This window comes from Phaeovulum sp. W22_SRMD_FR3 (assembly GCF_052113705.1).
Taxonomy (GTDB): Bacteria; Pseudomonadota; Alphaproteobacteria; order Rhodobacterales; family Rhodobacteraceae; genus JBGQOG01.
This window is the reverse complement of sequence record NZ_JBGQOG010000012.1, coordinates 57468-114800: the sequence shown is the minus strand read 5'-3', so window position 1 is coordinate 114800 and position 57333 is coordinate 57468. Positions and strand designations below refer to the sequence as shown.

Sequence of the window (57333 nt, the reverse complement as noted above, 5' to 3'; positions counted from 1 at the left end):
CACCTTGCGGGTGCTGCCCGCGGGCGAATATCCGGATTTCACCGATACCGCGCGGCGGGATTTTGAAACCGCGATCTTCCGCGTCTCGCGGCAGATCAACCGCACCGGCTACCGTCTGGAAGGGCCGCCGCTGCTGCTGGAGACGCCGCGCGAACTGCGGTCGCATGGCGTGGTGCCGGGGGTCATTCAGGTGCCGCCCGGCGGGCAGGCGATCATCCAGCTGGCCGATGCGGCGACGATGGGCGGCTATCCCAAGATCGCCACGGTGATCGAGGCGGATCTGTGGCGGCTGGGGCAGGCGGCGGCGGGGGCCGCGCTGCGGTTCCAGCCGGTGAGCCTGCGCGCGGCAGAAGCGGCGGCGGCAGAGGTCACGGCCTATCTGGCGCGGCTTGAGAGGGGCCTGAACACCCGTGCGGCCCGCGCAGCAGCATGGAGGCAGGCATGAGCCCGGATCAATTGACAGAAGTGTTGGGATGGATGCGGGCCGCGGGCCTGTCCGAGCTGAGCTATGCCGATGGCAATGCGCGGCTGCAGATGACCTTGCCCGCCGAAGGGGCCGAGGCGGGACCAGCGGCAGCCGCCCGGACGCCGGAGGCCGCGGTGGCCGCGCCGGAAATCGCGCTGAAAAGCCACACGTTGGGGCGGTTTCAGGCGGCTGATCCTGAGGCGGTTCTGGCCGTCGGCGATGGGGTCACGGCGGGGCAACTCCTTGGCTTCGTTGAATGCGACGGCATCTGCGAGGCGGTGACGGCCCCTCAGGCCGGGCATCTGACACAGGCCTTGCCCGCGGCCGGAGCGATTGTGGGATGGGGCGATGTGATCGCCCGGTTGAGCGGGGCCGACGATGAAAATTGATCTGAATGCCGATATGGGCGAGGGCTTTGGCCCCTATACGATTGCCGATGACGCGGCGCTGATCGGCCTGGTCAGCTCGGCCAATGTCGCCTGTGGCTATCACGCGGGCGATCCGGTGATCATGGACCGTACCATCCGTCTGGCCCGCGAGCATGGCGTCGATCTGGGCGCCCATGTCAGCTTTCCCGACCGGATGGGCTTTGGCCGCCGCAAGATGGAGATGGCCCTGCCCGAGCTGGAATGCCATGTGCTCTACCAACTCGGCGCATTGGCGGCGCTGGCGGGGCGCGCCGGGCATCGGATCACCCATATGAACCCGCATGGGGCCTTGGGCAATCTGGCCTCGGCCGATCCCGATATCGCCGGGGCCCTGGTGCGTGCGACCATGGATTTTGACCCCGAGATCGCGCTTTTGGTGCTGAACGGCTCGGCCCTGGAAGCCGCGGCCCATGCGGCGGGATGCCCGACCTATGCGCTGTTTCTGGCCGACCGCGCCTACACGCAGGACGGGCAATTGGCGCCGCGCAACCTGCCCGGGGCGGTGATCCACGATCCCGAAGAGGTGGTGGCGCGGGTCCTGCACCTGTTGCGCACGGGCACAACGACCACCATCGACGGCACGGAACTGCCGGTCGCAGCGCGCTCGATCCTGCTGCATTCCGACACCGCGGGGGCGGTGGCGCTTGCGCGCTGCCTGCGCGCCCGGATCGAAGACGAAGGGGGCAGGATTGCCCCGCTCTCGCAATTGGGCTGAGGGCCGCGGCAGACCGCCCGACACCACAGCCCGACACCAAAGACGGAAAGGACTACCAATGGCTTTTGCAGATTATAAAACCGCTGTCGTCACCGGCGCATCGGCGGGCATGGGGGCCGCGATCACCCGCCGGCTCTGTGCCGAGGGCATCACGGTGCATGCCTTGGCGCGCAGTGCCGAGAAACTGGCCGGGCTTGCCGCCGAGACCGGCTGTGTCCCGCATGCGATGGATGTCTGCGACACCGGGGCGCTGACCCGTTTGCTGGCGGGGATCGAGGTCGACATTCTGGTGAACAATGCCGGTGTCTCGCGGCCGGGCAACATCCTGACCTCGAACGCCTTTGATATTGACGAGCAGATCGACGTGAACCTGCGCGCGGCGATGCATCTGGCGCGGCTGACGCTGCCGGGGATGATGGCGCGCGACCGCGGCCATATCGTCAACATCACCTCGATTGCCGGGCACTACGAATTTGGCGGCCACACCGCCTATCACGCCACCAAAGCCGCAATGCACACCGTCTCGCGTCAGCTGCGCGTGGATGCCTTTGGCCGCCGGGTCCGGGTGACCGAGATCTGCCCGGGTCGCGTTGAGACCGACATTTTCGCCAATGTCGAAAAGATCGATCCGGCCGAGGCCAAGCGCAAGTATTTCGAGGGCTTTGAGATGCCGCAGGTTTCTGACATCGCCGATGCCGTCGCCTATGCGATCGGCGCGCCGCACTATGTCAACATCGGGCTGATCGAGCTGATGCCGACCTTGCAGGTTCCGGGCGGCCTGCGCACCGGCAAACGGGTTGGCGAGGAACTGGTCAGCTGAAACGGCAATGCCCTTGTCCGGCGACAGGTGCCGGGCAGGGGCGAAAAATCTGCCGCTGACCCCGATTGGCGAGCATCTGCCAGGGTTGCCCGCAGCGCCCGGTGCGGCCTGGGGGGCTGCACAGGCGAGGCGGGCCCGGTTGCAGATGGCCTTTGCCCCCCGGCGCCCGGCTCAGGCCGACAAAACTCTGTACGCGGCAGCCACCTCGGCCACCTGCCGTGCGTTCAGCAGCTGGATCTGCGCGGTGGTGATCGATTGCAGTTGCGTTGCGGAAAGGGCCGCCAGATTCGCGCTTGTCAGGCCACCGAGGCCATTGCCGGAAAGGGCCGCAATATCGGTGGTGGAAAACGTGGCCAGCGCGCGGTTGCTGAAGGCCGCCACCTGCGCGCCGGTCAGGTTTGCCACTTGGGTGGGGGTCAGCGCCTCGGCCTGTTCCGGCGTCATCGCGGCAATCTGCGCCTCGGACAGACCGCTGATCGCCTTGCCATCTATCGCCGCGATTTGGCCGGGGGACAGGGCGGGCAAACGCTCAACGCCGAATGCCGCAATCTGCAGCGCATTGAGTGCGCCAATCTGCGTGGTGGTCAGCGCGGCCACCTGACCCTGATCAAAGGCACCCATCTGGAAGAACGTGAATTTCGCAAGTTGTGCGGCGGTCAGGGCGGCGGTCTGCTCGTGGTCGAGGGCCGCAATAGCGGCGGGCGTCAGGCCGGGTATCGCCGCCGGGCTGAGGGCCGCGATATCGCTGGTGGCAAATGTCGTCAGCGCGGAGGGGTCGAGGCCGCCGAGCTGCGTCGCGGTCAGCGCGCCGATCTGTGCCGGGGAAAATGCATCCAGCTGTCCCGCCGACAGCGCGGTAATCTGCGCGGTGGTCAGACCCGCCACCGCCTTGGTGTCGAGCGCTGCGATATGCTCCGCCGTCAGGCTGCCGATGGCCGTGGGCGACAGAACGGCCAGTTGCGCGGCGGTCAGGCCCTTCACCTGCGCGGCGGTCAGCGCGGGGATCTGCGCGTTGGACAGGGCCGCAACCTGTGCGGTGGACAGCGCCGTCATCTGGGCGGCGGTCAGCCCCGAGATCTGGTCGCTGCGCAGCGCGCCCACTTGCGCCGGGCTGATGCCGCTGATCGCCTTGGCGCTGATCGCCGCGATATCCGCGGCGTCAAACGAGGCCAGCGCCCCCGCCGAAAAGGCGCCAACCTGCACCGCGCTCAGCGCGCCGAGGTGGCGCGGCAAAAGCGCATCTGTTTGCGCCGTGCTCAGGGCGGCAATCTGGCCCGTGGTCAGCGCGGCGGCGGCCGTCGTGCTCAGGGCTGCGATCTGATCGGTCGAGAAGGTGGTGATGGTTTCGGTTGCAAGCGTGCCGATCTGGCTGCCGGTCAGCGCGCTGATCCGGTCCGGCGGCAAAGCCGCAATCTGATCCGGTCTGAGGGCCGCGAGCTGCGGGCCGGTCAGGCTGGCGATCTGTCCCGGTGTCAGCGCCGCCATCTGCGCCTGATCGAGGGAGGCCACGGTTTGCGCCGAAAGGCCCGCCACCGCCGCACCGCTCAGGCCTGCGATATCGGTGGCGGTGAAGGTTTTCAGCGCGTCCGGGGTCAGCCCGGCGGTCTGCGTGGCGGTCAGCGCGGTCAATTGGCTGGCGGACAGCGCGTCGATCTGGCTGGCGCTGAGCGCGGTCATCTGGGCGGCGGTCATCCCGGCCAGTGCCTTGGCCGAAAGGGCGGCAATCTGCTCATTGGACAGCGCGGGCAAGCTCTCGGCGGTGAGGGCTCCGGCCTGTGTGGCGCCGAGCGCACCGATTTGTGCGGGCGACAGCTGGGTGATCTGCGGGCCGGTCAGCGCCGCGATCTGCGCGGCCTTGAGGGCGCCCAGCTGCCCGGCAGTGAGGGCGCTGATTTGCGCCGCGCTCAGCGTGCCCATCACTTCGGGTGTCAGTCCTGCGGTGGCGGTGGCGCTCAGCGCGGCGATGTCACCTTGCGCGAAGGTCTCGATCATCGGGGCGGTCAGCGCGGCGCTTTGGGTGGCGGTGACCGCCCCGATCTGGCCCGTCGACAGCGCCGCCACCTGATCGCGCGACAGATTGGCAACCTGTGACGCGGTCAACCCGGCGATGGCCTTGGGGGTGAGGGCGGTGACCTGCCCCACGGCCAATGCGCCGAGGGCGGGCAGCGACAGCGCCGCCACCTGCGTCGCGCCAAGCGCCCCGATCTGGCTGCCCGACAGCGCCTCGACCTGTGCGGTGGTCAGGCTGCTCATCTGGGTGGGTTTCAGCGCCGTGATCTGGGCGGTGATGAGGCCGCTGATCTGTGCCAGCGACAGTGCGGCGATCTGATCGCCCGAGAGCCCGGCAACCGCCGCCGGGCTCAGCGAGGAGAGGCTGGCCGAGGGCAAGGCGATCAGGGAATTATCGCTCAGCGCGGCAACATGTGCGGCGGTAAGGCCTGCCAGTTGCGCGGATGTCAGCGCCTGCACCTGGGTCTCGCTCAGCGTGCCGATCTGCGCTGCTGTCATGCCGGTGATGGCGGTGGATTTGATGGCGGCAATCTGCTCTGCCGTCAGGCCGGACAGTGACGCGGGCGCAATCGCCGAGATCTGCCCTGCGCTCAGCGCAGCGATCTGCCCCGGCGCGAGGGCGCCGATCTGTGCCGGGGTCAGCGCGGAAATCTGCGCTGTTTTCAACCCGGCAAGCTGTTTGCCGCTCAACCCGGCTAGCTGATCCTCGCCGAGGGCCGCCACGGCGGCCGGGATGAGCCCGGAGATCCCCGCCGGGCTGAGGGCGGCGATACTGGCAGGGGTCAGCAGGCTGATGGTGTCCGCGCCGAGCGCCCCGGTCTGGCCGAGGGTCAGGGCCGCCAGTTGGGCCGTGGTCATGCCGGAGATCTGTGCCGGGTCCAGTGCGGTCAGCTGGGCACCGGTCAATCCCGGCAGTGCTTTGGGCGAGAGGGTGGCCAATTGCGCCTCGGACAGGCTGGCGAGCCGGTCCGGGGCGATGGCGCCAAGCTGCACCGCGGTGAGGGCCGCGAGCTGGCTGCTGCCGAAGGCCCCCAGTTGCTCCGGCGAAAGCGCGGCGATCTGCGTGGTTTTCAATGCTGCAATCTGGCCCGCGGTCAGGGCGCTCAGCTGCCCCGCGTCCAGCGCTGCCATCTGATCACTGCTCAGCCCGGTGATCGCGGTTTTGCTAAGCGCCGCCATCGCGGCGGGGGCGAGGGCGGCCAGTGCTTCACCGCTCAGCGCGGCGGTTTGCTTTGACGTCAGCGCGGCGATCTGGGCCGCGTTCAGGCTGCTGGCCTGCGCTGGCGTCAGTGCCGCAACCTGCGCCGTGGTCAGGCCCGCAACCGCGCCCGCGCTCAGCGCGCCGGTCTGCGCCTCTGACAGGCCGCCGATATGCGCCGCGCCCAGCGCCGCCACCTGCGGGCCGTTCAGCATTCTGATCTGGCCCTCGGAGAGGGTATTGATCTGGGTGCTGTCGAACGCCGCGATCTGCGCGGGCTTCAGGGCGCTGATCTGTTTCGTTGTGAGGGCGGCAACCTGATCGGCGGTCAGCGCGGCCATTTGGTCGACCGAAAGGCCGCCGAGGGCCGCAGGGTTGAGCGCGGTAGTGACGGCGGGGGACAGGGTGGCCAGCATGTCCGGGCTGATCCCGGACATCTGTCTGAAACCCATCTTGGCGGCTTGGGCGGGGGTCAATGCCGCAAGCTGCGTCTGGGAAAGCGACGACATCTGGGCGCTGGTCAGTCCGCCGATGGCTGCGGGGGAAATCACCGCGATCTGCTCGGCCGAGAGCGCCGCGAGCGTCGGCCCCGCAACCGCCTCGATGTGTTTGGCGCCCAGCGCCCGGATCTGCGTCAGGGACCAGCTGGCCGTCTGGCTCGGGCTGAAGGCGGCCATTTGGCCGGGTGTCAAACCCGCCATCTGGCTGGGCAACAGCCCGGCAATCTGATCGCCGCTCAACGCGGCAATCGTGTCTTGCGACATGCCGTTGATGGCGGTTGGTTTGATTGCGGCGAGGACCTCTGCGCTGCATCCGGCAAGCCTGCCGCCCAAAGCGGTGATCTGCGGGCCCGTCAGCGCGTTCATCTGACCCGGCGTCAGGCTGGCAACCTGCGCGGGAGAGAGGGCTTCGGCCTGACCTGACTTGATCCCGGCCATTGATTTCGCCGGGATGGCGGCAATCTGGTCGTCCGACAGCACGCCGATCTGCGCCGCGCTCAAGGCCCCGATCTGGCTCGCGGTGAGTGCCTTGAGCTGCGCCGCCGCGAGGGTCCGGGTCTGATCCGGCGTCAGCGCCCCGACCTGCGCGGGTTTGAGCGCGGCAATCTGTGTCGGGGTTAATGCGGGCATCTGGTCGGTGGTCAGCGCGGCGAGGGTGCTGTTCGTCAGGCCCGAAATGGCGTTTTTGCTGATGGCCGCAATGTCTTCGCCCGAAAAGGTCGCGATGGCGGCGGGTGTCAGGGCGGCCAGTTGCCGGGCGTTCAGGCCGGCGATTTGCGCCGGTGTCAGCGCCTCGGCGGTGTCGGTGCCAAGGCCCGCGATCTGTTCGCTGGTCAGCGCGGCCACCTGCGCGCGCGTGAAACCGCTGACCTGATCGCCCGAAAGCGCCCCGAGTTGTGCGCCGGTCAGACCGGGCATCGCCTGCGCCGAAAGAGCGGACAATTGCCCGGCGGAGAGGCTGGCGACAGCATCCGTGCTGAGGGCGGAGACCTGGGCCTGTGACAGGGCGCCGATCTGCGTTTTGTCCAACATCGCAATGAATGCGGTATCCCAGGCTCCCACGCTGGTGGTGGGCAGGGCTTTGATCTGGGCCGTGGTCAGCGTGCTGACCGTTCCGATGCTGGTCATAAATTCTTTACTCCATGTCCCGCCACCCTGTCAGAGAGGCGCTAAGCCATGGTTAATGCGCGGGCTTGGTGCGCCCCGATGCCTCGATATTTTTGGCCCCGGAAGGGGTGTTTCGGGTGCCGATACTGCGGCTTGCGTTCCGGGCGGATTTTGGTGCCAGGAAGGCCCGCGGGTCTCCCGGTCGCCGGACGAAAGGGGGACGCAGCGCCACGCATGGGTGCTGGTGCGGGGTGCGGCATCGGTCTGGCCGTCGCGCGATGGTGCGGCTGGTCGACCGGACCAGCACCCGGCGGACCGCATTCCTGCGGCAGGCGGCCGGCCCGGGCTTCGGCGGCGGTTGCGCCACCGGGTCAAGATGCCGGGTCAAGATGCCGGGCCTGCGTGCCGGAGGCTGCCGGAACACGCATTGTGGTCGGAAGACGCCGGGCATCTCTGCAGTGCGGTGCCGCTTCCCTCAGCCGCTCAAACGCCGTCAACCAGCGTGATGCTCACCTCTGCGGCGCCTGCCCGGAGCGCGCGCGCGGCGCGATATTCGGGGGATCCGTAGCAGGCCTCGGCCGCGGCCCGGGTCGGAAACAGGATGACGACATGGCGTTGAAAGGCGGGCCCCTCCAGCGTTGCCGCCGCCCCGCCGCGCACCACAAAGCGGCCGCCAAAAGATTCGAAGACGCCTTTTGCCCGCGCCTGATACGCGGCATAGGCCGCCGCATCCGTAACGGTGACATGGGCAATCCAATAGGTGCTCATGATTTTATCCTTCCTTTTCCGTTTCTTGCGTTCCGGCGCCGCAGATTTCCGGCCTGCTCAAACTCGCCGGTTGACAGATTGTATGATGGTATACAATCATACCGTCAGTCAAACACAGGAGTCGACAATGACCATCGCCATCCGCAAAACATTGCTGCATGTCGAAACCACGTTGATTGAGGGCGGACGCACGGCTCCGGTGCCGCTCAAGATGATCGCGGCGGCGGCGGTGCTGAAAAATCCCTGGGCGGGGCGGGGCTTTGTCGAGGACCTGAAACCCGAGATCGCCGAGGTTGCGCCGGAACTGGGCGCCTTGCTCACCGGCATGATCCTGGAGGCGGCTGGCGGCGGCGACAAGGTTGAGGGCTATGGCAAGGCCGCCATCGTCGGGCTGGATGGCGAGGTCGAGCATGCCTCGGCGCTGATCCACACGCTGCGCTTTGGCAACCACTACCGCAGCGCCGTGGGTGCCAAGAGCTATCTGGCCTTTTGCAACACGCGGGGCGGGGCCAATGCGCCGGTGATGATTCCGCTGATGGACAAGAATGACGAGGGGCGCCGCTCGCACTACCTGACGATCCATTTCGCCATCCCGGATGCCCCGGCGGCGGATGAGATCGTCGTGGCCCTCGGGGCCTCCATCGGTGGACGTCCGCACCACCGCATTGGCGACCGCTATCAAGACCTTAAGGATCTCGGCAATGATCTCAACAACCCTGCCAGCGTCTGACGGCACCCCGATCGGTCTGGTGCGGGCGGGCACCGGGGCGCCGCTGGTGCTTTTGCACGGCGTCGGCATGTGTGCGATGGCCTGGGCGCCGCAGATCGCGGCCCTGTCGGCACATCATGAGGTGATCGCGCTGGATCTGCCGGGTCACGGCGCCACCCCCAGCCTGCCGGGCGCGCCGCGTCTGCCCGATTATGTCGCCTGGACCTCGGCGGCGGTTGCGGCCCTTGGGCTGGGGCCGGTGGCGGTCGCGGGGCATTCGATGGGCGCGCTGATCGCCATGGGCCTGACGGTCGAGCATCCCGATCAGGTCTCGGGGCTTTGCCTGCTCAACCCGGTCTACCGGCGCGATGAGGCGGCCCGCGCGGCGGTGCTGGCCCGCGCCGCGGCGATGGCCGCAGGCGAGATCGACCCCGAAGCGCCGCTCCCCCGGTGGTTCGGGGTCGGCGAGGCCCCCGAGGTGCGCGCCAAAGTCGCGGATTGGCTGCGCAGGGTGGATCCTGTCGGTTACGCGCGGACCTATGCCGCCTTTGCCCATGGCGATGCGGTCTATGCCGGGCGCCTGAACAAGATCCGCTGCCCGACGCTGGTGCTGACGGGCGAGGGGGATCTGAACTCCAGCCCCGCGATGACCCGCCAGATCGCCGGGGAAATCCCCGGCGCGGCGGCGGTGGTCATCCCGGGTGCGCGGCATATGGTTTCGCTGACCGCGCCTGCGCGGGTCAATCACGAGATGGCGCTCTGGCTGGGGCTGGACGCTGCACAGGGAGTGCGCGCATGACCATCGACACAACCCGCCAGCTGCGCGACGCCTTTGGCTGTTTCATGACCGGGGTGACCGTGGTCACCGCCGTGGATGAGGCGGGCGCACCGCTGGGCTTTACGGCCAATTCCTTTGCCTCCGTCTCGCTCGATCCGCCGCTGCTGCTGGTGTCGATCTCCAACCGCTCGGCCAATCTGGAGGCCTATACCAAGGGCAGCGGTTTTGCGATCAACGTGCTGTCAGAGGCGCAAAAGGACATCTCGAACACCTTTGCCCGCCGCTCGGATGACCGTTTCAAGGGCATCGACTGGACGGAAGGGCCCCATGGAGCCCCGATCCTCGGGGGCGTTTCTGCGTGGTTTGGCTGCCGTCTGGTGCAGGCGATTGACGCGGGGGATCACACGATCCTGATGGGCGCGGTTGAGGCGTTCGAGGCGGGCACTGAACCCGCGCTTGGCTATTATCGCGGCACCTATGTGACGCCGGTCAGCACCGCGCTGAAGGCGGAGCACGGGCCGCGCGTGGTGCTGGGGGCGATTGTGGCGCATGAGGGCAAGGTGTTGCTGATCGATGACGGCGCGGGCGGCACCATGCTGCCCGAGGTGCGGGTCGGACCTGCGGGCGGGCGTGCGGCGCTGAATACCCTGTTGGCCGAGGTGGGGGTTGAGGCGGCGCCGGGGCTGGTTTTCGCGATCTATGATGACATGGAGCGAGGATTGCAGTTCATCGTGCATCTGTGCCCGGCAAGCGCCGGGACCTGCCGCAAGGGGGCCTTTGTGCCGATGACCGAGAGCAGCATGGGCGATGTCACCGACCCCGCGCAACGGGCGATGCTGGCGCGCTTTGCCGCCGAAAGCCGCCTTGGAAACTTTGGACAATATGTCGGAAACCATATCGCTGGCGAAATCCGGCCGTTCTCGAAAGGCTAAGCCATGAAATTCTCTCTCTTCATCCATATGGAGCGCATTGATCCGGAGGAGGATCAGCGCCAGCTCTATGAGGAGATGATTGCGCTGTGCGAGATCGCCGACCGGGGCGGCATGCATGCGATCTGGTCGGGCGAGCATCATGCGATGAATTTCACCATGGCGCCGAACCCGTTTCTGACACTGGTCGATCTGGCGCGGCGCACCAAGAATGTGCGGCTGGGGACCGGGACGGTGATGGCGCCGCTCTGGCATCCGATCCGGCTGGCGGGCGAGGCGGCGATGGCCGATATCATGATGGACGGGCGGCTGGAGCTGGGCGTGGCGCGGGGCGCCTATATGTTTGAATATGAACGCCTTTCGCCCGGTCTCGATGCCTGGACCGCAGGCCAGAAAATGCGCGAGCTGATCCCCGCCGTGGAGGCCTTGTGGGAGGGGGATTACACGCATGAGGGTGAACATTGGCAGTTCCCCAAATCCACCTCGGCGCCAAAACCCCTGCAACAGCCGGGGCCGCCGATCTGGGTGGCGGCGCGTGATCCGAACAGCCATGAATTCGCCGTCTCGCATGGCTATAACGTGCAGGTGACGCCACTGCATATGGGCGATGAGGAGGTCGAAAAGCTCATGGGCCATTTCAACGCGGCCTGTGCGGCTTTTCCGCAGGTGCCGCGCCCGAAAATCATGCTGCTGCGCCATACCTATGTCGCTTCGGATGAGGCGGATGCGGAATTGGGTGCGGTCGAGGTGAACCGCTTTTACAACTATTTCGGCGCCTGGTTCAAAAACGAACGCCCGATTTCGCAGGGTCTGATGGCGCCGATCAGCGATGAAGAAATGGCCGCGCATCCCTTCTATTCACCTGCCGCGATGCGGTCCAACAATGTCATCGGCCCGGCGGATGAGGTGATCTCGCGGCTGAAGGCCTATGAGGCCCTGGGCTATGACGAATATTCCTTCTGGATCGACACCGGCATGAGTTTCGCGCGCAAGAAAGCCTCGCTGGAACGCTTCATCGCCGAGGTCATGCCGGCTTTTGCCTGAGGAGGGACCATGGAACGCTTTGATCTTTATATCGACGGTGCCTTTCATCCCGGTGTGGCGCGGTTTGACAGCCGCGATCCTGCGACGGGGGAGGTCTGGGCCGCCATCGCCGAGGCGCGGGAGGCCGAGGTGGACGCCGTCGTCGCGGCGGCGGGCCGGGCGTTCCGGCAGGGGGCCTGGCCCGCGCTGACCGCCTCGGCGCGTGGCAAGCTTTTGCTGAAACTCGCCGATCTGATCGAGACGGCGGCCCCCGAACTGGCGCGGCTTGAGACCCGCGACACCGGCAAGATCATCCGCGAAACCTCGGCCCAGATCGCCTATGTGGCGGAATATTATCGCTATTACGCTGGGCTGGCGGACAAGATCGAGGGCGCGCATCTGCCGATCGACAAACCCGACATGGAGGTCTGGCTGCGGCGCGAGCCGGTGGGCGTGGTGGCGGCCATCGTGCCCTGGAACAGCCAGTTGTTCCTCTCGGCGGTGAAGCTGGGCCCGGCGCTGGCCGCAGGCTGCACCGTGGTGTTGAAGGCCTCCGAGGATGGCCCGGCACCGCTGCTGGCCTTTGCAAGGCTGGTGCATGCGGCAGGGTTTCCGCCGGGGGTGGTGAATGTGATCACCGGCTTTGGCCCCTCTTGCGGCGCGGTGCTGACCGCGCATCCCGGGGTTGACCATATCGCTTTTACCGGTGGGCCGGACACGGCGCGGGCGGTGGTGCGGGCCTCGGCGGAGAACCTCGCGCGGACCTCGCTGGAGCTCGGGGGGAAGTCGCCCTTCATCGTCTTTGCCGATGCCGATCTGGAGAGCGCGGTGAATGCGCAGATCGCCGGGATCTTTGCGGCCACCGGGCAAAGCTGCGTCGCGGGCTCGCGGCTTTTGGTGCAAAACGAGATCAAGGATCAGATGCTGGCTACGCTGACAGCGCGGGCGGCAAAGATCGTGATCGGCGCGCCGGATGACCGCGCGACCGAGATGGGACCGCTGTGCACCCCGCGTCAGCGCGACCGGCTGCATGCGATTGTGGAGGCCTCGGTCGCCGCTGGGGCCGTGCTGATCTGCGGCGGGCAGCTGCCCGAGGGGCCGGGCACCTTCTACCCGCCGACCATCCTCGATTGCACCAACGCCCCCGAGGCACCCTGCTGCCGCGAGGAATTGTTCGGCCCCGTGCTCAGCGTCATGGGCTTTGCCGATGAGGCGGAAGCCCTGCATCTGGCGAATGACACCGAATACGGTCTGGCCTCGGGCGTTTTTACCCGCGATCTGACACGGGCGCACCGGATGATCCGCGGCCTGCGGGCGGGCATCGTCTGGGTGAACACCTACCGTGCGGTCTCGCCCATCGCGCCTTTCGGCGGGCATGGACTTTCGGGGCATGGCCGCGAAGGCGGTCTGGCCGCCGCGCTTGACTACACGACGGTGAAAACCGTCTGGCTGCGCATCTCGGAGGAGCCGATCCCGGATCCTTTCGTGATGCGCTGAGCCTGCTGCCCCGCGAACCACCCGATACCCCGCCGCCGCGCCGCGGACGGGACCGCGAAAGATATGGCGCAATCCAACAACAGTGGAGTGACAGAGAATGCGTTTGATCCCCCTTACCCTCGGCAGCCTGACCGCGGCCCTTCTGGCCACCGGCACCGCTTTTGCCGACCCGATGGTGTTCACCAGCTGGGGCGGCACCACCCAGGATGCCCAAACCTCGGAATGGGCCGTGCCCTTCACCGCCGCCACCGGCATCGACGTCGTGCAGGATGGCCCGACCGATTACGGCAAACTGCAGGCGATGGTCGAAGGCAATGCCGTGTCCTGGGATGTGGTGGATGCGGAATTCGACTATGCCTTGCAGGCGGGTGACAAGGGGCTGTTGGAGCCGCTGGACTTCTCGATCATCGACAAATCCAGCCTCGATCCGCGCTTTGTCTCGGATTATGCGGTGGGCTCGTTCTACTATTCCTTCGTGATCGGCTTTGACCCGGCCACCTATGTCGAGACGCAGCCCGCCACCCTGGCCGATCTGTTTGATGTGGAGAAATTCCCCGGCAAACGCACCTTTTACAAGTGGTCCGCCCCGGGCGTGCTGGAGGCCGCGCTGATCGCCGATGGCGTGGCGCCCGCCGATCTCTATCCGCTCGACCTCGACCGCGCGTTCAAAAAGCTCGACACGATCAAATCCGAGATCATCTGGTGGACCGGCGGCGCACAATCGCAGCAACTGCTGGCTTCGGGTGAGGCGCCGATCGGCTTTTTCTGGAACGGCCGGATTGCCGCGCTGATGGCCGATGGCGTGGATGTCGGTGTGAGCTGGGATCAGAACATCACCGCCGCCGACGCGCTGGTGGTTCCGAAAGGCAGCAAGAACAAGGAGGCGGCGATGAAGTTCATCGCGGCGGCCACCTCGGCGGGGGCGCAGGCCGATTTCGCCACCGTCTCGGGCTATGCGCCGGTCAACACCGGCTCCGCCGCGCTGATGGCCGAGGGCGTGCGCGCCACCTTGCCCGATGCTCATCCCGAGACGCAGATCAATGCGGATATGGCCTATTGGGCCGCACACCGCGATGAGATCGGCAACCGCTGGTACGCCTGGCAGGCCGAGTAAGCCCGCCAAACCCGGGGTGCGGCTGCGGCCGCTCCCCAACACGGCCTCACTGACATCGCAACCCTCCCGAGGATCCGACCCATGTCCACGACCGCCGCCCCCTCTGCCGTTCCCCCGCCGCCTGCGCGGGCACGGCGGCTCTCGCCGCTGGCGCGCCGCATTCTGGGCTTCAGCGCGCCGATGCTTCTGGTTTTGATCGCGTTTTTCGTGGTGCCGGTGGTCATGCTGCTGGCCCGCTCGGTCACCGAGCCCGCGCCGGGGCTGCAAAACTACCTTACGCTGTTTGGTACGCCGACCTATGCGCGGATCTTCTTCAACACCTTTCTTGTCTCGGGCCTGGTGACGGCGATCACCGTGCTGATTGCCTTTCCGCTGGCCTGGGGGCTGACGGTGTTTTCGCGCCGGACGGCGGGGGTGATCTTTGCGCTGATCCTTTTGTCGATGTGGACCAATCTGCTGGCGCGGACCTATGCCTGGATGGTGCTCTTGCAGCGCACCGGGCTGATCAACCGCACGCTGATGGATCTGGGTCTGATCGATCAGCCGCTGACTCTCGTCAACAATCTGGTGGGGGTGACGATTGGCATGGTCTATATCATGCTGCCCTTCATGGTGATGCCGCTCTATGGCGTGCTTTCCAAGATTGACCCCGGCATCCTGCGCGCGGCGGCGCTGTGTGGCGCGACCCGGTGGCAGGCGCTGACCCGGATCCTCTGGCCCTTGGCGCGGCCCGGTGTCGCCTCCGGCGCGCTGATGGTTTTCGTGATGTCGCTGGGCTATTTCGTGACACCCGCGCTGCTCGGGGGCACCTCCAACATGATGCTGGCCGAGCTGATCGCGCAGCAGGTGCAAAGCCTGGTCAACTGGGGCATGGGCGGCGCATTGGCCTTTGTTCTTCTGGTGGTGACGCTGGCGCTTTATGCGCTGCAGATCCGCTATGCGGCGCAGCGGGAGGCATAAGATGTTGCTCGATTACGACCGTCTTGGCCCCTGGCGCTGGATATTGGGCGCGATCGCGCTTCTGGCCTGCCTGTTCCTCCTGCTGCCCATCCTCTTTATCGTGGCGCTCTCCTTTGGCAATTCGCGCTGGCTGCAATTCCCGCCGCCGGGCTGGACGCTGAAATGGTACGAGGAACTCCTTGCCGATCCGCGCTGGATCGAAGCTGCCTGGACCTCTGCCCGGATCGGCGTGCTGGTCACCCTGCTGTCGGTGGTGCTGGGGGGGCTTGCCGCGATGGCGCTGACCCGCTGGCAGTTTCGCGGCCGCGAGGTGATGCGCGCCTTTTTCCTCACCCCGATGGTGCTGCCGGTGGTGGTCTTTGCCGTCGCCATCTATGCGCTGTTCCTGAAACTGGGCCTTGGCGGCACGCTCACCGGCTTTGTGCTGGCGCATCTGGTGCTGGCGCTGCCCTTCTCGGTGATCGCCATCTCGGGCGCGCTGGAAACCTTTGACCCGATGATCGAAGAGGCGGCCATCCTCTGCGGCGCCAGCCCCTGGGAGGCGCGCTGGCGGGTGACCCTGCCCGCCATCCGGCACGGTATCTTCTCCGCCGCGCTCTTCTCGTTTCTGGTCAGCTGGGATGAGGTGGTCGTGGCCATCTTCATGGCCAGCCCAACGCTGCAAACCCTGCCGGTCCGGATCTGGGCCACGCTGCGACAGGATCTGACGCCGGTGATCGCCGCCGCCTCCACCCTCATGCTGGCCCTCACCCTCGGGCTGATGCTTTTGGCCGCGCTCATGCGCAAAGGAAAATCGAAATGACCGCCTATCTGCACATCAACGGCCTGCGCAAAACCTTTGGCGAGGTGGTGGCCGCCGAACATGTCGAGCTGAAGATCGCGCAGGGCGAGTTCATGACCTTTCTCGGCCCCTCCGGTTCGGGCAAATCGACCACGCTCTATATCCTCGCCGGGTTTCAGGACCCGACGGCGGGGGACATCCTCCTGAATGGCCGCTCGATCCTCGCGATGCCGTCGAACAAGCGCAATATCGGTATGGTGTTTCAGCGCTATACGCTCTTCCCGCATCTGAGTGTGGGCGAGAACATCGCCTTTCCGCTGCGGGTGCGGCGGATGGCGGAGGATGAGATCCGCAAGAAGGTGGCCCGCGCGCTGGAACTCGTGCGTCTCACGGGGTTTGAGGACCGGATGCCCGCGAAAATGTCCGGCGGCCAGCAGCAGCGCGTGGCACTCGCGCGGGCGCTCGTCTATGATCCGCCCGTGCTCCTGATGGATGAGCCCCTCTCGGCGCTGGACAAGAAACTCCGCGAAGAGATCCAGCATGAGATCCGCCGCATCCATCAGGAGACCGGGGTCACGGTGCTTTATGTGACCCATGATCAGGAGGAGGCGTTGCGCCTCTCGGACCGGATCGCGATTTTCAACAAGGGCCGGATTGAGCAGGTGGGCACGGGCCCCGAGCTTTACGCAAATCCCGCCACCCGCTTTGTGGCGGATTTCATCGGTGACAGCACCTTTCTGGCGGCCGAGATCGCCGGACGCTCGGGCGAGACGGTCGCGTTGCGGTTTCCCAATGGCACCGAAGTGGCGGGGATTCCGCTGCATGGCGCGGGCCAGAGCGGCACGGCCGCCGAGGTGATGCTGCGCCCCGAGCGCATTGACCTCTCGGCCGAGGCAGTAGGCCATGGCGCGACCCTGCCGGTGACGGTGCGCGATACGACATTTCTGGGCAATAACATCACGGTGGATGTGGAAACCGGCTGGGGAGAGGGGCTGTCGGTGCGGCTTGATTTCCGGCATCCTTTGGCCGGGCGCGTCACCCGGGGGGACCATCTTTACATGCGCTGGCAGCCCGAAACGGCACAGGCCTTTGCCAAGGCCTGAACGGGCGGTGGCCTCCGGGCCGCCCCGTCAGGCCCCCGATGCGGCGAGGGTGATGCCGCGGCCGCGCAGGCTCTGGGCCAGATGACGGGCAATCGCCACCGCCGCCGGATTGTCGCCATGCACGCAGATGGATTGCGCATCAAGGCGCAGCGTCTCGCCGGTGATGGCCTCGATCACCCCCTCGCGCGCCAGCCGCAGCATCCGTGCGGCAATCTCCTCCGGGTCATGCAGCACGGCGCCGGGCGTGGACCGTGCGACCAGCGCGCCCTCCGCGGTATAGGCGCGGTCGGCAAAGGCCTCACAGATCACCCGCAGGCCCGCCGCCCGGGCATGGGCCACGACCGGCGCCCCTGCCAGTGCCATCAGCGCGAGTGACGGGTCGACCGCCTTGATCGCGGCAATCACCGCATCCGCCTCGGCCAGATCGGTGGCCATCGTGTTGTAGAGCGCACCATGGGGTTTGACATAGCTCACCCGGGTGCCCGCCGCCCGCGCCAGCCCCTGCAAGGCACCGATCTGATAGATCACGTCCGCCGTCAGCTCCGGCGCCGGGATCTGCATCTTGCGGCGGCCAAAGCCCACCAGATCCGGGTAACCCACATGCGCGCCCACCTGCACCCCCCGCGCGGCCGCGGCCAGCAGGCTGCGCAAAATCCCCACCGGATCGCCCGCGTGAAAACCACAGGCAATATTGGCCGAGGTGACGATGTCGAGCATCGCCGCATCATCGCCGATCTGCCAGGCGCCGAAACTTTCGCCAAGATCACTGTTCAGATCCATGTCACCCTCTTTGCGTGCATCCTGCGGGCCGCCGTGCCGGGCGACAGCCCGGTCTTTGTGCCATGCAACACGCGCCGGGGGAACCCGCTGCCGGGGCGGGGTGTTCCATTGGAGAGCGGGCAGGGCAGGTTGCGGGGCGGGCTTTGTGATATTCTGGTAAACTGGCAGCGACGAGCGGATCGCGGCCCTTGACTATGGCGGGTTCACCAGAAAGAAACGGCGCTGAATCCTGCGCCAAACTGTCCAGCACCCCGGGCTTTGGTGACCCCTTGCCTGCTGCGCCGTTCCGATTGCTGTTTTCCGGCCCACCGCTGATATCCTGGTAGGAGAGTTCCATGAAATTCCGCTTCCCCATCGTCATCATCGACGAAGATTTCCGTTCGGAGAACTCCTCGGGTCTGGGCATCCGCGCCATGGCTGAGGCCATCGAGAAAGAGGGTTTCGAGGTGCTGGGCGTCACCAGCTATGGCGATCTGTCGCAATTCGCGCAGCAGCAATCGCGCGCCTCGGCCTTTGTGCTGTCCATTGACGACGAAGAGTTCAGCCCCGGTCCCGATCTGGACCCGGCGGTGGTCAATCTGCGCAGCTTCATCGAGGAAGTGCGCTGGAAAAACGCCGATGTGCCGATCTATGTCTATGGCGAGACCAAGACCAGCCGCCACCTGCCCAATGACATTCTGCGCGAGCTGCACGGCTTTATCCATATGTTCGAGGATACGCCGGAATTCGTGGCCCGCCACATCATCCGCGAGGCCAAACAATATCTGGAAGGCATCCAGCCGCCCTTCTTCAAGGCGCTTCTGGATTACGCCGAGGATGGCTCTTACTCGTGGCATTGCCCGGGGCATTCGGGGGGCGTGGCCTTCCTGAAAAGCCCGATTGGCCAGATGTATCACCAGTTTTACGGTGAAAACATGCTGCGCGCCGATGTCTGCAACGCGGTCGAGGAACTCGGCCAGCTGCTGGACCATAACGGCGCGATCGGCGCCTCCGAGCGCAACGCCGCGCGGATCTTCAATGCCGATCACTGTTTCTTCGTGACCAACGGCACCTCGACCTCGAACAAGATGGTCTGGCACCATACTGTCGCGCCGGGCGATGTGGTGGTGGTCGACCGCAACTGCCACAAATCGATCCTGCATTCGATCATCATGACCGGGGCGGTGCCGGTGTTCCTCAAGCCCACCCGCAACCACTACGGCATCATCGGCCCGATCCCGCAAAGCGAGTTCGAGATCGAGACGATCAAGGCCAAGATCCGCGCCAATCCGCTGCTGGCCGGGGTGGATGCCGAGACGGTCAAGCCGCGCATCATGACGCTGACACAATCGACCTATGACGGGGTGCTTTACAACACCGAGACCATCAAGGGTCTCCTGGATGGTTATGTCGAGAACCTGCATTTCGACGAGGCCTGGTTGCCGCATGCGGCCTTCCACCCGTTCTATGGCAGCTATCACGCCATGGGCCGCAAACGCGCGCGCACCAAGCATTCGGTCACCTATGCCACGCAATCCATTCACAAATTGCTGGCCGGGATCAGCCAGGCCAGCCATGTGCTGGTGCAGGACAGCCAGGACACCAAGCTGGACCGGCACCTCTTCAACGAGGCCTATCTGATGCACACCTCGACCAGCCCGCAATACAGCATCATCGCCAGCTGCGATGTGGCGGCGGCGATGATGGAGCCGCCGGGCGGCACCGCTCTGGTCGAGGAAAGCATCCTTGAGGCGCTCGATTTCCGCCGCGCGATGCGCAAGGTGGATGCGGAGTTTGGCGATGATGAATGGTGGTTCCAGGTCTGGGGTCCGGACGAGCTGGAAGAAGAGGGCCTCGGCCGCAACAAGGATTGGGTGCTGCGGCGCACCGATGCCGATGGCGTGCAGCGCGATGGCGAGGACAGCTGGCACGGCTTTGGCGATATGGCGCCGGGGTTCAACATGCTCGACCCGATCAAGGCGACGCTGATTACCCCCGGCCTCAATCTCGATGGCCGTTTTGAAGAGACGGGGATTCCCGCCTCGATCGTGTCGAAATACCTGACGGAGCATGGCGTTGTGGTCGAGAAAACCGGCCTCTACAGCTTTTTCATCATGTTCACCATCGGCATCACCAAGGGCCGCTGGAACACGCTGTTGGCGGCGCTGCAGCAGTTCAAGGATGATTATGACCGCAACCATCCGCTCTGGCGGACCATGCCCGAGTTCTGCGCCAAGCATCCGCGCTATGAAAAGATGGGCCTGCGGGACCTCTGCCAGCACGTCCACCAGCTCTATGCGAAATACGATGTGGCGATCCTCTCGACGGATATGTATCTGAGCGACCATATGCCCGCGATGAAACCCGCGGACGCCTTCTCGCATATCGCGCGGCGCACGACCGAGCGGGTGCCGATCGACGATCTGGAAGGCCGGATCACCACCAGCCTCGTGACCCCCTATCCGCCGGGCATTCCGCTGCTGATCCCGGGCGAGGTGTTCAACCGCAAGATCGTTGAATATCTGAAGTTCAACCGCGAATTCGCGCGCACCTGCCCCGGTTTTGAAACCGATATTCACGGGCTGGTGCAAGAGGTGGCCGAGGATGGCACCGTGCAGTATTTCGCCGATTGCGTGGCGCTCGACCCCGGCAATTGATGCCGCAGGGCACGGGATCGCCGGGGGATAGATGCCGCAGTGCGGCGGAAATTACCCGGCGGTTTCGGGCCGAAAATCCGGAATTGACCTTGCCCTTCGGGGCGAGACGGCCCAATACCGTCACAATCAGCCATACTGCACAGGACCGGACGCATGCCTGCATATCGCTCACGCACCACCACTCACGGCCGCAACATGGCAGGGGCACGTGGCCTCTGGCGTGCAACCGGCGTCAAAGACAGTGACTTCGGCAAGCCGATCATCGCCATCGTCAACAGCTTTACCCAATTCGTCCCCGGCCATGTCCACCTCAAGGATCTGGGCCAGATGGTCGCGCGCGAAGTGGAGGCGGCGGGTGGTATCGCAAAGGAATTCAACACCATCGCGGTGGATGATGGCATTGCGATGGGCCATGACGGCATGCTCTATTCGCTGCCCTCGCGCGAGCTGATCGCCGATTCCGTGGAATATATGGTCAATGCCCATTGCGCCGATGCGATGGTCTGCATCTCGAACTGCGACAAGATCACCCCGGGGATGCTCCTGGCCGCGATGCGGATCAACATCCCGGTGATCTTTGTCTCCGGCGGCCCGATGGAGGCCGGCAAGGTCACCTTGGGCGATGGCCGCGTGGTGGCGATGGATCTGGTTGACGCCATGGTCGCCGCCGCCGATGAGCGGGTGAGCGATGCCGATGTGCTGGCGATCGAGCAAAACGCCTGCCCGACCTGTGGCTCCTGCTCGGGCATGTTCACCGCCAATTCGATGAACTGCCTGACCGAGGCTCTGGGTGTGGCATTGCCGGGCAATGGCACGACGCTGGCCACCCATGCGTTCCGCAAGGAGCTGTTCCTGGAGGCCGGGCGCCGCATCGTCGATCTGGCGCGCCGCTATTACGAGCAAGATGACACCTCGATCCTGCCGCGCAATGTGATGGACCGCCGGGCGTTCAAGAACGCGATGGCGCTGGACATTGCCATGGGCGGCTCGACCAACACCGTGCTGCATATCCTGGCCGCTGCGCAGGAAGGTGGCATCGACTTCACCATGGATGACATTGACGCGCTGTCGCGACATGTGCCCTGCCTGTGCAAGGTCGCGCCGAACAAGGCCGATGTGCATATCGAAGACGTGCACCGCGCGGGCGGCATCATGTCGATCCTGGGCGAGCTGGACCGCGCGGGTCTGATCGAGCGCGATTGCGCCACCGTCCATGCGCCGACGCTGGGCGCCGCGATTGACCAATGGGATATCGCGCGCAGCAACGACCCCGAGGTGCGCAACCTCTTCCTGGCCGCGCCGGGCGGCGTGCCGACGCAGACCGCCTTCAGCCAATCCTCGATGTGGCCGGATCTGGACACCGACCGCGAGACGGGCGTGATCCGCTCGGGCGAACATGCCTTCACCAAGGACGGTGGTCTGGCGGTGCTCAAGGGCAATATCGCGCTGGATGGCTGCGTGGTGAAAACCGCCGGGGTCGATCCGTCGATCTGGGTGTTCACCGGCAATGCGAAGGTGTTTGAAAGCCAGGACAGCGCGGTTCTGGGCATTCTGAACAACAAGGTGCAGGCCGGCGATGTGGTGGTGATCCGCTATGAGGGGCCGAAAGGCGGGCCGGGCATGCAGGAAATGCTCTACCCGACCTCCTATCTGAAATCGAAGGGACTGGGCAAAGACTGCGCGCTGATCACCGATGGCCGCTTCTCGGGCGGCACCTCGGGCCTGTCGATCGGCCATGCCTCGCCGGAAGCGGCCTCGGGCGGCGCCATCGGTCTGGTGCGCGATGGCGACAAGATCGCCATCGACATCCCCAACCGCTCGATCAACCTTCTGGTGGATGATGCCGAGCTGGCCGCGCGCCGGGCGGCACAGGATGCGGCAGGCTGGAAGCCGGTTGAGAAACGCAAGCGCAATGTCTCGGCGGCGCTGAAGGTCTATGCGAAATTCGCGGCCTCCGCAGACAAGGGTGCCGTGCGGATTTTGCCGGACGAGTGATCCCGGTTGCGTGATGAACAAAAAAGGGGTGGGCGAGAGCCTGCCCCTTTTGCATTGCCCCGCTTGCATTGCTCCGCTTTCGAGTCGGCGTTTTTTGCTCGGCTGTTTGGGGGCCGGGGCAGGGTCAGCGTGCGCCCAGCACCGCGTCCAGCAAGCCGGGGAAACGCGCGTCGAGATCCGCCCGCCGCAGGCTGAGCAAACGCCCCCGGCCGCGCGGCGTGTTGCGGATGACACCGGATTCCCGCAGCACTTTCATCAGATGCGATTTCGTCGATTTCGGCATGTCGGGCGCGGGCAGGCAGCAATTCACCATCTCCACCGGACCGTCGACCAGTTGCCGCACAATCTCCAGCCGTGCCGGATCGCTCAGCGCGAACAGCACCTGCGTCAGGGTCAGATCCTCCCGAAGGGGATGCGGCAGATCATCGGTCTCATCCATGGTTCGAATATAGTTGAACCTTCGCGCGAAGGGTAGTAAGAATTGGTTCGAATAATTTCGAACCTCCCCTCCTCCCTCGCTTCAGGTTCCCCCATGACGTTTTCTGACCTCACCACCGCCACATCGCACCGGGGCGGCTTTCGCCTCGTGCTGACGAGCCTCGCGCTGATGATGGCGGGGGCGAGCGCGCCTTCGCCGTTCTACCCGATCCTGCAACAGAGCATGGGGTTCTCGTCGGCGATGATGACGGGGATCTTTGCCGTCTATGCGGTGGCACTGCTGATCACGCTGTTGATTGCGGGGTCCGTGTCGGATCATCTCGGGCGCCGTCCGGTGCTCTCGGCGGGCTTTGCGCTCCTGTCGCTGTCGATCATCCTGTTCTGGCAGGCGCAGGGCGTTGGTGCCTTGATTGGCGCGCGGGTCTTGCAGGGCGTGGCGAGCGGGCTTCTTCTCTCCAGCCTCTCGGCAGCGGCGGTGGATCTGGAGCCGAAAGACCGCCCCGGCGCAGCCGCAATCTGGAATTCGGTGCTGCCACTGGGCGGGTTGGCGCTGGGGGCGCTGCTGGCGGGGGCGGTGCTCGACTATGGGCAGGCGCCGATGGCCGAAGTGTTTGGCGGCTTTGCTCTGATTTTTGCGGCCCTGGCCGTCTTGGTCTGGCTGCTGCCCGAAACCGCGCCCTGCCATGAGGGGCTGTGGGCGGCGCTGAAGCCGCGGATTGGCCTGCCGCGCGCCGCACGGGGCGCGTTCTGGCGCAGTGCCCCAGCGGTGTTTGCGGGCTGGGCGACGGGGGGGCTCTATCTGTCGCTCGGGGCGCCGATCATTGCGCAAGTCTTTGGGGTGACGGATCATGTGTTGCAAGCGCTGGTGATTACCTTGCTGGCGGGCACGGGCTCACTCTCGTGTTTTGCCGCGCGGGGCAAATCGGCGCGGGCGATCACGCTTTACGGCACCACGGCGCTGGCCTTGGGAACCGTGCTGACGGTGATCGGGCTGATCTGGCAGATCCTGCCGCTCTATCTGCTGGCGGTGCTGATTGCGGGCACCGGGTTCGGCACCTGCTTTTACGGGGTGATGCGCTCGGTCATTCCGCTGGCGGCACCGGATGAGCGGGCCGAGCTGTTCGCGACGCTGTTCACCCTCAGCTATCTGGCCTTTGGCGTGCCGGTGGTGCTGGCCGGATTGGCGCTGCCTCATCTGGGTCTGACGCTGACCGGTGCCATCTATGGCGCAGTGATCGTGGTCTTTGCCGGGGCCGCGGGGCTTTGGCGAAAGTTCGGCACCACCGAGTAAGCCATGATCGCGAGAGCCAGTATCGCATGAAACAGGGGGCGGGATTTCCCGCCCTTTTTCCGGCCATCGCCCACCCCGGTCACGGCGCCGGGGCCCCTTGAACCTGCAAGGTCCGTTGCCCACAGGCCACGCCCTGCGCCGCGACTGTTGCCGCGCCGCCGCAGCCGGGTTTGCCTTTTGGCCATGATCCTGTATGAAACGCGCAGAAACATGGACCTGGGTGCGATTCCCAGGTGGCTCTTCCGGCCGCCCATCCGCCGGACCACCGCTCAACTGACGCAAGAACATCAATCGGAGCGGCGCGCGGCGCCCGCCCGGTCAGGAACGGATTTTAACATGATTTCACGCGAATTGTATCGCCAGCAATGGGTCGGCAACATTCGGGCCGACCTCCTGTCGGGGCTGGTTGTCGCCCTGGCACTCATTCCGGAGGCGATTGCCTTTTCCATCATCGCGGGCGTCGATCCCAAGGTCGCGCTTTATGCCAGCTTTTCCATCGCGGTGCTGACGGCCATCACCGGCGGGCGGCCCGGGATGATCTCCGCCGCCACCGCCGCCACGGCGGTGCTGATGATCACCCTCGTCAAGGACCATGGCCTGCAATATCTGCTGGCGGCCACGGTGCTTGCCGGGTTGCTGCAGATCGGCGCGGGCATTCTGAAACTCGGATTTGTCATGCGCTTTGTCTCGAAATCGGTGATGACCGGCTTTGTGAACGCGCTGGCAATCCTGATCTTTCTGGCGCAGCTGCCGGAACTCGACCCGCGCAATGTGACGGGGATGACCTATGTGATGGTGGCGGCGGGGCTTGCGATCATCTATCTCTTCCCGCGCCTCAACAAGACCATTCCCTCGCCGCTGGTCACCATCATCGTGCTTTCGGTGATCACGGTGGCCTTTGGCCTCGATGTGCGCACGGTGGGTGATCTGGGCGCGCTGCCCGACACGCTGCCAGTGTTCATGATCCCGCAGATCCCGCTGACGCTGGAAACGCTGCTGATCATCCTGCCCTATTCGGTGGGTGTGGCAGTGGTCGGGCTGCTGGAAAGCCTGATGACGCAGAACATTGTGGATGAGTTCACCGACACCACCTCGGACCGCAATCAGGAATGCATCGGGCAGGGCATCGCCAATGCCTGCACCGGCTTCATCGGCGGCATGGCGGGCTGTGCGATGATCGGCCAATCGATGATCAACGTGCGCTCGGGCGGCCGGGGGCGGCTCTCGTGCTTCACGGCGGGTGTGGTCTTGCTGATCCTCGTGGTGGGCCTCGGCGACATCGTGGCGCTGATCCCGATGCCCGCGCTGGTGGCGATCATGATCATGGTGTCGATCGGCACTTTCAGCTGGGCCTCGCTCGGCAATCTGCGCACGCATCCCCGCTCGTCCTCGATCGTGATGCTGGCGACGGTGGTGGCGGTGGTCTACACGCATAACCTCGCCATTGGCGTCCTCGTGGGGGTTTTGCTCTCGGGGCTGTTCTTCGCGGGCAAGATCGCGCAGCTTTTTGCAGTGCGCTCGGAGCTCGCGGCTGACGGCCGCGCGCGCACCTATGTGGTGGAGGGGCAGGTCTTTTACGGCTCTGTCGAGGATTTCATCAAATCCTTCGACTTCAAGGAAGCGCTGGACCGCGTGACCATCGACGTCAGTGCCGCGCATATCTGGGACATTTCCTCGGTGGCGGCCCTCGATATGGCGGTGATGAAGTTCCGCCGCACGGGCGCTGTGGTGAATGTCATCGGCCTCAACCGTGCCTCGGAAACCATCGTCGACAAGCTGGCGCTGCATGACAAACCCGGCGCATTGGACAAACTTTCGATCCACTGAAACAGGCACTTGCGGGCCCGTGCCGGCGCGGGCCCCCACCTTATGTGCTTCATCAGCCGTTCATGCGGGGGTGGTAAGAAAGTTGCATAGGCGGCCGATCTGCCCGATACCTAAGGCAACGGCCGACGATCCTGCGTTCATTCCCCGCTGAGGAGAGATTGCTCTTGCGCCATAGTAAAACCCGCTTCGCCATATTCGGCCTCTGTGTCGCCCTGACGGTTGTTTTCCTGCTGCTGACGTTCGTATCGCTCTGGTATGGGCTGGGGGTGCTCGCTTTTGGCGGCCTGTCGGCGCTCGGGGTGCACGATCTGATCCAGACCCGGCACGCGGTGCTGCGCAACTATCCGATCATGGGGCATATGCGGTTCTTCTTTGAGGGGATCCGCCCTGAAATCCGGCAGTATCTGATCGAGAGCGATCAGGACGAAGAGCCGTTTTCGCGCGAGGAACGCTCGATCGTCTATCAGCGGGCCAAGAATGTCGAGGATGCGCGCCCGTTTGGCACGCGCCTGCGGGTCTACGATTCCGGCTATCAATGGCTGACGCATTCGATCCGCCCGAAGCACATTCCCGACACGGATTTCCGCATCACCATTGGCGGGCCGGATTGCACGCAACCCTATGCGGGGTCTATCTACAACATCTCGGCGATGAGTTTCGGTGCCCTCTCGGCCAATGCGATTTCGGCGCTGAACCGGGGCGCCAAGATGGGCGGTTTCGCGCATGACACCGGCGAGGGTGGCATCAGCCGCTATCACCGCGAGAATGGCGGCGATCTGATCTGGGAGATCGGCTCGGGCTATTTCGGCTGCCGCAACCATGATGGCACCTTCAGTCCCGAGCTTTTCGCCAAGAACGCGGCCAGCCCGCAGGTCAAGATGATCGAGATCAAGCTGAGCCAGGGCGCCAAGCCGGGGCATGGCGGGATGTTGCCCGCCGCCAAGATCAGCCCGGAAATCGCTGAGGCGCGCGGCGTGCCGATGGGCATTGATTGCATCTCGCCCGCCTCGCATTCGGCGTTTTCCACCCCGCTCGAGATGATGGCCTTCATCACCCAGCTGCGCCAATTGTCGGGCGGCAAACCGGTCGGGTTCAAGCTCTGCATCGGGCATCGCCGTGAATTCATGTGCATTGTCAAAGCGATGCTGGAGACCGGCGTCACGCCTGACTTCATCGTCATTGACGGCAAAGAAGGGGGGACCGGTGCGGCGCCCCTCGAATTTGCCAACCATATGGGGATGCCTCTGGTCGAGGGGCTGACTTTTGCGCATAACACCCTGCGCGGGGCGGGGCTGCGCGACCGGATCCGCATCGGCGCCTCGGGCAAGCTGGTCACCGCTTTTGACATTGCGCGGGTGCTGGCACTGGGGGCCGATTGGGCGAATTCGGCGCGCGGTTTCATGTTTTCCATCGGCTGCATTCAGGCGCAGGCCTGTCACACCAACCGGTGCCCGGTGGGCGTGGCCACGCAAGATCCCTTGCGCCAGCGCGCCCTCGTGGTGCCGGACAAGGCCGAGCGGGTGGCGAATTTCCACCGCAACACGCTGAAAGCACTCGGCGAAATGACCGGGGCGGCGGGGTTGTCGCATCCGGGAAAATTCATGCCGATGCACATCATGCTGCGCGAAAAAGACCGGCAGATGGTGGTGGCCGATGAGGTCTATCCCTACATGCCGGAGGGATTTTTGCTGCGCGAAGACGATGACCGTTTCGGCTATCTGAAACGCTGGCAGCGTGCCCGGGCGGATGCGTTTGAGCCCTTCGACAGCGGCGTATGACCCTGGCCTGATGCTGCTGCACCTGTGGTATGGGGCCGATGCCGGTCGCAGACCTGTGGTGCGGCTTGTGCCCCGGCCTGATGGTCTTTGGCAATCAGACCGACAAAGGCGCGCAGCGTGGCGGGCCTGAAGCGGCTTTAGCAATAGTGCTGGGGCCATCGAACGCGGGCCGCCAGTCGGCCAGCACGGGCTGCAGCATGCCTTGGGCGAAACAGCGGGCCAGCCAGGTGTGCGAGGTCATGATCCGCCCTTGTCCCGCATCGGCGTGCCGTGCCGCGCCAGACAGGCCGGAGCGGCGGCCAACGCGCTGCGTTGGCGCTCCGGGCCCGGCCCGTCTTGCCGCCCGTGGCCGCTTTGCGCTATAGGGTGGATTATAGATAGTATCGCGGGGCGCGCGCCAGACATGACCGAGGGCCGTAGCCTTTCACCGGAGAAAATCGCTGAGGATCTGAGCTACCGGATCATCCGGGGCGGTTTTTTGCCGGGCGAAAAGCTGCGGCAGGATCATATTGCGGAGGAGTTCCGGGTCAGCCATGTCCCCGTGCGCGAGGCGTTTTTGCGATTGGTCGCCAAGGGTTTGGCCGTCAGCAAACCACGCCACGGGGTGCGGGTGGCGCCGCTTGATCCCGATGCGCAGCGCGAGGTGAAGGTGATGCGTCTTGCGCTGGAGCCGGTGGCGCTCATGCATTCGGTGCCGCAGCTGACCCCGGCGCAGATTGGCGCCGCCGAAGAGGCGCGGCGGCACTGTGATGCCTGCGAGAACATCTTTGACTGGGAGGCCGCCAACCGCGCCTTTCACATGGCGACAATGGCAGGCTGTGCCATGCCGCGTTTGCTGGAAGAGATTGCGAACCTGCAATTGCTGGCCGCGCGCTACATCCTGGTGCATTACAAAGACCGCTGGCGTCCCCGGATCGATCCCGATCACCATGCGCTGATGGCGGCGATCCGGCGCAAGGATCCGCGCATGGCAACCAGCATTCTTGAGCGGCACCTGTCGCGGCTGAACTAACGCTTTTGCGCGATGATCACTGTGGGGCAATAGGTCAGCGGCACGCCCTCTGCAGTGCCGAATGCTGCGCTGTAGCCTGCGCAAAATGCATTCAGCGCGGCTCGGCTCCAGCACCTGCGGGCGCAGCCGTTCACCCCCGTCGCCCGCAGATGCTGCAGAACCTGCATCGGCGTGGAAAACCACAGCTGCCGGGTGAAATCCCGCGCCTCGCGCAGCTGCCATCCGGGCGGCAGCAGTGCGGCCAATGCCGCCGCGCTCAGACACGAAGGGGCCGCGGCCGCGCTGCCCAACTGGCGCAATTCCGGAAAATGACCGGGGCCAAAGCCGGAGATGGCCATCCAGCCTCCGGGCCGAACCGCCCGCCCCAGATGCGCAAGGGTGGCTTTTGGGTCTGGCAGCCATTGGATCATGGAGGTGGAGGCCACCAGATCAAGATCGGCGGGCAGAACCGCTGACCGGATGTCGCCGGGCAGGTAAACGGCCTGCGGACAGGCGGCCAGCGGCGGTGACGCGAGGTCGTTCAGCCAGAGCGTCCCTATCGGTAAGCGCAGCAAATGGCGGGTGAAATGGCCCGAACCATACCCCGCCTCCAGCACCCGGGGCAGGGGCTCTGGGCCCCGATGCGCCATGAGCCGCCCGAAGACTTCCGCGGCAATCGCCTTTTGCGCTGTCGCAGCGGCATCATAACTCGGAGCACTGCGGCCAAAGCTGCGCGCCACCCGCTGGGTCAAACCGCTCATGCGAGGACCTCGTCCCAGTGGCGAAAACCGGGCATCGGGTTGTGTCCGCAATCGCGCCAACGGACACGCGCAGCCTGATCCTGCCACGCAAGGGCCAGATTTTCGGGCGGAAAGATGCGGTCGCGCGATCCAAGCCAGATGCGGTCAAAGGCGGGCGGTGACGCGGCGGGCCGCGCCGCCACCGCCCGCAATTCGGCGCGCAGGGCGTCCAGATCGGCGGGCTCCTCCACCGCGCATTCCGCACGGCGGGCAAAGGCGCGCAGGCCGGAGGTGCTCAGATGGCGCTCGGTTTGATGAAACACCGCCGGTGGGATGCCGGTGGTGGCATTCAGGGGCGTCGCCGTGCCGCTGATCGCCACTTTGCGCGCCAGGGGGGGGCAATCGGCGGCCAGATGACAGGCGGCGGCGACACCGAAGGAATAGGCAACGAGGCTGACGCGCCGGTATGCGGCCTGCGGGATTTCCGGGGTGCTCAGCTCCCGGTAATCCGACAGGAGCAGAAGATCGGCAGCGCCCTGCAGGGCGGCGAAAGGCGCGGCACCGACGGCCCAGCCGGTGCACAGGATGATCAGATCGGGGGCGCCTGCGCGGCGCAACCATCGCTGCTTCATTGGTGCCATCCCGCGATCTCGAGCATGGTCTGCGTAATCAGGCTCAGCTCGTCCGGCGTGGTGATATAGGGCGGCATCGTGTAGAGGAGCCGCCCGAAAGGCCGCAGGAACACGCCCGAATGGCGCGCATGGGCGTGCACGTGGGGTGCATCAAGCGGCTGGCGCATCTCGATTACGCCGATTGCGCCAAGGATGCGGACATCGGCGACGCCGGGCAGGGCACGGGCCGGGGCGAGGGCTGCGGACAGTTGGGTCTCAATCGCGGCAACCTGTGCCGGCCATTCGCCCATGGCCAGCAGGTCGAGGCTGGCGGCGGCGGCGGCGCAGGCCAGCGGATTGGCCATGAAGGTGGGGCCGTGCATCAGTACGCCGGGACTGCCGGTCGAGATTGCCTGCGCCACGGCGGTTGTGGCGATGGTGGCGGCAAAGCTCATCATGCCACCGGTGAGCGCTTTGCCGAGGCAGAGGATGTCGGGGACCACCGCCGCGTGCTCCATCGCGAACATGCGGCCGGTGCGGCCAAAGCCGGTCGCGATCTCGTCAAGGATCAGCAGGATGCCATGCTGGTCGCACAAATCGCGCAGCCCCCGCAGATAGGCGGGGTGATAAAAGCGCATGCCGCCCGCACCCTGCACCACCGGTTCAAGAATGAAGGCGGCAATCTGATCGTGCTGCCGGCCAAAGAGATCGGCGACCGCCGCGAGGCCGTTCCGCTCGGGGTCTTCGGGCCAGGCATCGCCGAAGCGAACCGGCGGTGCGGGGACAAATATCTGCGGGGCCAGTGCCGAACCGAAATGGCCATGCATACCCGTCTCGGGGTCGCAAAGGCTCATCGCTTTCCAGGTGTCGCCGTGATAGCCGCCGCGCACGCTGGCAAACCGGGTGCGGCCCGGATGCCCCCGCGCCACCTGCGCCTGCAGCGCCATCTTCAGCGCCACCTCAACGGCAACTGAGCCGCTGTCGGCGTAAAAGATGCGGTTCAGCCCCTCGGGCAGCAGGGCCAGCAGTTTGCGCCCCAGGTCAATTGCCGGGCCATGCGTCAACCCGCCGAACATCACATGCGGCAGGCGTTGCAGCTGTGCGGTCATCGCGGCCACCAGTGCCGGGTGCCGGTGGCCATGCGCCGCGCACCACCAGGAGGACATGGCGTCAATCATCCTTGTGCCGTCGCGGAGCGTCAGCCAGACCCCCTCCGCCTCGGCCACCTCATGCACGGGGCCGGGCGTGGTCATGCCGGCATAGGGATGCCAGAGATGGGCGGCATCAAAGGCGCGGTCGCTGAGCATCACAGCACCCCCCGGATGCGGGCGAGGTCGATCTGCGCAAAGGCCGCCCGCAGGCCCTCGGGCGTCAGCGGATCCAGGCGCGGCAGCCGCCCGAGGCTGGCCACCTGACCCATCTCGCAGATGATCTCTTGCGTGTCGGCGACCTCATCGCCCAGAAAAACCAGCCCCAGCAGCGGAACCGCCCGCGCCCGCAGCGCCGCCAGTGAGAGCAGGCTGTGGTTGATGGTGCCGAGTGCCGTGCGGCAGGCCAGAATGACCGGCAGCTTCCACTCCGCGATCACGTCGAGATAGAGCAGGCGGCGGGTCAGCGGCACCATCAGACCGCCGCTGCCCTCGATCACCAGTGGGCCGGAAACCTCTGGTGGATGCAGCCGCGCGGGATCGATCTCGATCCCCGCAGCGGCCGCGGCACGGTGCGGCGAGGCGGGCAGGGGCAGCCGGTAGGCCTCGGGCAGGACCGCGCAGCCCGAGAGGCGGGCGACGGTCTCGCTGTCGCTCTCGCCCTCCAGCCCCGCCTGCACGGGTTTCCAATACCGCGCGCCGAGCGCGGCGGTGAGCCCGGCAGCAAACACCGTTTTGCCGATCTCGGTATCGGTTCCAGCAACGACAACCGCGTTCCGCTTCATCGGGCCTCTCCTTGCAATGTCGACAGGGCCTGCATCAGCCCCGTGATCTGGGCGGCAGTCACCCCGCCGGTGACCGAGATGCGCAGCCGGGCGGTGCCGCGCGGCACGGTGGGCGGCCGGATGGCGCGCACGTCAAAGCCGCGTGCCTGCAGCGCCCCCGCCAGCGACAGGGCAGCGTGGTCGGCGCCGATGATCACCGGCAGGATCTGGCTCCCGAACGGCCCAAGGCCGCACAGCCGCGCGGCTTCGGCCTGCGCATGGGCGATGCGTGCGGCGGCCGCTTTTTGCAGCTCCGGATGATCGTTGAGCGCGCGCAGGCTGGCACGTACGATGGCCGCACTGAGCGGCGCGGGCGCAGTGGCAAACAGAAACGGCCGCGCCTTGGTCACCAGCGTGTCAATCACCACCCGCTCGGCGCAGATCAGCGCGCCCGAAGCCCCAAGGCCCTTGCCGCAGGTGTGCAGGGTGATCAGCGCCAGATCGCCCTGCCGGGCCAGCCCGCGCCCGCCCGGCCCGTGCACCCCGGTGGCATGCGCCTCATCCACCACCAGCACCGCCTCATGCGCGCGGGCGAGGGCGGCAAGATCCTCCAGCGGCGCGCGGTCGCCCTCCATCGAATAGATGCTTTCCACCGCAAGCCAGACCCGCCCCTTGCCGCCCGCCCGCCGCCAGTCGCGCAAGAGGTCTTCGGCATGGGCCACATCGTTGTGCCGGAAAGCCTGCGCATCGGCGCGGCCCAGCCGTATCCCCTCATGCGCGCTGGCATGGATCAGCACGTCATGCAGCACCAGATCGCCCTGCATCGGCAGGCTGGCGAACAGCGCCTGATTGGCCTGAAAGCCGCCGCCCATATAGAGCGCAGCCGCGCTGCCAAAGAAGGCAGCCGCTTCCGCCTCCAGCGCCTCATGCTCCGGGTGGGTGCCGCGCAACAGACGCGAGCCGCCCGCGCCCACCGGCACCCCGCGTGCCAGAGCTTCGGATGCGGCAGCCTGCAAAATGCGCGAGCGGGCCAGGCCGAGATAATCATTCGAGGCGAAGTCGATGCCATTCGCGGGATGCAGCTGCCGCAAGCGGCCGCGCTGCGACAGGGCCGCTAGGGCCTCGGCATGGCGGGGAAAGGCCGTCATTTCCGGCCTCACACCGCGCAGCCACCGGCGCAGGCGCAGCCATGTTCCGGCTCGGCTGCGTGATCGGGGGCGGGCGCCGCCTCGGCCAGCATTTCTGCCCTGAGACCGAGTTTGGCGAACAGGCGCGCGTCCTTGTCCTCATCGGGATTGCCTGCGGTCAGCAGTTTGTCACCGACAAAGATCGAATTCGCCCCGGCAAAGAAGCACAAAGCCTGCAATTCATCGCTCATTTCCGAACGCCCGGCAGAAAGGCGGACATAAGAGGTGGGCATCAGGATCCGCGCGGTGGCGATGGTGCGCACAAACTCGATCGGGTCGAGCGGCGGCGTGTCGGCCAGCGGCGTGCCCGCCATCGGCATCAGCATGTTGATCGGCACCGATTCCGGCGCGTCCGGCAGCCCGGCCAAAGTGTCGAGCATCGCCATCCGGTCCGCCGCCGTCTCGCCCATGCCGACGATGCCCCCGGCGCAGACATGAATGCCCGCCGCGCGCACCCGCGCCAGCGTCTCCAGCCGGTCCTGAAAGCTGCGGGTGGTGATGACTTCCGCATAATAGCGCTCGGAGGTGTCGATGTTGTGGTTGTAATAATCAAGCCCCGCCGCCTTCAGCCGCAGCGCCTGATCGCTGTCCAGCATCCCCAAGGTCATGCAGGTCTCCAGCCCGAGGTCCTTGACCCCCTGCACCATGGCCAGCACGGCGGGCATGTCGCGCTCTTTCGGCGAGCGCCAGGCGGCCCCCATGCAATAGCGCGTCGCCCCGGCGGCTTTGGCACGGCGCGCCTCGGCCAGCACCCGCTCCACCTCCATCAGCTTCGAGGCGCCAAGATCCGAGCCGTTGCGCGCCGATTGCGAGCAATAGGCACAATCCTCCGGGCAGCCGCCGGTTTTGATCGAGAGAAGCTTCGAGCATTGCACGCTGTTGGGGTCAAAATGCTGGCGGTGCACGCTTTGGGCGCGAAAGAGCAGGTCCATCAGGGGGAGGGAATAGAGGTCGGCAGCGTGAACGGGGCGGGGGGACATCTGCGGCTCCTGGCGGGGGATGATCAACTATTGATAAATATTCAGGACAGCCGGGTTAACCTGATAAACTATCTATAATTATGATGTCATGGACCAAGTACGAACAATGCTCTCCCGCAGGCCGTTAGGCGCCGCGCGGGCGGTCCCGCTCAACGGCAGCCTCAAGGTCTTCTTCGGAAAAAACTATATATAAAAGTCATGACAGGATGTGGCGGCGCCGAATCCCGCGCGTAAATGCCCCCAAGGGGGGCGTGAGGGGCAGGGTGCCCGGCGTTTTGCCCCAAGGATCACGCCGTGGCGCCGGGCTGGCGTGGCGGCGCGTGGCGCCCGAGTGACGTCTCGATCTACCTGGCGTCGTCGCGTAAAACGCTATCACATTATTCTTGGGGTGACCGCCGCCGCTGCCGGTCCGCGTGTCAGTCGGGGATCTGCGCGGCCCGCAGCAGCATCTGGCGGCCCGCGCGGATCGACCCGTCACGGATGTCGCCCTCAAGGGCGGCCAGCAGCGCCGCCAGGTCGCGCGCGCGCATCGCGGCCAGCATTTCCTTGTGCCGGTCGATCACATTGATGCTGTCAATATGCTCGATCACCTGCCGCTGAAAGGGGCCGAGCTGCAGCCAGAGGCTTTCGATCAGGGGCATCACCGGCGCCTGAGGATTGAGGCTGTAGAGCCGCTTGTGAAAGGCCTGATTCAACTGGGTCAGCGCATCCAGATCGCGCGCCTCAATCGCCGCGTCCATCTCGGTGTCGAGCGCGGTCAGCGCGGCAATTTCCATCTCTGACACATAGGGAAAAGCCCGCTCCGCAGCATGGGTTTCCAATGTGATCCGCAACTGCACCAGCTCTTCAAAGCGGGCCAGTGTCATCAGCGGCACCTGCAAGCGCCGGTTCCCCAGAACCTCGATCGCGTTTTCCGAGGAAAGCCGCCGCATCGCCTCGCGGATCGGCGTGGGGCTGAGCGACAGGCGCTGCGCGAGGCCCCGAAAGGTCAACGCCGTGCCTGGCCGCAATGCCCCCAACAGGATCGCATGGCGCAGGCGGGCATAGGCGTAATCCTGCGTCGTCATCCAATCGGCGCGGGCAATCTCGGGGATCTGGCTCATGGGCACCTCGGCTGGGCAGTCGGGGATCGGGTAACCGCTGGTCCGGCTTGACTCAAGCGCTATCTCTATCACATAAATAAAAACGCTATCACATTTTTGATCGGACGGTGACTTCCATGGACAAGGCCAAAGCGACTGAGTGGCTGGTCGAGCGGCCGGAGATTGAAACGATCTTTGCCTGCATCTGCGATTTGAACGGGGTCATGCGCGGCAAAAGGGTGCCGGTGGATCAGATCGACAAGATCGTGGGGGGAGAGTTGCGGATGCCGCTGTCGCTCTTGGGCATGGACATCTGGGGCGAGGATATCGAGGGCAACGATCTGGTCTTTGACACCGGCGATGCCGATGGCCTGTGCGATTTCACCGGCCGCTCGCTGATCCCGGTGGATTGGACGTCGCGCCCCGCGGCCTTTGCGCAGCTCTGGATGCGGCAAGAGGATGGCACGCCGTTTGCGGGCGATCCGCGCCGCGCCTTGGCCGAGGTTGTGGCCCGGTACAAGGCACTGGGGCTGACGCCGGTGGTGGCGACCGAGCTGGAGTTTTACGTCTGCGATCCGAGCGAGGCCGCGCCCCAGCCGCCCCGCTCGCCGGTCACCGGCAAGCGGCTGGATTCCGATGGCGCGCTGTCGCTGGATGATTTGCAGCATTTCGACGCCTATCTGAACGAGGTCTATGATGCCTGCCGCGCGCAGGGGATCCCGGCGGATGCGGCGATCTCGGAGAACGGTGCGGGCCAGTTTGAGATCAACTTTCGCCATGTCGCTGACCCGATGGAGGCGGCGGATGATGCGGTGCTCTTCAAGCGGTTGGTGCGGGGGATCGCCCGCAAACACGGCTTTGCCGCCACCTTCATGGCCAAACCTTACGGCGACCGCGCGGGCAGCGGGATGCATGTGCATTTCTCGCTGGTGGATGCCGAGGGGCGCAATGTCTTTGACAACGGTGGCCCCGAGGGCACCGACCTGTTGCGCAATGCCGTGGCGGGGTTGCTCGGCACCATGCAGGAAAACGCACTGGTCTTTGCGCCGCATGAAAACTCATTCCGCCGCCTGCTGCCGGGGGCGCATGCGCCCTCATCGGTGGCCTGGGGTTATGAGAACCGCACGACGGCGATCCGGATTCCCGGCGGCAGCCCGAAGGCGCGCCGGATCGAACACCGCGTGGCGGGGGCCGATGCCAACCCCTATCTGGTGCTCGCCTCGGTTCTGGGCGGCGCGCTCTTGGGGATTGAGCGCGGCTGGACCCCGGCGGAGCCGATCACCGGCGATGCCTATACGCAGGATCTGGGGCATCTGCCCTATGACTGGGCCAGCGCGATCGAGGCCTTTGCCCGCGGCCCGCTGATCGGCGACATCTATTCCCGGCGGTTGCAGCGGATGTTCGTGCAATGCAAGCAGCAGGAATTGCGCCGCTTCACCCGGCATGTCACTGATTTTGAATACCACAGCTATCTGGAGGCCGTATGATGCCAGCACCGATCTATCCGGGCGACGGGGCCTACCCGCAAAGCTATTACGCCGCGACCGCCCATGCGGCGCCGCACCGTCCACCGCTGCAGGGGCCGGTTGATACCGAGGTTTGCGTGGTGGGTGCGGGCTATTCCGGCCTGTCCACCGCGCTGCATCTGGCGGAAAAGGGCCACCGCGTGGTGCTGATCGAGGGGGCGCAGGTCGGCTGGGGGGCCTCGGGGCGCAATGGCGGGCAGATCGTCAACGGGCTGAACGCCAGCCTTGCCAAGATCGGCGCACGCTACGGCGATGCGACGCAGGCTTTCGTCGCCGGGCTGGTGCTCGAGGGCGGCGATATCATCCGCGAGCGGGTGGCGCGCTATGACATCCAATGCGACATCAAGCCGGGCAATGTCTTTGCCGCGATCACCGCCCCGCATCTGCGCGATCTGGAGGCGATGCAGACCCTCTGGCGCCGCTATGGCATGGAAAACCTTGAGCTTCTGGACCGGCAGGCGATGCGCGGCCATATCGGCAGCGACCGCTATATCGGCGGCATGATCGACCACCGGGGCGGGCATATGCACCCGCTGAACCTCGCGTTGGGGGAGGCGGCGGCGTTTGAGGGGCAGGGGGGTGTGATCCATGAACATTCGCCCGTGCTCTCGGTGGACACCGAGGCCACCCGGCCAGTGGTGCGCACGGCACAGGGCAGTGTTACCTGTGACAAGCTGGTGCTCTGCGGCAATGCCTATCTGGGTGGGGTTTCGCCGCAATTGTCGCGCCGGGTGATGCCGGTTTCCAGCCAGATGATGGCCACCGCCCCCCTGACCGAGGCGCAGGCGCAGGCCGTGCTGCCCTCGGATGCCTGCGTCGAGGATATGCGCTACATTCTGGACTACTTCCGGCTCTCGGCCGACAAACGGCTGATTTTCGGCGGCGGTGTCGGCTATGGCGGCGGCGATCCGCGCGATATCGAGGGGATGTTGCGGCGCAATATGGCCGAGGTTTTCCCCGAACTGGCTCAGATCAAGGTGGACCATGTCTGGAGCGGGCAATTCGCTTTGTCCTTCAGCCGGGTGCCGCAGATGGGGCGGCTGGGGCGCAATGTCTATTTCGCGCAGGGCTACAGCGGCCATGGCATCACCGGCTCGCATATGTTCGGCAGGATATTGGCCGAGGCGGTGCATGGCGATACCGCGCGCTTTGACACTTTCGCGGCGATCCCGTGGTATCCGTTCCCGGGCGGGCGGCTCTGCCGGGTGCCCTATACGATGATCGGCGCCTGGTGGTATGCGCTGCGCGATCGTCTGGGCGTGTGACCGGTCTGCAGGGGTGTGCCCCTGCTCCCCCTCAGCGGGTCGGCAGATATTCTGCCGCCTGCGCCGAATGGGCTGTGTCCGGCCAAGCGCCAAGCGGCGGTAGATCAACGATCATGAGGGCTTCCGCCAGCCCCGCCTGCGCCAAGGGTTCTGCATCCGGACCCACGATCAGCGAGCGGCCGCCAAAGGTCAGCCCCGCCTCGCTGCCGGTGTAATTGGCATAGGCGATGATCAGGCGGCTTTCATGCGCGCGCGCGGGGATCAGGGCGCGCTGCACATGCTCATAGCCCAGCGGATTGGCGGTCGGCACCAGCAAAATCTCTGCCCCACGCGCGGCCAGAGCGGCAACATGGCCGGGAAATTCCACGTCATAGCAGATGAGCAGGCCAAAGCGGCGGCCATCGAGGTCAAAGACCGGTGGCGCTTCGGTGCCCCGCGCGAAACTCTCGCGCTCCATCGCGCCAAAAAGCTGGATCTTGCGGTAGTGCGCCAGAAACCGGCCATCCGGCCCCAAGGCACTGGCGACGTTATAGACTTTGCCGTCGGCCCGTTCCGCCCAGCCAAAGACCAGACCGCAGCCAATGTTCTGCGTCATCGCCTGCAGGCGCTGCAGCCATTCCCCATCGCGCGGCTGCGCCAGGGTGGCATGCAGATCGGGGCGGTTGTACCCCGGCAGGAACAGTTCCGGCACCACCAGCAGACGCGCGCCGGCGGCGGCGGCGGCAGTCAGGGCTTGTTCGATCCGGTCAAAGGCGGCATCAATCCGTCCATCGACCGGGAGTGCTTGCGACAGCGCGAGTTTCACGATTGAGTTCCCCCTGGGCCCGAGGCCCGACCATGCCACGCGGCGGCCTCCGGTCCAACCCGGAAAGCGGCGCTGTGGCGCCTGTGAATTTTGGAGTACGACCCCGATGCAGCTCTCTGCCTTTGGCCCCGATTTTCCCTTTGCTTATGAGGATTGGCTGCGCCATCCGGCGGGTCTGGGCAGGCTGCCCGCCGCGCAACAGGGGGCGGAAGTGGCCATCATCGGCGCCGGGGCGGCGGGGGTGGTTGCCGGGCATGAGCTGATGAAGCTGGGCCTGCGGCCGATCCTCTATGAATCCGGCAAATTCGGCGGCCGTCTGCGCTCGGAGACCTTCGAGGGGACCGAGGATGTGATCGCCGAGCTTGGCGGTATGCGCTTCCCGGTCTCGTCGCGGGGGTTTTACCATTACGTCGATCTGGTGGGCTGTGAGGCGGAGCCCTTTCCCAATCCGCTGACCCCCGCCGCAGGTTCGACCGTCATCGATCTGGAAGGCGAAACGCTCTTTGCCCGCACGCTGGCCGATCTGCCCGACCTGTACCGCGAGGTGGCCGAGGCCTATGCCGCCGCGCTGGAGGAGGGGGCGCAATTCAGCGAGTTGCAGGCGGCGATGAAGGCGCGCGATGCGGCGCGGGTCAAGGAACTCTGGGACCCCCTGTTGGCCGCCTGGGATGAGCGGACGTTTTACGATTTCATCACCGCGTCCGAGGCGTTCCGCGCGCTCAGCTTCCGCCACCGCGAGGTGTTTGGTCAGGTGGGCTTTGGCACCGGCGGCTGGGACAGCGATTTCCCCAATTCGATGCTGGAAATCTTACGGGTCAACCTCTGCGGCCTTGATGATGCACAATGCTATATCAAGGGCGGGGTCGAGAATGTTCTGCACCGGCTCTGGCGGCTGGCCGCGCCCTGCGCGCATTGGCCCGAGGGCACTTCGCTCGCCAAGCTCAATGACGGGGCGACGCGGGGGCGGGCGGTGGCGATTGCGCGCGACGCGGAAACCGGGCTGATCCGGGTGACCGACCGTTGGGGGCGCAGCGATCTTTATCAGGCGGTGCTCGTCACCTGTCAGAGCCATCTCTTGACCACCTCGATCAACACCGACGAGGATCTGTTCGACCAAAAGCTGTGGATGGCGCTGGACCGCACCCGCTATATGCAGGCGGCGAAAACCTTTGTGATGGTGGACCGGCCCTTCTGGAATGACATTGACACCGAGACGGGCCGCCCGCTGATGTCGATGACGCTGACCGACCGGATCACCCGCGGCACCTATTTCTTTGACAATGGCCCCGAGCGTCCGGCGGTGATCTGTCTCTCCTATTCCTGGATGACCGATGCGCTGAAAGTGCTGCCGCATGACGCGGAAAAGCGGGTGGAGCTGGCACTCTCGGCTTTGGCCAAGATCTATCCGACGGTGGATGTGGCAAGCCATATCCGCGGCAATCCGATCTGTGTGAGCTGGGAGACCGATCAGAATTTCCTCGGCGCGTTCAAAGGCGCGCTGCCGGGGCATTACCGCTATAACCACCGGATGTACGGGCATTTCATGCAAAGCGAGATGCCCGCGCGCGAGCGGGGGATTTTCCTCGCGGGGGATGGGATCAGCTGGACCCCGGCCTGGGTCGAGGGGGCGGTGCAGACCGCGCTGAACGCGGTTTGGGGGATCGTGAACCACCTCGGCGGCACCTCGGCCCCGGAAAACCCCGGGCCGGGCGATCTCTACCCCAGCATCGGCCCTGCTGCGCTGGATTGAAGGTTTCGGGCCGGGGGCGCTGCCGCCCGGCCCGACAGGTCACGCGGTGGCGGCGGCTTCTGCCAAAGCCTCGCGCACCGCAATTTCCGCCATGGCCACAATCGCCTCGCGGGTTTTGGCGGCGGCGATGAAGCGGCCGTTGTGGCAAAAACTCGCGCCCTTCACGCCCGAGGCCGCCTCCAGCGCCTCATTGGTCAGCCCGGCCCAGGCGCGGGGCAGATCGGCGCGCAGCTCGAAACCTTCATCTGCGCGGCGGATGCCGCCCAAAGTCCATTCGCTGCCGCGCGGGGTGATCACAAAGAGGAGGTGATCGGCGCCCGCTTTGACCACCGCCGGGCGGAAGGGCATGCCCATCGGCAGGTCGAGCACATGGCCGTCGCCCGCCGCCGCAATCGCCGCCTGCACCATGCCTTCGGCGCGCAGCTTGGCGGCAGAGCGGGCGATCCGCGCCTCGACAAAGGCGCGCGCGATGGTGACGGCGGTGCCAAAGCCACGGTCTTCCGCCTCGGGGTCGGTGTCGTCGAACACCGGTTTCAGGGTTTCCAACAGGCCGGGCAGCGTCATGCCGGACAGGAGCCCCGCCGCCGAAGGGCTGAGCGCGCCATTGTCCACCAGATCGACGGGCAGCACGAAACCGCCGTCAAACGAGCCATGCACCGTCTCGATATGCGCTTCGGGCACGCCAAAGGCCGCCAGATAATCGCGGCCAAAATGCCGCCAGATCAGCCCGAAGGAGCTGAGCGGCTGGCCATCCTCGCGCAGGGGCGCGCCACGCTGATGGTGGTCAAAGATCCGCGTCTCGGCGTCATAAGCGCCGCCCACGTCATAGATGATGCGGTCTTGAGCGGGGGTGATCCATTCCGGCGCGCGGCTGCGGATGATCTGTGCCTGCGGGAAGAGCCGCGTGAGAATGACGGTCGAGAGCACTTCATCCGCATGAAAGCCCCCGGAATGGGTGACGAGATACTCTGGGGTCATGCCGGTTACGCCTTTGACTGCGCGGCGGGCGCCGCGGGGAGGGGAGATGCGGGCAGATAGACGGGGCAGGGTGCAAAGATCAACAGGCGAGTTGAGACCGTTCCCGGCACAACCGCGCCAGTAACACGTGGGATGGCGGCGGTTGCGCCCTGCGCCCGCCGGGCAAAACCCGTGCACAAGCGGCGGGACATGGTCACTTTTGAAACAGGAGGCCATCGGTGCCGCAAAAAGCGTTGGCCACCGCGCGATGATACCGGCACTGTGGAGCCGCAGATCGTCGTGCGGGGCCGCGCTTTTGGCCCTGTGCCGGCTGGCCGCAATCACCCGCCGACCGGCACGCGCGGCACGCATCAGGCCAAGATTGAACCAGGGGATTTGAGCATGAGCGATATTTTGGCCCTCACGGCGCGCGAGACCCTGACCGCCTTTGCGCAAAAGCGGCTGTCTCCGGTGGACTATATGCAGGCCCTGACGGCCCGGATCGACGCGCGCGAGCCTCGGCTTTCGGCGCTTTATGCCTATCGTCCCGAGGAGGCGATGGAGGCCGCGAAGGCATCCGAAGCCCGTTGGATGCGGGACAGGCCCTTGGGGCCGCTGGACGGCATGCCGGTGACGGTCAAGGAGCTGATCGCCACCAAGGGGGATCCTGTGCCGATGGGCACGGCGGCGGTGGCGCTGGTGCCTGCCGCGGCAGATGCGCCGACCGCGGCACGCCTGCGCGAGGATGGCGCGATCATTTTCGCCAAAACAACCTGTCCGGATTACGGGATGCTGAGTTCGGGGCTGTCGAGCTTTCACCCGCTGAGCCGCAACCCGTGGAACCTGAGTCAGAACCCCGGCGGCTCGTCGGCCGGGGCGGCTGCGGCGGCGGCGGGCGGCTATGGTCCGCTGCACATCGGTACGGATATTGGCGGCTCCATCCGGCTTCCGGCGGGCTGGACCGGCCTTTTTGGTCTGAAACCCTCGCAGGGGCGGGTGCCGATTGATCCCTATTACACCGGCCGCGTGGCGGGGCCGATGACGCGCACGGTGGATGATGCGGCGCTGCTGATGGCCTGCATCACCCGGCCCGACGCGCGCGACGCGACCGCATTGGCCTATGAAGCGCTGGATTGGGCGGGAACGGGACCCGGGGGCGCCGAAATGGCCGGGGTGCGGGGCCTGAGGATCGGTCTGATGCTGGATGCAGGTTGCGGCACCGCGGCGGACCCCGAAGTGCTGGCGGCCGTCGCGCAGGCGGCGGCGGTCTTTGCCGAACTGGGCGCGACGATCGTGCCGATCAAACCCGTCCTTACGCGTGAGATGCTCGATGGGCTTGATCTTGCCTGGCGTGCGCGGTTCTGGGGCCTGATGTCCGGCGTGAGCGATGCGCAGCGCGCCCGCATTCTGCCCTATATTCTCGACTGGGCGCGGGCTGGCGCCAAAGCCCGCCCGGAGCAGGTGGCGGCGGGCTTCGATCAGACCTTTGCGATGCGCCGCGCCTGCGCCGCAGCCTTCGAGGGGTTTGATGCGATCCTCTCACCGGTCAATCCGGATGTGAGCTACCCGGCTGACTGGCCTTCGCCAAGCAATGACCCGGCGCGGCCGTTCGAGCATATTTGTTTCACCGTGCCGTGGAACATGGGCGAGCAGCCCGCGGCGTCGCTGAACTGCGGCTTCTCGCGCAGCGGGATGCCGATCGGGCTTCAGATCATCGGTCCCCGGTTTGCCGACCTCCGGGTGATGTCGCTGGCTCGGGCCTATGAACAGTTGCGTGGGCCGGTGGAATGGCCCGATTTACCCTGAGGAACGGCATTTCCCGCGCACAGCGTCCTGCAGCGGCTTGTGCAAGGTATGCCAATAATGATGATTATGTAAAGCAATCGGTTGTAGATTGATGATGACGACATGTCTGTGACCGACGTGACACTTTGACGATGGAATGCCGGACGGCGGAAGGCCGAGGCCACAGCCTGAGACCGCGTCGCGGTGACACGTCCCCGCCTCCGAAGGGCCAGGATCGTGTCACCGCGCAAGGCTCATGCGATTTCGTCGGTCCACACTTCAAACTCGGTCAGGGTGTTGGCACCAAAGGACATCATCAGCGGCACATCAGCCGCATCGCGTCCCCGGGCCACCAGAATCCTGCCGATCCGCGGCACATTGTTGCGCGGGTCAAATGTCCACCAGGCGCCGTCAAGGTAGACCTCCATCCAGGCGGCGAAATCACCGGCGGCCCAGGGTTTCGGCGTCCCGATATCGCCGAGATAGCCGGTGCAGTAGCGCGCGGGAATGTTCATGCAGCGGCAGAAAGTGATGGCGAGATGCGTGTAATCCCGGCAGACGCCTTTTGCCTCGGCATAGGCCTGCGAAGCATTGCGGGTGGCGCGCGCGTGCTCATAGCCGAATTTGATGTGATTGTGCACGAAGTCGCAGATCGCCTGCACCCGCGCGCCGCCCGGTGCCGTGTCCTGAAACAGGCGCCAGGCCTCGTTGGAGAGCATGTCGGTGTCGCAATAGCGGCTGCCCAGCAGAAACGGGATCGCCTCATCCGGCAGTGCCTCAACGGCGGTTTCGCCCCCCGTCGGCGGCACCGGATCCGTCAGCCCGGAATCCGCGATGATCGCGTCGCTGCTCAGGATGAATTCACCCGCCGGCGCCACCATCCGGGTGCACCAATTGCCGAAACTGTCGCGGTAGCCGCGCATCGGCACCCGGGGGTTCGTGGCCAGATGATCGGGATGCTCCAGATCGCCTGCGCGGGAATAATGCACATTCAGCACCGCGATCAGTGGGGTCGGCTGTGGCAGTTGGAGCCGAAAACGGCAACCCAATTTAATCCGCATCGTATCTCCTTTTCTGGGTGAACTGGTAAGTGGCAACGACCGGGCCGGTGTTCTTGTTCCGCCTGCGGGCAGATCGCCGTGCGGGCGCGGCCGGTGCGCGGCCCGAAACAGCGCAGATGGGGCGAAGATCAGCGCGCATCCGGGGCCTCGTCGCTTTCACGCAAACGCCCTGCCGGGCGGGCAAATCGGGTGGCCGCGTCCCTGAATGTCCGGGCCAGTCGCCGACCGCCGAAAACCCATCGGCATCGCGCGGCCCGGTCTCGGGTTTAGGTGCGGATCGGTCGGTTGGCGTGCCGTCATCGGGTCCCCTTGGATCCCGCAGAGGGTAAATCCGCTGCTTCTTCTGATATGACGGCGATGGACCGCGAAGGCGAGGGTTTTTTCTGCGACGCCGCAACCCGGTTCGCGGATGCAGGACCACGTTCCTGAAACGCCGCGCAATTGGGCAGATCGCCGCCCGGTTGGGCAGACCTGAGGCGCAGTGCTGCCCGGCAAAGGTGCGGCATGCCCCCCGAACGCCGCGGGAAAGCGGCTGCAATCAACCAAGCCTTCACCGGTTACCCCCTATGTTCACCGCAGGTCGGCTCTGAACAGGATCAAAGGTGTGGGGGTGTGGGATCGCAATCTGGCAATCGGAGGCGGCGGGGCGCGATGAGCCTCGGTGCGTCCCCCTGCCGGGCCCCGCAGCTGCCAAAGCGGCGCACCCGCGGCAAGACCCTGTGGACTGAGGCGCTGCGGGCCGGTCTTGTCACGCTGGGTTTCCTCGGGCTTTGGCCCGCCGCGCCACAGGCCGGTGAATTCTGGGCACAGTCGCATTGGATCAACCTGTCGAAAGAATCGGCCCAACTTTCAACGCTGCGCCAGATGTCCCGCGGTGGATATGAGCTGTCGGACGGCAATTATTTCAACTTCCACGATCTTTATCAGCCCGAATGGCGCAACCTGCGGCTGGATTTTATGACAGAGGTAAACAACGAATTAGCCATAACCTGGGGGCTGTCCACGGGCAGCTGGGGTCGGCGGTTCGCCATCGACCCATCTTTTAAGATAGGCTTTATATATCAGGTAAATACGTCAAGATCCTCGACGATCACCTGGAGCGGATCAGCGATTCTGGGCGGGCGTTTGCGTGAAAAGGCCTGCGTCGCGGATTATGGCACCATCGGCGGCATTGTCGCCGTTAACTGTCGGTTAGCCGCGTCATTTCTTGCCCCGCAAGATACGCTCCGGTATTTGATAGACAAGCGTCCGAACGATTACCTGTCGTCGAGCATAAAATACGTGCTGCGCTTCTAAAAACGATCCGTACATGTTTGCAGGGAGGGTGAACCATGACCCGCACCACTTTGAGCGTTGCTGCCCTATTGACCTGTCTGCTCACTGCAGCTTCGGCGCAGGCAGTGCAAACCACCGCCGAAGCGGCGGGGGCGGTGGATCTTGAAAGCAGCCTGAGCACAAGCATTCAGCGCGTCGCCGCGGCGCAACCTGTGCGCAACTGGATGCACGAAGACATCGCGGGGGCATGGGCGGCGGGCTTCACAGGCAAAGGCGCCACCATCACGGTTGTCGATGACTTCAAGAGCTCTTCGCGCTTTTACGGCAATCTGGGCCTCGGCCTCAAAAACCTGCGCCATGGTCAGTGGACATCGTTGGAGGCGCATATGGTTGCGCCAAAGGCAACGATGACCGCACGGGATTTCCACACCGGAACCACGGTCAAACTCGCCAAAAAGCGTCTGAACATCCTGAATCTGAGCTATGGCATGTATGGCACCACCGGCTATACGGCGGACCAGATCGCCTGGAGTGCGCAGGAAGTCTCGATCATCAATTACGCCCGAAACGGGCAGGCCGTGATCGCCAAAGCCGCCGGGAACGACAGTGTTGCCGTCGATCAGGGCACCCGGCGCGGGACGCAGGATTACCTTGATCTGGCGCTGGTCGGCACCCAATCGGCTATTTTCGTCGGCGCGCTGAGTGACAATGGCTCGGTCACGGCCCCAGCCAGCATGGCCAGTTATTCAAACTTTGCCGGCAGCAATCCGACGGTGCAAAGCCAGTTTCTGGTGGTGGGCGTCGACAGCAGCGATACCGGCATGTACGGCACCTCCTTTGCGGCGCCGATCGTCAGTGGCTATGCGGCCATTTTGGCCAGCAAATTCAATGGTGCGACGCCGACGCAGATTACCAATCAATTGCTGAACACCGCCAGAGAAGACACGCTCAGCAATTATGACCCTGCGATCTATGGGCAAGGCGAGGCCAGCCTGTCGCGCGCCTTGGCGCCCCTGCACATCAACTGAGCTTCCAAAAGGCGCGGAAAACGACAAAAAGCGGGGCGCAGGCGGCGCCTCGCTTTTTGCACAAGCCGCAACCGCCGCAGCCGCTCAAGGCGAAAAGCCATCCGCTCCCAGCACGTTCTGCGCCGCAGACCAACCGGTCTGCCGCACCAACAGATGCCGCATCTTGGGAAGGCCGTCGCCCTGATGCAGTGCGCGCAGCCGGTCGGTGATCGCGGCATCGGCCAGGGTGCGGCGTTCGTGGTGGCGCTGCGTCTCGACCCAGGTCGCGGTCTTGTAGCGCTCAATCCACAGCTGCGGGTTCTCGATGTCCCGGGCGAGCAGCCATTGCCGCGCCCCGTCCCGCATCCGCCCGCGCCGCCGCTCGGCCATCACCGAGAGGAACTCGGTCACATCCTCTTCGCGGATGACATATTCCTGCGTGGTCAGGATCGGACCGCTGCGCGGCAAGATGTCCAGTGCCATCTTGGGGACGTTCCAGCGGCTGTGCTGATCGAGACCGGAACTGTCCAGCTCGCGCAGCGCAAAGATCAGCCCCAGCGCCGCGCCCGCAACCAGCGCCGCGGCCGAGATGAACAGCGATTCCGCATTCCCGTGGCTGGCCGCAAGGCTGCCCCAGACCCAGCTGCCAAGCGCATTGCCGCCAAAGGAGGCGGTCTGGTAGAGCGCCTGACTGCGGCTGCCCACCCAGCGCGGCGAGGAAAGCTGCACGGTGGTGTTGAAGGTTGAAAGCGTCAGCAGCCAGCTGGCCCCTGCCGCGGCGCAAGCCGCCAGCGTCAGATAGACATTGCCGCTGAGCCCGATCACCACCGTCGCAGCGGCAAAGGACAAAAAGCCCACCCGCGCCAGCCCTTCGAGCGACAGCGCGGCCCGCAACCGCCCACCCAGCATGGCCCCGAGAATGGCTCCGACACCAAAGGACCCGAGCAAAAGCCCATAGATCTCGGCCCCGCCCTGCACCAGATCGCGCGCGATCAGCGGCATCAGCGCCATCACCGAAATCGCCGCAAAGTTGAAGGCGGCCGCGCGCAGCATCACCGCCAGCAGATGCGGTGACATCGCGACATAGCGGATGCCTGCCAGCATGGCAGCGCCCACCGGCTCGGGCGGCAGATTGCGCGGCGGGCTTTCAAACCGCCAGCGCGCCATCACCACAATCATCCCGACATTGCTCAGCGCGTTGATGACAAAGGCCGCGAACGCACCAACGGCCGCCACAATCGCACCGCCGAGGGCCGGGCCTACGCTGCGGGCAATGTTGAACCCGACCGAGTTGAGAGAGATGGCCGCGGGCATTTCGGCGGGCACCACCAATTCGCGGACCATGGTTTGCCAGGCGGGGTTGTTCAGCGCCTTGCCACTGCCAATCAGGAAGGTGAAGGCCAAAAGCGTCCAGGGCGTCACCATGTCGAGATAGGCAAAAACCGCGAGGGTGGTCGAGACGATGAGCAAAAAGCTCTGCGACCACAGCACCATCGTCCGCCGCCCGAAACTGTCGGCCATCGCCCCCGCCAACAGTGAGAACAGCATGATCGGCACCGCCAGCGAGGTTTGCACCAACCCCACCATCTCGGGAGAGCCGCCGATCGAGGTCATCAGCCAGGACGCGCCCACCAGCTGGATCAGCCAGCCGAAATTCGCCATCAATCCGGTGAAGAAATAGCTCAGATAGAGCCGGTTCCGCAGCGGCGCGAGCGCGGAGGAGGTGGGAGGCTGCATCGCGGTTACTCCTGTTCCTGGCGCCAGACTGCGGCCTTTGCCCTGCGCTGCCGACGGCGTGCCGCGGGCTCCGTGGCAGATGTGCAGGAACCGTCGGTCTGCCCCCTGCCCGCAGGATGCTGTCTGAGGCAATCCCCCCGAGGCATAGCGCGGGTGCTGCCGAAAGGGGAGAGGCTTTTGTCATTTCCCTGCCGCAACCCGCAGCTATGGGAGGGCGGCGTGCCCGGAAGAACGGGCGCCATCCCTCACTTCGGGCCTGCGGCCCCCCCCCCCCCGCGCCCCTCCCCCAGTCCGGCGTCAGGTGATGCCGCTCCGCGCAGGTGCAAGCCCGGATCAACGCCGCGGCAACGCCCCTTTTGCGCCCCCGGCGGGCTCAGAAACTCGGCGGTGTGCAGGCGCTGACCACATGGCAGGGCTCGGCGCCCACCGCGCGGAAACGATGCGGCAGATGGCTCTCAAACAGATAGGCATCGCCGGGACCAAGGATCTTGCGCACCTCCTCGACCGTCACTTCCAGCCGTCCCGAGAGGATGATCCCCGCCTCCTCGCCCTGATGGGTCAGCGGCACCTTGCCGGTATCGGCGCCGGGCTGATAGACCTCGCGCATCATCTGCAGCCGCCGCCCGGCCCGCGCCTCGCCCACCTGCCGGTAAGAGATCAGGCCGCGGCCAATCTCGGTCAGCTCTTCGGCGGCGAAAAAGAACCGGCGCGGGGTTTCCGGCTCATAGGCAAAGAATTCCGCCAGCCCGATCGGCAGCCCGTCCAGAATGCGTTTCAGCGCGCCCACCGAAGGGTTGATGCTGTTCGACTCGATCAGCGAAATGGTGGAATTGGGCACCCCCACCCGCTTGGCCAGTTCGCGTTGCGACAGATTTTGCGCCAGCCGCAGGGCCCGCAAGCGCCCGCCAATGTCCACTTCCATCGCCCCTCCGTTCAGGTTGTTCACGATCCGCTAAATTCAACGATCACGCACAATATAAAACAACAGGTTGCGAGGATAAAGAAACAGAATTGTTTTCCGGCGAAAAGCGTGGCGCAGTGCGGTATATTGCGCCCGTCGCGCCGCGTTTCACAACAGGATCCCCCCATGAACGCCTCTTCTCCCAACGATCTTCGCCATGTCATCGAGGCCGACCGCGCCCATGTCTGGCACCACCTGATGCAGCACAAGGGTCTTGAGACGACCGATCCGCGGATCATCGTCGAGGGCAAGGGGATGCGCGTTTGGGACGCGACGGGGCGCGAGCATCTGGATGCCGTCTCGGGCGGGGTCTGGACGGTCAACGTGGGCTATGGCCGCGAAAGCATTGCCAATGCCGTGCGCGACCAGCTGATCAAGATGAACTATTTCGCCCAAAGCGCGGGCTCGATCCCCGGCTCGCTTTTCGCATTGAAATTGCTGGAGAAAATGCCGGGTCTCAGCCGGGTCTATTATGCCAACTCGGGCTCTGAGGCGAATGAGAAAGTCTTCAAGATGGTGCGGCAGATTTCGGCGCGCCACCACGGCGGGCTGAAAAACAAGATCCTCTATCGGCAGCGCGATTATCACGGCACCACCCTCGGCGTGCTGGCCGCCTGCGGTCAGCCGCAGCGCGCCGAGCAATATGGCCCCTTCCCCACCGGCTTTGTCGAAGTGCCGCATTGCCTTGAATACCGCGCGCAATGGGATGTCGAGGATTATGGCCGCCGCGCTGCCGATGCCATCGAAGAGGTGATCCTGCGCGAAGGCCCCGATACTGTTGGCCTCCTCTGCCTTGAGCCGGTGACGGCGGGCGGCGGCGTCATCACCCCGCCGAAGGGCTATTGGGAGCGGGTGCAGGAGATCTGCACGAAATACAACGTGCTTTTGCACATTGACGAGGTGGTCTGTGGCCTGGGCCGCACCGGCACCTGGTTCGGCTATCAGAACTACGGCGTGAAACCCGATTTCGTGACCATGGCCAAGGGTGTCGCCTCGGGCTATGCCGCGATTTCCTGCACCGTGACCACCGAAGCGGTGTTTGAGATGTTCAAAGACAATCCCAGCGATCCGATGAGCTATTTCCGCGACATTTCGACCTTTGGCGGCTGTGCCTCGGGCCCGGCGGCGGCGCTGGAAAACATGCGGATCATCGAGGACGAGGGTCTGCTCGACAATACGCTGGCGATGGGTGCGCGGCTGACAGCGAACCTGATGGCGCTCAAGGACAAACATGCGCATATCGGCGATGTGCGCGGCATCGGCCTCTTTCAGGGGGCCGAACTGGTGGTGGACCGCGCCACGAAAGAGCCGGTCGACGAGAAGGTCGCGCAGGCGGTGGCGATGGAGGCGGGCAAGCGCGGCGTGATCATCGGCGTCACCAACCGCTCGCTGCCGGGGTTCAACAACACGCTTTGCCTGTCGCCCGCGCTGATCGCCACGGCGGATGACATCGACCAGATCACCGATGCGATTGACGGTGCATTGACCACCGTTTTCGGCTGACACGCTGTCAGATCGCCAATGGCGCGGCCCGGATCATTCCGGGCCGTTTGCCGTTCCGGGGGGAAACACCGGCAGTGCGGCCGCCGCCCGCGAAAACGCCGCCATGCGTCGCGCGGCCAAAGCCAGTGCGCAGGCCGCACCGGCCCGCACCGCCGGGGGCGAATGTCGGCAGCCGATCCCGCGAACGGGGACGAAAGGCGTCACATTTACAAATATGTAAAGCCTGAGTAGGCCATATGTCACATGCCGCCCCTACTTCTGGGCTGACCACAGCTCAGGTGGTGCAACACCGGGTTCCATTCAGGTGAGGGCGGCGATGCAACAGATGTCGGGCGAAACAGCGGTGAGCGCGAAGCCAATCCCGCGCCCCTCCCTGACCACGGCCGACCGGCAGGTCGCAGCGCCGGGGGGGATGACGCGCCTGCCCGCCATCACGCCGGACACCGGCATCGTCAGCGCCCCACAGGCCAGCCCGCGTGCCGCAGCACCGCGAAGACCGGGCGCGGCAGGCCGGATCTGGACGCAATGCGCCACATGGTTGCCCGAGATGCCGCCCCTGCCCGCCCGGGTGCTGGCACGGGCCAAGCAAAACGGGCGGCGGCTTTTGCCCGCGCAACGCCGCGCCGCGGCAGCGCCACCCTCCGGCAGCGCCGTGTCGCAGCCCGGCGGCGGGCACGGCCCCGCGCCCCAGCGCCACCGGGCACTTTTCCTGTCGGATCTGCATCTTGGCGCCCGCGGCTGTCAGGCGGCGGAAATACTGGCCTTTCTGGATCAGCACAGCGCCGAGGTGACCTATCTGGTAGGCGATATTTTCGACACCTGGCGTCCCTTGGGTGCGGGCTGGGCCCCCGCGCATGACGCGGTCTTGCAACGTCTGATGGCCCGCGTCCGCGACGGTGACCGTCTGGTCTACATTCCCGGCAATCACGATGCTTTTTTCCGGCGGCATCCGGGGCGGCATTTTGTCGGTGTCGACGTGGCCGATTATGCCTATCACACGGGCGCCGATGGCCGCTGCTATCTGGTGACGCATGGGGACAGCTGCGATCCGGTGGAAAAGCACCTTCCGGTGTTGTCCCATCTGGGCAGCCACGCAGAGAACCTCTTGCGGGGAGTTGAAGATCTGGTGAACCACCTGCTCGCCCGCCACAGCGCGGTGCCGCGGCGCTGGCGCGGCATCGACCGCGGGCTGCGGCTGATCAATACGGCCCTGCGCGGCGCCAATGGCTTTCAGGCGCGTCTGGTCGCCGAAGCGCGCCATCATGCGATGGATGGCATCATTTGCGGGCATTTCCATCAAGCGGCCCTGCATGACGACCACGGGCTGATCTATGCCAATTGCGGTGACTGGGTCGAAAATTGCACGGCGATCGCAGAAGATTTCACCGGAAGGCTCATGCTGTTGCAGACTGAAAACGGCGTGACCGCCCCCGCCGCTGCCGCCCGACCGATCCCGGCCGAGGTGCCGCAATCGCTGCAACTGGTCCTGTGATCATGTTTGTCCCCGCCGCGGTGATCCTGCTGATGTCGGTTCTGGCCCTGCATCTGGGCGGCATCGCGCTCGTCTGGTGGCGGTTGCGCCCCCTGCCGCCTGCTCCCCCCACCCCGCGCCCCGCCATCACCGGCATCACGCTGCTGCGCCCCGTTTGCGGGCTGGAAAACAACCTCGCCGAAACGCTTGGTTCCGGCCTCGCCCTGACCGGCCTGCCCCATGAGGTGATTTTCTGTGTCGCGGATGCCGATGATCCGGTGGTGCCGCTGGTGCGGCATCTGATCGCCGCGCATCCGCAGGTGTCGGCGCGGCTCCTGATTGGCGAGGACCGCATCAGCGCCAATCCCAAGCTGAACAACCTTGCCAAGGGGTGGAGCGCGGCCCGATATGACCATATCGCCATGGTCGACAGCAACCTCCTGTTGCCGAACGATTTTTTGCTGCAACTACGGGATGCGATGGGGCCGGGCATCGGTCTGGTCACCTCGCCGCCCGCCGGGCTTCGGCCGCAGGGATTCTGGGGGGCCCTGGAATGCGGCTTTCTCAACAGCTATCAGGCGCGCTGGCAATTGGCGGCGGATCAGCTGGGGCTGGGCTTTGCGCAGGGCAAAGTGCTCTTTTGGCCGCGCGCCTTGCTGGAAGCAGCGGGGGGATTGGCCGCCATGGGGCGCGATATGGCCGAAGATGTTGCGGCCACGAAAATCACCCGCGCGGCGGGGCTGCGTGTCAAACTGGTCACCCATCCTTTCGCGCAACCGATCGGATCGCGCGGATCGCGCGCCGTTTGGCAGCGGCAGCTTCGCTGGGCGAAAGTGCGGCGGATGGGTTTTCCGGCACTTTTCGCGCTGGAGCCCCTGACCGGAGCGCTGGTGCCCCTGAGCATCGGCGTCGGGCTCTGCGCGGCGGCCGGGCTGCCCGTGGCGGCTCTCGGCGGGTTGGCGGCGCTGTGGTATGGGGCAGAATGGCTTTTGGCGCGGCGGGCGGGTTGGCCTGCCGGGCCCCGTGATCTGGCGGCATGGGTATTGCGGGATGCGCTGATCCCGGCGCTCTGGATCGGCGCGCTGGTCAGCCGCAGCTTTGAGTGGCACGGTACGGTGATGCATGCCGCAGATGTGCCCGGCATGGCCCGCCGCACAGACCTTACCCAGACCTCCGCCCTGCAAGGCATGACCGATGTTTGACCCCGCCACATTGCAAGATCTGGTGCAGAGCTACGGGCTCTGGCTGTTGGTTCCGCTGTCGATCCTGGAGGGGCCGATTGTCACCGTGCTGGCCGCCTGGTTCGCGCATGCGAATGGTGGCAGCCTGACGCTGGTCTACACGATCTGCGTGATCGGGGATCTGGCGGGCGACACGCTGATCTATGGTCTGGGGCGTGGCGGACCCGGGATGTTGCCGGATCGCTGGCAAAGGCTGCTGCGGATTGACGTGGCGCGGCGCGACAGGCTGACCGACCATTTCGCGGTGAAGGGCGGACGGACATTGCTGATTGGCAAGCTGACCCATTCGGCGGGTTTTGCGGTGCTGCTGGCGGCGGGGGCGGCGCGGATGCCTCTGGGGAAGTTCTGGCTGTATAACCTGTTGGGAAGCCTTCCCAAAACTCTCTGCTTTGTGCTGGTGGGCGTGCTTCTCGGCAATGCGTTGCCGCAGGTTGACCGCTATATCGCGCATGGCTCGCTGATCTTGCTGGGGCTGATGGCCTTGGCTGCGCTTGTCTGGTGGTGCCTGCCGCGCCGCTGCTCCTCCTGAGGAAGCCTGCATGACCCCCGAGTCCCGCCCGACCCTCACCTGCCTGATCCCCGCCTATAATGAGGGGGCGCGGATCGCCGCCGTGCTGGCCGCGCTGCGGGATCATCCGCTGATTGATGAGGTGCTGGTGATCGACGATGGCTCACGCGATGACACGGTGATGCAGGCTGCGGCGGCGCTGGCGTTCCTGCCGCAGGGCCGCCTGCTGCAGCAACCGCAGAACGGCGGCAAGACACGCGCCTTGGCGCGGGGGCTGGCCGAAGCGCGGGGCAGCCATGTGCTTTTGCTCGATGCCGATCTGACCGGGCTGACACCTTTGCATCTGACGCGGCTGATTGCCCCGGTGCTGTCGGGGGCGGCGGATCTGTCGATCAGCCTGCGCGACAATGCGCCCTGGCTCTGGCGCGCCATCGGGCTCGACTACATCTCGGGCGAGCGGGTGCTGCGGCGCGATCTGATCCTGCCGGAGCTGGCGACGCTGGAAACACTTCCGAAATTCGGCTTTGAGGTGTTCCTAAACCGGCTGGCATTGACCAGCGGTGCCCGGATTGCCGTGGTGCGCTGGCCGGGGGTGAAAAGCCCGCTGAAGGGCGCGAAATACGGGCTTTGGCAGGGCATTCGCGGCGATATCGGCATGTTGCGCGATATGGCGCGGACGGTGCCGCTCTGGCGGCTGCTGGCTCAGATCCTGCGGCTGCGCGCGCGGCGCATCGCCTGAGGTGATCCAAAAACCCCCGCTCCGGGCGGAACGGGGGTTCTGGGGATGTTACTCGGAGGCCACCGGCACATAGTTCAGGATTGGTGCCAGCCAGCGCTCAGCCTCGGTCAGGCTCATCCCTTTGCGGGCGGCATAATCCACCGCCTGATCGCGCTCGACCTTGGCGACGCCGAAATAATAGCTCTCGGGATGCCCGATATAGAGGCCGGACACAGACGAGCCGGGCCACATCGCCATGCCTTCGGTGAGCTTCACCCCGGTTGTCGCTTCGGCATCGAGCAGACGGAAAAGCGTGGTCTTTTCCGTGTGATCGGGTTGCGCCGGATAGCCCGGGGCCGGACGGATGCCTTTATAAGGTTCGGCCGCCAGTTCCTCCGGCGCGAAGGTCTCATCGGCGCCGTACCCCCAAAGCTCGCGCCGCACCAATTCATGCATCCGCTCGGCAAAGGCCTCGGCGAAACGGTCGGCCAGAGCCTTGACCAGAATGGCGGAATAATCGTCATTCGCCCGCTCGAACCGCTCGGCAATGGCCTGTTCCTCGATCCCGGCAGTGACCACAAAGCCGCCGACGTAATCGGGCTGCCCCAAGGGCGCCACGAAATCCGAGAGCGCCACATTCGGGCGGCCATCGCGTTTCGTCACCTGCTGGCGGAGCGTGTGCAGCGTGGCCAGATCGTGTTCGCGGTCCTCGCCGGTGAAGAGCCGGATGTCGTCGCCAACCGCATTCGCGGGCCAGAAGCCGACCACGGCGCGCGGCTGGAACCATTTCTCGGCGATGATCTGCGCCAGCATTGCCTGCGCATCCGCAAAAAGCGCGCGGGCGGCCTCGCCCTGCTTTTCATCCTCCAGAATGCGCGGATAAACCCCCTTCAGCTCCCAGGTCTGGAAGAAGGGCGTCCAGTCGATATAGCGCGCAAGCTCTGCCAGATCCCAATCCTCAAACACCTTGGTGCCAAGGAAAGACGGGGTTTTCGCAGTATAGGCCGACCAATCGAGCTGCAACGCATTGGCCCGTGCAGCCTCCAGCGGCAACCGCTTTTTCGCGAGCTCGGCGGCGGCATGTTTCTCGGCCACTTCGGCATATTCGGCGCGGATGCCCTCGATATAGGCGGCCTTGCCCTCGGGCTGCAGCAGCGCCGAGGCCACGCCCACCGCGCGGCTGGCATCGGTCACATAGACCGCCTGCCCGCGGGTGTAGCGCGGGTTGATCTTGACCGCCGTATGCACCCGGCTGGTGGTGGCGCCGCCAATCAAGAGCGGAATGTCGAACCCCTCGCGCTCCATCTCGGCGGCCATATGCACCATCTCGTCAAGCGAGGGGGTGATCAGACCGGAGAGGCCGATGATATCGACATTCTCGCGCTTGGCGGTCTCAAGGATCTTGCTCGCCGGGACCATGACGCCAAGGTCGATGATCTCGTAATTGTTGCAGGCGAGCACAACGCCGACGATGTTCTTGCCGATGTCATGCACATCGCCCTTCACCGTCGCCATCAGGATTTTGCCCGCAGTTTCACGGCCTTCGCCACCGTTCAGCCGCTTTTCCTCTTCCATGTAGGGCAGGAGAACCGCCACCGCCTGTTTCATCACCCGGGCGGATTTCACCACCTGCGGCAGGAACATTTTCCCGGCACCGAAGAGATCGCCCACCACATTCATCCCGGCCATCAGCGGGCCTTCGATGACATGCAAGGGCCGCTCGGCGCCCAACCGCGCCTCTTCGGTATCGGCATCGATAAACTCGGTGATGCCATTGACCAGCGCATGTTCCAGCCGCTTTTCCACCGACCAGTCGCGCCAGCCGAGGTCGCGCTCTTTCGCCTCGCGCGCGCCGGTGCCCTTGAACTTCTCGGCAATCTCCAACAGCCGCTCGGTCGCGTCGCCGCCCGCCGCCGGGGTCCGGTTCAGCACCACATCTTCGCAGGCTTCGCGCAGCTCGGGGTCGATGCTGTCATAGACCGCGAGCTGCCCGGCATTGACGATCCCCATATCCATGCCGACCTGAATCGCATGATAGAGGAAGACCGCGTGCATCGCCTCGCGCACCGGCTCATTGCCGCGGAAGCTGAACGACAGGTTCGAGATGCCGCCCGAGATATGCACATGCGGCAGGGTCTCGATGATCCGGCGGGTGGCGCCGATGAAATCGACGCCATAATTGTTGTGCTCCTCGATCCCCGTTGCCACGGCAAAGACGTTGGGGTCAAAGATGATGTCTTCCGGCGGGAACCCCACCTCCTCGGTCAGCAACTTATAAGCGCGGGTGCAGATCTCGACCTTGCGCGCCTCGGTATCGGCCTGGCCCTGTTCGTCAAAGGCCATGACCACCACGGCGGCGCCATAGGCACGACAGAGCCGCGCGTAATGCAGGAAGGCCGTTTCGCCCTCTTTCATCGAGATGGAGTTGACCACCGGCTTGCCCTGAACGCATTTCAGGCCCGCCTCGATGATCTCCCATTTCGAGCTGTCGATCATCACCGGCACTCGGGCAATATCCGGCTCGGCGGCGATCAGGTTCAGATATTCGACCATGGCGCGCTGGCTGTCGATCAGCCCCTCATCCATGTTCACATCGATGATCTGCGCGC

The 57333-nt window shown here is 65.4% G+C and carries 47 protein-coding genes and 1 other annotated feature (2 of these 48 running past the window's edge); of the genes, 30 read left to right on the top strand and 17 right to left on the bottom strand.

The annotated features are described in order from the left end of the window. The 4 genes in view from ACEN2S_RS15355 to ACEN2S_RS15340 are tightly spaced (at most 58 nt apart) and all read left to right on the top strand, a layout consistent with a single transcriptional unit that may run on beyond the window. A protein-coding gene (locus ACEN2S_RS15355) for a biotin-dependent carboxyltransferase family protein (RefSeq protein ID WP_441867403.1) crosses the window boundary here: on the top strand, positions 1 to 445 show its 3' end. It extends 545 nt beyond the left edge of the window; 445 of the gene's 990 nt are visible here — the last part of the coding sequence; the start codon falls outside the window, past its left edge; its stop codon occupies positions 443 to 445. Beyond that, positions 442 to 855: a biotin/lipoyl-containing protein gene (locus ACEN2S_RS15350; RefSeq protein WP_441867400.1), complete on the top strand. Its 414-nt coding sequence runs from the start codon at positions 442 to 444 to the stop codon at positions 853 to 855. Before ACEN2S_RS15355 ends, ACEN2S_RS15350 begins: the two co-directional genes overlap by 4 nt. Beyond that, complete coding sequence (locus ACEN2S_RS15345; protein WP_441867397.1) at positions 845 to 1609, top strand: LamB/YcsF family protein; 765 nt, start codon at positions 845 to 847, stop codon at positions 1607 to 1609. Before ACEN2S_RS15350 ends, ACEN2S_RS15345 begins: the two co-directional genes overlap by 11 nt. Before the next feature lie 58 nt (positions 1610 to 1667). Then, complete coding sequence (locus ACEN2S_RS15340; protein WP_441867394.1) at positions 1668 to 2429, top strand: SDR family oxidoreductase; 762 nt, start codon at positions 1668 to 1670, stop codon at positions 2427 to 2429. A gap of 171 nt (positions 2430 to 2600) precedes the next feature. On the opposite strand, the gene ACEN2S_RS15335 is transcribed toward ACEN2S_RS15340, so the two are convergent. Beyond that, on the bottom strand, positions 2601 to 7265 hold the full coding sequence (locus ACEN2S_RS15335) for a beta strand repeat-containing protein (protein WP_441867391.1): 4665 nt from the start codon (positions 7263 to 7265) through the stop codon (positions 2601 to 2603). Between the two features lie 462 nt (positions 7266 to 7727). After that, positions 7728 to 8012, bottom strand: coding sequence for a DUF1330 domain-containing protein (locus tag ACEN2S_RS15330; RefSeq protein ID WP_441867388.1), 285 nt, complete (start codon positions 8010 to 8012; stop codon positions 7728 to 7730). Positions 8013 to 8139: 127 nt separating this feature from the next. Here ACEN2S_RS15330 and ACEN2S_RS15325 point away from each other — a divergent pair, with 127 nt between their 5' ends. From ACEN2S_RS15325 to ACEN2S_RS15285, 9 genes are all read left to right on the top strand, one after another. Beyond that, on the top strand, positions 8140 to 8742 hold the full coding sequence (locus ACEN2S_RS15325) for an amino acid synthesis family protein (protein ID WP_441867385.1): 603 nt from the start codon (positions 8140 to 8142) through the stop codon (positions 8740 to 8742). Continuing rightward, complete coding sequence (locus ACEN2S_RS15320) at positions 8714 to 9520, top strand: alpha/beta fold hydrolase (protein WP_441867382.1); 807 nt, start codon at positions 8714 to 8716, stop codon at positions 9518 to 9520. Before ACEN2S_RS15325 ends, ACEN2S_RS15320 begins: the two co-directional genes overlap by 29 nt. Beyond that, positions 9517 to 10431, top strand: a complete 915-nt coding sequence (locus tag ACEN2S_RS15315; protein WP_441867379.1) for a flavin reductase family protein — start codon at positions 9517 to 9519, stop codon at positions 10429 to 10431. The genes ACEN2S_RS15320 and ACEN2S_RS15315 overlap by 4 nt, the downstream gene beginning before the upstream one ends. 3 nt (positions 10432 to 10434) lie before the next feature. After that, positions 10435 to 11472: an LLM class flavin-dependent oxidoreductase gene (locus ACEN2S_RS15310; protein ID WP_441867376.1), complete on the top strand. Its 1038-nt coding sequence runs from the start codon at positions 10435 to 10437 to the stop codon at positions 11470 to 11472. Positions 11473 to 11481: 9 nt separating this feature from the next. After that, entirely contained in the window at positions 11482 to 12948 is a 1467-nt protein-coding gene (locus ACEN2S_RS15305; RefSeq protein ID WP_441867373.1) for an aldehyde dehydrogenase, read from the top strand. A gap of 97 nt (positions 12949 to 13045) precedes the next feature. Next, a complete protein-coding gene (locus tag ACEN2S_RS15300) occupies positions 13046 to 14062 on the top strand; it encodes an ABC transporter substrate-binding protein (RefSeq protein ID WP_441867370.1) in 1017 nt (338 codons plus the stop codon). Between the two features lie 81 nt (positions 14063 to 14143). Further along, the gene (locus tag ACEN2S_RS15295; RefSeq protein WP_441867367.1) at positions 14144 to 15022 is read left to right on the top strand and encodes an ABC transporter permease; all 879 of its coding nucleotides are present in this window, start codon (positions 14144 to 14146) and stop codon (positions 15020 to 15022) included. A 1-nt stretch (position 15023) separates the two neighbouring features. After that, entirely contained in the window at positions 15024 to 15824 is an 801-nt protein-coding gene (locus ACEN2S_RS15290; RefSeq protein ID WP_441867364.1) for an ABC transporter permease, read from the top strand. After that, the gene (locus ACEN2S_RS15285) at positions 15821 to 16906 is read left to right on the top strand and encodes an ABC transporter ATP-binding protein (RefSeq protein WP_441867361.1); all 1086 of its coding nucleotides are present in this window, start codon (positions 15821 to 15823) and stop codon (positions 16904 to 16906) included. Before ACEN2S_RS15290 ends, ACEN2S_RS15285 begins: the two co-directional genes overlap by 4 nt. A gap of 27 nt (positions 16907 to 16933) precedes the next feature. Here the strand turns inward: ACEN2S_RS15285 and ACEN2S_RS15280 are convergent, their stop codons facing one another. Further along, a complete protein-coding gene (locus ACEN2S_RS15280) occupies positions 16934 to 17686 on the bottom strand; it encodes a LamB/YcsF family protein (protein WP_441867358.1) in 753 nt (250 codons plus the stop codon). 335 nt (positions 17687 to 18021) lie between these two features. Here ACEN2S_RS15280 and ACEN2S_RS15275 point away from each other — a divergent pair, with 335 nt between their 5' ends. Next, positions 18022 to 20322: an Orn/Lys/Arg decarboxylase N-terminal domain-containing protein gene (locus ACEN2S_RS15275; protein ID WP_441867355.1), complete on the top strand. Its 2301-nt coding sequence runs from the start codon at positions 18022 to 18024 to the stop codon at positions 20320 to 20322. Positions 20323 to 20475: 153 nt separating this feature from the next. Beyond that, entirely contained in the window at positions 20476 to 22317 is a 1842-nt protein-coding gene (gene ilvD, locus ACEN2S_RS15270; protein ID WP_441867352.1) for a dihydroxy-acid dehydratase, read from the top strand. A 124-nt stretch (positions 22318 to 22441) separates the two neighbouring features. Here ilvD and ACEN2S_RS15265 read toward each other — a convergent pair whose 3' ends face one another. Then, a complete protein-coding gene (locus tag ACEN2S_RS15265) occupies positions 22442 to 22756 on the bottom strand; it encodes an ArsR/SmtB family transcription factor (RefSeq protein ID WP_441867349.1) in 315 nt (104 codons plus the stop codon). 93 nt (positions 22757 to 22849) lie between these two features. Between ACEN2S_RS15265 and ACEN2S_RS15260 the strand changes: the two genes are divergently transcribed. From ACEN2S_RS15260 to ACEN2S_RS15245, 4 genes are all read left to right on the top strand, one after another. After that, positions 22850 to 24046 (top strand): MFS transporter, encoded by a 1197-nt coding sequence (locus ACEN2S_RS15260; protein WP_441867346.1) that lies wholly within the window; start codon positions 22850 to 22852, stop codon positions 24044 to 24046. Between the two features lie 209 nt (positions 24047 to 24255). Next, positions 24256 to 24313 (top strand) — a sequence feature (sul1 is cis-regulatory element that is thought to sense ions involved in sulfur or methionine metabolism; They are found in Alphaproteobacteria). A gap of 69 nt (positions 24314 to 24382) precedes the next feature. Continuing rightward, positions 24383 to 25873: a SulP family inorganic anion transporter gene (locus tag ACEN2S_RS15255; RefSeq protein WP_441867343.1), complete on the top strand. Its 1491-nt coding sequence runs from the start codon at positions 24383 to 24385 to the stop codon at positions 25871 to 25873. A 230-nt stretch (positions 25874 to 26103) separates the two neighbouring features. Continuing rightward, positions 26104 to 27651, top strand: a complete 1548-nt coding sequence (locus tag ACEN2S_RS15250; protein WP_441867460.1) for an FMN-binding glutamate synthase family protein — start codon at positions 26104 to 26106, stop codon at positions 27649 to 27651. A gap of 403 nt (positions 27652 to 28054) precedes the next feature. Further along, complete coding sequence (locus ACEN2S_RS15245; protein ID WP_441867340.1) at positions 28055 to 28663, top strand: GntR family transcriptional regulator; 609 nt, start codon at positions 28055 to 28057, stop codon at positions 28661 to 28663. Here the strand turns inward: ACEN2S_RS15245 and ACEN2S_RS15240 are convergent. From ACEN2S_RS15240 to ACEN2S_RS15210, 7 genes are all read right to left on the bottom strand, one after another. Next, positions 28660 to 29403, bottom strand: coding sequence for a methyltransferase domain-containing protein (locus ACEN2S_RS15240; protein WP_441867337.1), 744 nt, complete (start codon positions 29401 to 29403; stop codon positions 28660 to 28662). The two genes, ACEN2S_RS15245 and ACEN2S_RS15240, sit on opposite strands and share 4 nt — an antisense overlap. Continuing rightward, positions 29400 to 30014 (bottom strand): pimeloyl-ACP methyl esterase BioG family protein, encoded by a 615-nt coding sequence (locus tag ACEN2S_RS15235; RefSeq protein WP_441867334.1) that lies wholly within the window; start codon positions 30012 to 30014, stop codon positions 29400 to 29402. Before ACEN2S_RS15235 ends, ACEN2S_RS15240 begins: the two co-directional genes overlap by 4 nt. Then, a complete protein-coding gene (gene bioA / locus ACEN2S_RS15230) occupies positions 30011 to 31300 on the bottom strand; it encodes an adenosylmethionine--8-amino-7-oxononanoate transaminase (RefSeq protein WP_441867331.1) in 1290 nt (429 codons plus the stop codon). Before bioA ends, ACEN2S_RS15235 begins: the two co-directional genes overlap by 4 nt. Beyond that, positions 31300 to 31926: a dethiobiotin synthase gene (gene bioD / locus ACEN2S_RS15225; RefSeq protein ID WP_441867328.1), complete on the bottom strand. Its 627-nt coding sequence runs from the start codon at positions 31924 to 31926 to the stop codon at positions 31300 to 31302. The genes bioA and bioD overlap by 1 nt, the downstream gene beginning before the upstream one ends. Then, positions 31923 to 33053 carry an 8-amino-7-oxononanoate synthase gene (locus ACEN2S_RS15220; protein WP_441867325.1) on the bottom strand — a complete coding sequence of 377 codons (1131 nt, stop codon included), beginning with the start codon at positions 33051 to 33053 and terminating at the stop codon, positions 31923 to 31925. The genes bioD and ACEN2S_RS15220 overlap by 4 nt, the downstream gene beginning before the upstream one ends. Positions 33054 to 33061: 8 nt before the next feature. Continuing rightward, positions 33062 to 34072: a biotin synthase BioB gene (gene bioB / locus ACEN2S_RS15215; protein ID WP_441867322.1), complete on the bottom strand. Its 1011-nt coding sequence runs from the start codon at positions 34070 to 34072 to the stop codon at positions 33062 to 33064. Between the two features lie 416 nt (positions 34073 to 34488). Further along, positions 34489 to 35175 carry a GntR family transcriptional regulator gene (locus tag ACEN2S_RS15210; protein WP_441867319.1) on the bottom strand — a complete coding sequence of 229 codons (687 nt, stop codon included), beginning with the start codon at positions 35173 to 35175 and terminating at the stop codon, positions 34489 to 34491. 116 nt (positions 35176 to 35291) lie between these two features. On the opposite strand from ACEN2S_RS15210, the gene ACEN2S_RS15205 reads away from it, so the two are divergent. Next, positions 35292 to 36641 carry a glutamine synthetase family protein gene (locus tag ACEN2S_RS15205; RefSeq protein WP_441867316.1) on the top strand — a complete coding sequence of 450 codons (1350 nt, stop codon included), beginning with the start codon at positions 35292 to 35294 and terminating at the stop codon, positions 36639 to 36641. Continuing rightward, complete coding sequence (locus ACEN2S_RS15200; protein WP_441867314.1) at positions 36641 to 37945, top strand: NAD(P)/FAD-dependent oxidoreductase; 1305 nt, start codon at positions 36641 to 36643, stop codon at positions 37943 to 37945. The genes ACEN2S_RS15205 and ACEN2S_RS15200 overlap by 1 nt, the downstream gene beginning before the upstream one ends. 31 nt (positions 37946 to 37976) lie before the next feature. Here the strand turns inward: ACEN2S_RS15200 and ACEN2S_RS15195 are convergent, their stop codons facing one another. After that, positions 37977 to 38750 carry a carbon-nitrogen hydrolase family protein gene (locus ACEN2S_RS15195; RefSeq protein ID WP_441867312.1) on the bottom strand — a complete coding sequence of 258 codons (774 nt, stop codon included), beginning with the start codon at positions 38748 to 38750 and terminating at the stop codon, positions 37977 to 37979. Between the two features lie 106 nt (positions 38751 to 38856). Here ACEN2S_RS15195 and ACEN2S_RS15190 point away from each other — a divergent pair, with 106 nt between their 5' ends. After that, positions 38857 to 40500, top strand: a complete 1644-nt coding sequence (locus tag ACEN2S_RS15190; RefSeq protein WP_441867309.1) for a flavin monoamine oxidase family protein — start codon at positions 38857 to 38859, stop codon at positions 40498 to 40500. 39 nt (positions 40501 to 40539) lie between these two features. Here the strand turns inward: ACEN2S_RS15190 and ACEN2S_RS15185 are convergent, their stop codons facing one another. After that, positions 40540 to 41478 (bottom strand): MYG1 family protein, encoded by a 939-nt coding sequence (locus ACEN2S_RS15185; protein WP_441867307.1) that lies wholly within the window; start codon positions 41476 to 41478, stop codon positions 40540 to 40542. A gap of 381 nt (positions 41479 to 41859) precedes the next feature. On the opposite strand from ACEN2S_RS15185, the gene ACEN2S_RS15180 reads away from it, so the two are divergent. Next, positions 41860 to 43263, top strand: a complete 1404-nt coding sequence (locus tag ACEN2S_RS15180; RefSeq protein ID WP_441867305.1) for an amidase — start codon at positions 41860 to 41862, stop codon at positions 43261 to 43263. A gap of 233 nt (positions 43264 to 43496) precedes the next feature. On the opposite strand, the gene ACEN2S_RS15175 is transcribed toward ACEN2S_RS15180, so the two are convergent. After that, positions 43497 to 44303, bottom strand: coding sequence for a transglutaminase-like domain-containing protein (locus tag ACEN2S_RS15175; RefSeq protein WP_441867302.1), 807 nt, complete (start codon positions 44301 to 44303; stop codon positions 43497 to 43499). A 651-nt stretch (positions 44304 to 44954) separates the two neighbouring features. Here ACEN2S_RS15175 and ACEN2S_RS15170 point away from each other — a divergent pair. Beyond that, on the top strand, positions 44955 to 45599 hold the full coding sequence (locus ACEN2S_RS15170) for a hypothetical protein (protein ID WP_441867300.1): 645 nt from the start codon (positions 44955 to 44957) through the stop codon (positions 45597 to 45599). A gap of 35 nt (positions 45600 to 45634) precedes the next feature. Further along, positions 45635 to 46606 (top strand): S8 family serine peptidase, encoded by a 972-nt coding sequence (locus ACEN2S_RS15165; RefSeq protein WP_441867297.1) that lies wholly within the window; start codon positions 45635 to 45637, stop codon positions 46604 to 46606. An 84-nt stretch (positions 46607 to 46690) separates the two neighbouring features. Here the strand turns inward: ACEN2S_RS15165 and ACEN2S_RS15160 are convergent, their stop codons facing one another. Continuing rightward, positions 46691 to 48322, bottom strand: a complete 1632-nt coding sequence (locus ACEN2S_RS15160) for an MFS transporter (RefSeq protein ID WP_441867294.1) — start codon at positions 48320 to 48322, stop codon at positions 46691 to 46693. Between the two features lie 373 nt (positions 48323 to 48695). Continuing rightward, positions 48696 to 49244: a cupin domain-containing protein gene (locus tag ACEN2S_RS15155; RefSeq protein WP_441867292.1), complete on the bottom strand. Its 549-nt coding sequence runs from the start codon at positions 49242 to 49244 to the stop codon at positions 48696 to 48698. A gap of 165 nt (positions 49245 to 49409) precedes the next feature. On the opposite strand from ACEN2S_RS15155, the gene ACEN2S_RS15150 reads away from it, so the two are divergent. The 5 genes from ACEN2S_RS15150 (at position 49410) to ACEN2S_RS15130 (ending at position 54745) form a co-directional block, all read left to right on the top strand. Next, complete coding sequence (locus ACEN2S_RS15150; RefSeq protein WP_441867289.1) at positions 49410 to 50786, top strand: aminotransferase family protein; 1377 nt, start codon at positions 49410 to 49412, stop codon at positions 50784 to 50786. Between the two features lie 316 nt (positions 50787 to 51102). Continuing rightward, positions 51103 to 52278 (top strand): UDP-2,3-diacylglucosamine diphosphatase, encoded by a 1176-nt coding sequence (locus tag ACEN2S_RS15145; RefSeq protein ID WP_441867287.1) that lies wholly within the window; start codon positions 51103 to 51105, stop codon positions 52276 to 52278. A 2-nt stretch (positions 52279 to 52280) separates the two neighbouring features. Then, the gene (locus ACEN2S_RS15140) at positions 52281 to 53459 is read left to right on the top strand and encodes a glycosyltransferase (RefSeq protein ID WP_441867284.1); all 1179 of its coding nucleotides are present in this window, start codon (positions 52281 to 52283) and stop codon (positions 53457 to 53459) included. Beyond that, the gene (locus tag ACEN2S_RS15135) at positions 53452 to 54027 is read left to right on the top strand and encodes a DedA family protein (protein WP_441867281.1); all 576 of its coding nucleotides are present in this window, start codon (positions 53452 to 53454) and stop codon (positions 54025 to 54027) included. The genes ACEN2S_RS15140 and ACEN2S_RS15135 overlap by 8 nt, the downstream gene beginning before the upstream one ends. A 10-nt stretch (positions 54028 to 54037) precedes the next feature. Further along, entirely contained in the window at positions 54038 to 54745 is a 708-nt protein-coding gene (locus tag ACEN2S_RS15130; RefSeq protein ID WP_441867278.1) for a glycosyltransferase family 2 protein, read from the top strand. Positions 54746 to 54793: 48 nt separating this feature from the next. Here the strand turns inward: ACEN2S_RS15130 and metH are convergent, their stop codons facing one another. After that, on the bottom strand, positions 54794 to 57333 hold the 3' portion of the coding sequence (metH, locus tag ACEN2S_RS15125) for a methionine synthase (RefSeq protein ID WP_441867275.1). It continues 1240 nt past the right edge of the window; 2540 of the gene's 3780 nt are visible here — the last part of the coding sequence; its start codon lies off the right edge, out of view — the gene reads right to left on this strand; the stop codon is at positions 54794 to 54796.

Bases quoted from the DNA above. Each gene is read 5' to 3' on its own strand.
- ACEN2S_RS15145 (WP_441867287.1), top strand. From the start codon at position 51,103: ATGCAACAGATGTCGGGCGAAACAGCGGTGAGCGCGAAGCCAATCCCG.
- ACEN2S_RS15140 (WP_441867284.1), top strand. From the start codon at position 52,281: ATGTTTGTCCCCGCCGCGGTGATCCTGCTGATGTCGGTTCTGGCCCTG.
- ACEN2S_RS15135 (WP_441867281.1), top strand. From the start codon at position 53,452: ATGTTTGACCCCGCCACATTGCAAGATCTGGTGCAGAGCTACGGGCTC.
- ACEN2S_RS15295 (WP_441867367.1), top strand. From the start codon at position 14,144: ATGTCCACGACCGCCGCCCCCTCTGCCGTTCCCCCGCCGCCTGCGCGG.
- ACEN2S_RS15185 (WP_441867307.1), bottom strand. From the start codon at position 41,478: ATGACCCCAGAGTATCTCGTCACCCATTCCGGGGGCTTTCATGCGGAT.
- ACEN2S_RS15210 (WP_441867319.1), bottom strand. From the start codon at position 35,175: ATGAGCCAGATCCCCGAGATTGCCCGCGCCGATTGGATGACGACGCAG.
- ACEN2S_RS15280 (WP_441867358.1), bottom strand. From the start codon at position 17,686: ATGGATCTGAACAGTGATCTTGGCGAAAGTTTCGGCGCCTGGCAGATC.
- ACEN2S_RS15285 (WP_441867361.1), top strand. From the start codon at position 15,821: ATGACCGCCTATCTGCACATCAACGGCCTGCGCAAAACCTTTGGCGAG.
- bioD (WP_441867328.1), bottom strand. From the start codon at position 31,926: ATGAAGCGGAACGCGGTTGTCGTTGCTGGAACCGATACCGAGATCGGC.
- ACEN2S_RS15260 (WP_441867346.1), top strand. From the start codon at position 22,850: ATGACGTTTTCTGACCTCACCACCGCCACATCGCACCGGGGCGGCTTT.
- ACEN2S_RS15275 (WP_441867355.1), top strand. From the start codon at position 18,022: ATGAAATTCCGCTTCCCCATCGTCATCATCGACGAAGATTTCCGTTCG.
- ACEN2S_RS15165 (WP_441867297.1), top strand. From the start codon at position 45,635: ATGACCCGCACCACTTTGAGCGTTGCTGCCCTATTGACCTGTCTGCTC.
- ACEN2S_RS15335 (WP_441867391.1), bottom strand. From the start codon at position 7,265: ATGACCAGCATCGGAACGGTCAGCACGCTGACCACGGCCCAGATCAAA.
- ACEN2S_RS15205 (WP_441867316.1), top strand. From the start codon at position 35,292: ATGGACAAGGCCAAAGCGACTGAGTGGCTGGTCGAGCGGCCGGAGATT.
- bioA (WP_441867331.1), bottom strand. From the start codon at position 31,300: ATGCTCAGCGACCGCGCCTTTGATGCCGCCCATCTCTGGCATCCCTAT.
- ACEN2S_RS15345 (WP_441867397.1), top strand. From the start codon at position 845: ATGAAAATTGATCTGAATGCCGATATGGGCGAGGGCTTTGGCCCCTAT.
- ACEN2S_RS15200 (WP_441867314.1), top strand. From the start codon at position 36,641: ATGCCAGCACCGATCTATCCGGGCGACGGGGCCTACCCGCAAAGCTAT.
- ACEN2S_RS15350 (WP_441867400.1), top strand. From the start codon at position 442: ATGAGCCCGGATCAATTGACAGAAGTGTTGGGATGGATGCGGGCCGCG.
- ACEN2S_RS15255 (WP_441867343.1), top strand. From the start codon at position 24,383: ATGATTTCACGCGAATTGTATCGCCAGCAATGGGTCGGCAACATTCGG.
- ACEN2S_RS15130 (WP_441867278.1), top strand. From the start codon at position 54,038: ATGACCCCCGAGTCCCGCCCGACCCTCACCTGCCTGATCCCCGCCTAT.
- ACEN2S_RS15155 (WP_441867292.1), bottom strand. From the start codon at position 49,244: ATGGAAGTGGACATTGGCGGGCGCTTGCGGGCCCTGCGGCTGGCGCAA.
- ACEN2S_RS15330 (WP_441867388.1), bottom strand. From the start codon at position 8,012: ATGAGCACCTATTGGATTGCCCATGTCACCGTTACGGATGCGGCGGCC.
- ACEN2S_RS15180 (WP_441867305.1), top strand. From the start codon at position 41,860: ATGAGCGATATTTTGGCCCTCACGGCGCGCGAGACCCTGACCGCCTTT.
- bioB (WP_441867322.1), bottom strand. From the start codon at position 34,072: ATGTCCCCCCGCCCCGTTCACGCTGCCGACCTCTATTCCCTCCCCCTG.
- ACEN2S_RS15340 (WP_441867394.1), top strand. From the start codon at position 1,668: ATGGCTTTTGCAGATTATAAAACCGCTGTCGTCACCGGCGCATCGGCG.
- ACEN2S_RS15160 (WP_441867294.1), bottom strand. From the start codon at position 48,322: ATGCAGCCTCCCACCTCCTCCGCGCTCGCGCCGCTGCGGAACCGGCTC.
- ACEN2S_RS15240 (WP_441867337.1), bottom strand. From the start codon at position 29,403: ATGAGCGGTTTGACCCAGCGGGTGGCGCGCAGCTTTGGCCGCAGTGCT.
- ACEN2S_RS15190 (WP_441867309.1), top strand. From the start codon at position 38,857: ATGCAGCTCTCTGCCTTTGGCCCCGATTTTCCCTTTGCTTATGAGGAT.
- ACEN2S_RS15290 (WP_441867364.1), top strand. From the start codon at position 15,024: ATGTTGCTCGATTACGACCGTCTTGGCCCCTGGCGCTGGATATTGGGC.
- ACEN2S_RS15300 (WP_441867370.1), top strand. From the start codon at position 13,046: ATGCGTTTGATCCCCCTTACCCTCGGCAGCCTGACCGCGGCCCTTCTG.
- ACEN2S_RS15220 (WP_441867325.1), bottom strand. From the start codon at position 33,053: ATGACGGCCTTTCCCCGCCATGCCGAGGCCCTAGCGGCCCTGTCGCAG.
- ACEN2S_RS15170 (WP_441867300.1), top strand. From the start codon at position 44,955: ATGAGCCTCGGTGCGTCCCCCTGCCGGGCCCCGCAGCTGCCAAAGCGG.
- ACEN2S_RS15265 (WP_441867349.1), bottom strand. From the start codon at position 22,756: ATGGATGAGACCGATGATCTGCCGCATCCCCTTCGGGAGGATCTGACC.
- ACEN2S_RS15315 (WP_441867379.1), top strand. From the start codon at position 9,517: ATGACCATCGACACAACCCGCCAGCTGCGCGACGCCTTTGGCTGTTTC.
- ACEN2S_RS15245 (WP_441867340.1), top strand. From the start codon at position 28,055: ATGACCGAGGGCCGTAGCCTTTCACCGGAGAAAATCGCTGAGGATCTG.
- ilvD (WP_441867352.1), top strand. From the start codon at position 20,476: ATGCCTGCATATCGCTCACGCACCACCACTCACGGCCGCAACATGGCA.
- ACEN2S_RS15305 (WP_441867373.1), top strand. From the start codon at position 11,482: ATGGAACGCTTTGATCTTTATATCGACGGTGCCTTTCATCCCGGTGTG.
- ACEN2S_RS15150 (WP_441867289.1), top strand. From the start codon at position 49,410: ATGAACGCCTCTTCTCCCAACGATCTTCGCCATGTCATCGAGGCCGAC.
- ACEN2S_RS15235 (WP_441867334.1), bottom strand. From the start codon at position 30,014: ATGAAGCAGCGATGGTTGCGCCGCGCAGGCGCCCCCGATCTGATCATC.
- ACEN2S_RS15320 (WP_441867382.1), top strand. From the start codon at position 8,714: ATGATCTCAACAACCCTGCCAGCGTCTGACGGCACCCCGATCGGTCTG.
- ACEN2S_RS15325 (WP_441867385.1), top strand. From the start codon at position 8,140: ATGACCATCGCCATCCGCAAAACATTGCTGCATGTCGAAACCACGTTG.
- ACEN2S_RS15175 (WP_441867302.1), bottom strand. From the start codon at position 44,303: ATGCGGATTAAATTGGGTTGCCGTTTTCGGCTCCAACTGCCACAGCCG.
- ACEN2S_RS15310 (WP_441867376.1), top strand. From the start codon at position 10,435: ATGAAATTCTCTCTCTTCATCCATATGGAGCGCATTGATCCGGAGGAG.